We start from the raw sequence: 56187 nt of genomic DNA, 5'->3' as shown, positions 1-56187 counted from the left end.
TCTGCGAGATCCTGCTCGCGGGGTCAGCCGAACTGCCGGTCGACAAGATCGTGCCGGCGGTCTTCGGTCGCGGCGAGGGACTGGCCGCATTCGTCGTGTTCGACACGAGGGTCCCGCGAACCCTGACCGCCATGCTCGCCGGATGCCTGTTCGGCCTTGCGGGGCATCTTTACCAGCGTCTGGTCGGCAACGTGCTGGCTACCCCCGACATTCTCGGCATCTCAGCCGGTGCGTCGGCGGCGGCGACAGCAGTCATCACGCTGGGAGTGGTGGGGGTGGGCGTGCAGATCAGCGCGGTGCTCGGCGCCGTCGGCGTCGCGGTGCTCGTCTTCCTTCTCAGCTGGCACCGCGGGGTCAGTCCCTACCGGCTTGTACTCGTCGGCATCGGGATCGGCGCCTGCGCGAGCGCCGTGACCACCTACCTCGTGACCCGTGCTGAGGAGATGAGCATCGAGCGGGCGCTGCGCTGGATGATCGGCTCGCTCGGTGGCGCGGACTGGCCGGGTGTCGGGGTGCTCGCGATCGCTCTCGTGGTCGGCGGGATGCTGCTCGCCGTCTTCTCGAGGGGATTGCGAACGTTCTCTCTGGGCGACGACCTTGCCGCCGGCCTTGGCACACGGGTGTCTCGAGTGCGGTTCGGAACTCTGCTGCTCGGGGCGGGCATGGCGGCGATCGCGACGAGCATCACGGGGCCAATCGGCTTTGTGGCGCTTGTCTCCGGCCCCCTGGCAGTACGCCTGGTGCGGAGTGCGGACGCTTCGGTCACCGCGGCCCTCGTGGGTGCATCTGTCGTTCTCGCCGCCGATCTAATCGCGCAGACCGCTCCCGTCATATCGCCGGTGCCCACCGGCAGCATCACCGCGGTGATCGGCGCTCCCGCGCTCATCTACCTGCTCGTTCGCACCCGGAGGCGACCATGAACGCTGCAGCATCCTCTTCCGTCGAGGTCGCTCCCGCGAAGATTCTTCTGGCCGAGGCAGCGCGCATCGGCTACGACGGCCAGGTCGTGATCAATGGTATTGATGTTGGTTTCACCGAGGGGTCCATCACCGCTGTCGTCGGGCCGAATGCGAGCGGCAAGTCGACCCTGTTGAAGGGGCTCTCGCGCCTGCTGCCCCTCGATGACGGTCAGGTGCTCCTCGACGGAACCGCCCTGCGCGATCTGCCGAGCCGTGTCATCGCGCAACGGCTCGGCGTGCTGCCGCAGAGCCCGCTGGCGCCCGAAGGGATCACGGTCTCTGACCTGGTCTCCCGAGGGCGTCATCCGCACGGACGACTGCTCCGCCGTTCGGGTGCCGAGGACTTGCGCTATATCGCAGAGGCCCTTGTCGCCACCGGCACCGCTGAGCTCGCGGATCGACCGGTCGACTCGCTGTCGGGAGGGCAGCGGCAGAGAGTCTGGATCGCGATGGCGCTCGCCCAGCAGACCGGACTGCTGCTCTTGGATGAGCCGACCACGTATCTCGACATCGCACACCAGATCGAAGTTCTCGACCTGCTGGTCGACCTGCGCGTCGACGCGGGGAAGACGATCGTCATGGTGCTGCACGACCTCGAGCAGGCCGCCGCCTACGCCGATCGCCTGCTCGTGGTCAGCGAGGGTCGGCTGGTAGCCGAGGGCGCCCCGTCGGACGTGCTCACCGAGCAGCTCGTTCTCGACGTGTTCGGCCTGCGTGCCCGCATCATCTCGGACCCTGACACCGGAACCCCGCTCATCCTTCCCCGAGGGCGACATGTGCCCTCACCGACTACCCAGGAGAAACCATGACTTCACCCTTGCGACCGCTCGCGGCCGTCACCGCCCTGCTGCTGGCGGGCGCTTCGCTCTCGGGCTGCTCAACCACGCCCGGTGGCGACGACACGGCATCCGCATCCGGAGAGTGCGGGACATTCCCGTACACACTCACGCACGCTTTCGGCACGAGCACGCTCGATACGGCGCCGGAACGCGTCGCTGTCGTCACCGACGTGGACCTCGACATCGCCCTTGCGCTCGGCCTCGAACCGGTGATCTACCCCGGATACGACCTGGGAGCGTGGCAAGCCGAGACAATCTCCGAGCGTGGCCTGGAGCTTGAAAGTTACGACCCCGCCGACGGCATCGACTTCGAGGCCATCGCGGCCGCCGCCCCCGACGCGATCCTCGCCACGAGCGGATGGAGCCTCGACGAGGACTACGACAAACTGAGCTCGATCGCCCCAGTCATCGCCTACACGTCGGAAGACGGCCTGGATGCGATGACCTGGATCGATCGCACCGAACTCGCAGGATGCGCGCTAGGCCTGGTCGACGAGGCCACGGCGGCGATCGACGACGTGCAGGACGCATTCGCTCAGGCCGCAGCCGACCACCCCGAGTTCTCCGGAAAGACCATCACCTACGCGGTGATCCACCCGGACCAGATCACATACTCGTCATACGAGGGAAGCGATGTGACCTTCTTCACGGACCTGGGATTCACCCTCCCTGAGACTGCCGCCGAGTTCACGAGCGACACCGCAGGGCTCAGCAAGGAAAACCTCGACAAGCTCGAGGCGGACGTGCTGGTGATCGGCTTCCCCTTCGGTGGCGAGGGGCTCATGAGCCGCGATGAGCTTGAAACCGACCCGCTCTTCCAAAGCCTTGACGTCGTTCAGCGCGGGGCGTACGGCGTCATCGGTGAGGATGTCGCCTCTCCGATCGCTTACCCTTCACCGCTGGGGCTCCCGTGGGCACTCGAAAACGTCCTCCCCGTGCTCGCCGACGCAGCGAACTGAGGAGGACAGTCCCATGGCACGCAGCATCCGACCGTCTCTGATCGAGCCGATCACCCTGCGCGAACTGACGGTGGTCGACACGTTCGACATCTCCGCCAGCATGCGCAGAATCGTCATCGGCGGCCCCCAACTCGACGGGTTTCGCACTGACGACCATGAGCTGCCGCCGCTGGTGACCTCGGGGTTCGACGATGAGATCAAGGTGTTCTTCCCCGATCCGTTGACAGGAGAGCTGCACCTGCCGATCCAACGCGACCGGGTGATCGAGTGGCCGCGGGATCCGCGCCCGGTCGCCCGAACGTATACGGTGCGAGCTTTCGACGCCGACAGGCAGCGTCTTGAGCTCGACTTCGTGCTGCACGGAACTGGTGTCGCATCCACCTGGGCGCGCACGTGCGAAGCAGGAGACCGCATCCACATCGCCGGCCCCAAAATGTCGCTGCTGCACCCCGCAGACACGGATTGGCTGCTGATCGCGGGCGACGACACCGCGATCCCGGCGATCGCGCGGTGGTTGGAGGAGGTGCCAGACGACCTTCCCGCGGAGGTCTTCATCGAGGTCGGCGGAACCGCAGACGAGCAGGCGATCGAGACCGGGGCGCACGTCACGGTGACGTGGGTGCACCGCGGACCTGTGCCAGCCGGCACGACGACGCATCTCGCTGACGCTGTCCAAGCCGTTCGCTGGAGAGACGGGCGTCCATTCGCATGGGTGGCAGGGGAGACCCTTGCGATCAAACCGATCCGACGGTGGCTGCGGGAAGAGAAAGCGCTCGCGCCCGAGCGAGTCGAGGTCACCGGCTATTGGAGACGCACCACCGTCGAGGAGATCGAGGGCACCGGCGGCCTCCCCGACCCGGACAGCGAGGTCGACGACATCGACCGGATGCATGAACTGATCGACCCACTGCCGTCTCGCGCGATCCGGGTCGCAGTGACGCTCGGCATCATCCCGGCGATCCGGCGCGGACACGACACCGCGGCGCAGATCGCCGCCGAGGTGGGAGCAGACGCCACCGGAGTGCACAAACTGCTGCGCTACCTGGCAACGATCGACGTCGTAGAGGCGCTCGACGACGGGCGCTATGCCGTCACCACCTTCGGAGCCGTGCTCGACGACGACGAGGTGACGGAGGAACTCAACCTGCGGCACCCGATCGGCGGTCTCGTCCGCGTGTTCGATGGCCTGCTCGACGCGGTCCAGACGGGATTCCCGGCGGCGCAGCAGACGCTCGGCGGCTCGATCAACGCACTCGCAGATGCCTCCGACGAGGTCGCGGTCGCCGTCGAGGATGCCGCCGCCGCCGAGCTCGAGTGGCTGCGCCCGGCATTTTCGCGGGAATACGTGTTTCGTCCCGGGGAGCGGGTCGTTGCGGGTGGGGCGGGTGCAGCGACGCTGCTGAGCGACGCGTTGGGCGCGGACGCGGCGCCGGCGGTCACTCTCGTTGTGCGTCCCTCGCGCGAGCAGGCTGCGCTGGCAACGCTTTCTGACGCGACCCGAGCGCACGTTTGTGCACACCTCGGCTCCGTGCTCGACCCGTGGCCGCGCGCCGAGACCGTCGTGCTGGGATCGACGCTCGCTGACCTCAACGACAATGACGCTGTGCAGGCACTACGCAACGCCTACGACGCAGTGGAGGACGGCGGACGGATGCTCGTCGTCGAGCACCTGCTCGTCCCCGACGAGATCGACGATCACGACGCGGCCGCAGACCTGCAGTCCTTCTGTCTACACGGGTCCGGGTTCCGCACCGCGGACGAGGTGAGGACGCTCATCACTCGAGCCGGACTCGATATCAGCCGCGAGAACACCATCGGATGGGGCGAGCCGGTGTTCGAGATCGTGCGCTGACCCTCTGCTGACTCAGTTCCGCCGCCACGTTGCAGGCGTGTTCTCGGTCGACGAGCCAGGACGATCCCCGGGCTGATTCACCCCGCAAGGCACGATGGAGTCTTGCTCAGCCATGCGAAAGCCGCTGGACCGTCGCCCCGGTCACCGCCACCGCGAGTGACACGTTCGTTGTCACGAGCGCCTTCTCGGAACGACTGAACCGGAGATTGACGTGTTCGATGGCAGGAGTGTCATGTCTAGTGGCAGCGGGCACCTGCCCGGCGGCGCCGCCGTCGGGGCGGGGGCTAGGTGAGTTGACATAATGTGCATTATCAGCGCGCCCGTACGCAGGCGAGAGAGCCGCAGATCCGCCGGGCGCCGCGGGAGGAAAGGATGACATTGTGCGCGGTACTGCGCCGACAATGCCCCATGATGCGCGATGTGCACGCTAGCCTGAAACCACCTCCTCACAGGAGACTTTCAGAAAGGGCTTGTCATGTCTGAACCCTCCATCGCAAAGGCCGCCCCCAACGGCATCCGCACCGCGCTCGGCGTCGGCGGCGTCCTTTCGGTCATTCTCGGTATCCTCATCCTCGTCTGGCCAGGCAAGACCGCCATGGTGGTCACCGCTCTCATCGCGATCTACGCGATCGCCGCGGGCCTCGTCTACGCGGGTCTCGGGATCTTCACGGCGAACCGCGGCGGCTGGTCGCGGCTCGGCCACATCCTGCTCGGCGTCGTCTTCGTGATCGCGGGCATCGTCGCGTTCGCGAACCTCGGCGCCACCACCGTGTGGCTCGCAGCGTTCGTCGGGATCCTCGTCGGAATCATGTGGATCGTCGAAGGAGTCGTCGCGCTGTCGACGCTCGACCTGGCGCCCTCCCGCGGCTGGACGATCTTCTTCTCGATCATCTCGATCATCGCCGGTGTCACCCTGCTCTTCTCGCCCATCTGGGGCGCGGTGATCCTGTGGTGGCTGCTCGGCATCGGTGCGGTGGTGTTCGGCATCATTAACATCGTCCGCGCGTTCTCGTTCGGCAAGTAACATCCCGCACACGACGATCGCCCCGTGATTCCGGTCACGGGGCGATCGTCGTCTCTGTGGATGCCGAGGCTCACTCGCCGCCGAAGGAGCTGATGTCACCGACGAGGCGCGTGTTGTCGTCGGGGATCGGTTCGACGGCAGCCAGAGCGACCTCGGCCGCGAACTCCGAGACGTTGTAGAGCTTCCCCGCCGACTCGCGCCGACCGGCGATGGCGCCCGGGTTCGCGCGCTCGAGGAGCGTCGCGGTGATCGTGCCCTCGATCATGTCGCCCGAGATCACGACGAAGCCGATGCCGCGCTCGGCGAGAGCGGGGATGCGCTCGCGCAGAGCGTCTTCGCCCGCGCGCTTCGACAGCGCCACAGCCTCGTACTCGGGCATCGTCGGCGTCGTGCGAATGAAGTGGGCCTGGTGGCTCGTGACGAACACGACGCGCGACCCGTCGTGCAGGAGCGGCGTCGCGGCATCCAGCACATTCAGCTGCGCGTCGCGGTTGAGCACGAGCGCGTAGTCCTCGCCCATGCCGCTTTCCATGCCGCCCGAGGCGTTCAAGACGAGCAGGTCGAGGCTGCCGAAGGTCTGCTGCACCTGCGCCATCATGTCGGCGACGGATGCCGGGTCGGTCAGATCCGCCTGCACGACGAGCACTTCGACGCCCAGTTCGCGCAGCTGTGCGGCGAGCTTCTCGGCGCGGGGGGCCTTGTTGCGGAAGTTGATGACGACGTTCGCACCGGCCTGCGCGAGATAGGTGACGGTGTCGGCACCGATCCCCCGCGATGAGCCGGTGACCAGTGCCGTACGGCCGACGAGCGAGCCGGAAGGAATGGGCTGTGACATGAAGACGAGACTACCAACCGGGCCCCCGAGCGACTGGAATGTTAGAGTGCCGACAGGGCGCCGAAGGAGCGAGAGCGATGTTGCCGGATCTGACGCAGTACATCTGGATCGCATGGCTGGTGCTCGCGCTGGTGTTCGTCATCATCGAGCTGCTGACTCTCGAGTTCACTTTCCTCATGCTCGCCGCGGGCTCTCTGATCGGCGGGCTCGGCGTGACTTTGCTCGGCGGGCCCTGGTGGTTGCAGATCGTCGCCGCCGCTGCCGTGTCGGCGCTGCTGCTGTTCACCATCCGGCCGCTGCTGCTGCGCACTCTGCACCGATCGAGCGCCCTGCAACCCACCAACGTCGACGCGATCCGCGGGCTCGGCGGCAGGCTCACCGCCCCGTTCGCCGGCGACATCGCCGAAGCGCGCCTCGACAACGGCGAACTGTGGTCGGTGATCCGCTCCCCCGCGGCCGACACGCTCGCCGTCGGCGACCGCGTGGTCGTCACGGCTGTGCGCGGCGCCCGCGTCGAGATCGCGCCTGAATCATCTTCCGCGGCCGCGCCTGTCGCAGCCGACCCCATCCTCCCCACCGATAGGAGCGCCGACCGATGATCGATGCCGCCGGTTTCGCTGGACAGATCTTCGTGATCGTCCTTCTCGTGGTCATCGCGATTTTCGTGATCGTGGTGGTCTTCCGGTCGATCCGGATCATCCCGCAGGCCTACACCGGCGTCGTCGAGCGCCTCGGCCGCTACCAGCGCACCCTCTCCCCCGGCCTCAACCTGCTGGTGCCCTTCATCGACCGGCTCCGGCCGCTCGTCGACATGCGCGAGCAGGTCGTCTCTTTCCCGCCGCAGCCGGTGATCACCGAAGACAACCTGGTCGTCTCGATCGACACCGTCGTCTACTTCCAGGTCACGGATGCCCGCGCCGCCACCTACGAGATCGCGAACTACCTCGGCGCCGTCGAGCAGCTGACCACGACAACGCTCCGAAACGTCGTCGGCGGGCTGAACCTCGAAGAGGCGCTGACGAGCCGTGACGAGATCAACGGCCAACTGCGGCTCGTGCTCGACGAGGCGACCGGCAAATGGGGCATCCGCGTGTCGCGCGTCGAGCTGAAGGCGATCGACCCGCCGCTGTCGATTCAGGATTCGATGGAGAAGCAGATGCGCGCCGAGCGCGACCGCCGCGCCGTGATCCTGACGGCGGAAGGCTCGAAGCAGTCGCAGATCCTCGAGGCCGAGGGGCGCCGGCAGGCCGACATTCTGCGCGCCGAGGGCGAGAAGCAGGCCGCGATCCTGCGCGCCGAGGGTGAGGCGGCGGCGATCCAGAACGTGTTCAACGCCATCCACGCCGGCCGCCCCGACGACAAGTTGCTCGCCTATCAGTACCTGCAGACGCTGCCGAAGATCAGCGAGGGCGCCTCGAACAAGATGTGGATCATCCCGAGCGAGTTCACCGAGGCGATGAAGGGCATCGGCACAGCCTTCGCGGCGGGTGCCGGCGCCGCCGCGGGCGCGACGGGTGCCGCCGCCGGCGCGGGCACGGATGCCGCGTCGGCGCTCGCACCTGCCGGCGGCGAGACTCCGCCGCAACTGTGACGGCGCCGACTCCCCGCGAGCCGCACCCGTGGTTCCGCGGGGTGCGCAAGCCCCGGGTGCTCGCCCACCGCGGCTTCGTGCCGAGGCGGAAGGCCGACGGCGCCGACGCCGATCACGCCGAGATCGTCGAGAACACCCTCGCCGCCTTTGCTGCCGCGCACGCGGCCGGTGCGCCGTACGTCGAGTCGGACTGCCACCTGACCGCCGACGGCGTCGTGGTGCTGTTCCACGACGACGACCTCACCCGCATCAGCGGAGACCCGCGCAAGGTCGCCGACGTGACGCACGCAGACCTCGCCCGCATCATGGAAGACCGTGGCGGGCTGATGACCGCGGCCGAGGCGCTCGAGGCTTTTCCCGATCTGCGCTTCAATCTTGACGTGAAGGCCGCCGCGGCGGCGCTCCCGCTCGGGCGCATCGTCGCCCCGCACGCCGATCGCGTGCTGCTGACGAGTTTCTCCGACCGTCGCCGCCGTGAGGCGCTGGAGGCCGCTCGTACCGCCGGCGGCTTCCCCGCGACCTCGGCGGGGCAGGCGACGGTGGCTCGCGCGCTCGTCGCTTCGCGGCTGGGCCGTGCGGCGCTGTCGCGAGCAGTGGCGGGCATCGACGCGCTGCAGGTGCCCGAGCGCGTCGGGGTGCTCCGCGTCGTCACGCGCCGGTTCGTGCGCGCCGTGCACGCCGTCGGGGTCGAGGTGCACGTCTGGACGGTGAACGATGCGGGTGCCATGCGGCGGTTGCTCGATCTCGGGGTCGACGGGCTCGTCACCGACCGGGCCGACGTCGCGATCGCGGTCGCCTCCGGCCGCCCGCACTGACCTCTCCCCCGGGCGCGGCTGTACGCCGCACGTCTCGGCGGAGGAATCGGGCACACAGCCCTGAGCATCGGCTGTGAAAGCGCATTCGGAGGCATCCGTTCGGATGATGCGCACAGGTGAGCACGTTATACCTGAGTGGACGAGAGGACCACACAATGGCAGATCGCAGCCTCCGCGGCATCCGACTCGGCGCTTCCAGCCTACAGAGCGAAGAAGGCGTCGTGTTCCATGAACGCGCCAACCACACGTACGTCTGCACGCAGTGCGGACGCGAGACGGTCATGACCTTCGCGGCCGACGCCGAGCTCCCCGAGGCCTGGGAGTGCCGCACGTGCGGCGCCGAGGCCGTGCGCCGGGTCGGCGACACCGTGGTCGAGGTCGACCACTCCGGCGACAAGGTCGCCCGCACGCACTGGGACATGCTCCTCGAGCGTCGCACCGTGCCCGAGCTCGAAGAGCTGCTCGAAGAGCGCCTCGCGCTGCTGCGCGACCGCCGCGGCAACGGTGGAGACGCCGCCCGCCTCACGGCCTAAGTCCGCACACCGCGTCGCCGAGCCCCCGCAGGGCGGCCGCCGGTCGGGGGTGGCCGACGTCTTCGTCGTACCCGGCGTGCGGTGCGCTGCCCGCTCGCCCCGCGACCCGCGCCGAACGAGCAGCCCCACGAGGGCGAGGGCCGCGATGCTCCCCCAGCCGATCAGGCTCTGCACGGCGCCGCCGGCGACCATGGCCGGGGTCATGCCGGTGCGCAGCGGTACGTCGGTGACCATCGCTCCGGGCTCGCCCTCGGGGAGCGCGTCGATCGTGCGGCCGTCGGGGCCGATCACCTGGCTGGTGCCGACGGTCGAGAGGTTGACGACCGACCGCCCCGACTCGATCGCGCGCATGCGGGCGAACGCGAGCTGCTGCAGGTTCTCGTCGGTGCCGCGGAAGTCGGCGTTGTTCGTCTGGAACATGAAGACCTGCGCGCCCGCCTGGGCGCCGTCACGGATGACGTCGTCGTAGATGACGTCGAAGCAGATCGCGAGACCGACCGTGACCCCGCCGATGTCGACCGCCGGTGTCGCGGTGCCCGGAGTGTACTCGCGCTGGATGAGGTCGATGAGGTCGGGGGCGAACTGCCGGTAGAACCACCGGTCGGGCACGTACTCGCCGAACGGTACCGGATGCCGCTTGTCGTAGGTCTGCACGGGGTTGTCGGCGCCGGTCTGCCAGACGAGCGAGGAGTTGAAGTACTCGTCGCCCCGCAGCGTGACGGCACCGATCAGCAGCGGCGCCTGCACCCGCTCCGCGAGAGCGTCGAGCTGACGGGCGACGGGCGCGTTCTGGGTGGGGTCGGCGTCGACGCCGCCCTCGGGCCACAGCAGCACGTCGAGCTTCTCGCCGACGATCGGTTCGGTCGCGGCGAGCTGGGCGCGGAACACGTCGTAGGGCTGACGCGCGTCGAAGTACCCGGCGGGCCCGTTCCCCTGCACGGCTCCGACCCGCATCGACCCGGCATCCGACGTGGGGAACTGCGGTACGAGCAGCAGCGCGGCGACGGTCGCGAGCGCAGGGATCAGGCGGCGCGCGTCGCGCCATGAGCGCCAGCGGCCTCGTCGCACGCACTCCACGGCCGCGGCACACGCGAACACGAGCAGGAACGACAGGCCGCTCATGCCCGTCCACGACGCGACGTCGGCCAGCGGAGAGGATGCCTGGGTGACGCCCAGCCGCGCCCACGGGAACCCGCCGTACGGAAACGTGCCGAGGAGCTCCTCGCGCGAGACCCACAGACCCGCCACGAGTGCAGGGAGCGCCACGAGCCGCCCCCACGGGCCCGGGGCGAGGCGAGGCATCCATCGGTACGCCCACGTGATCGGCACGGCCATGACGGCGGTGAGGGCCGCTTCGAGCGTCGACAGGGCGATCCACGGCACCGGGCCCAGGTAGCGCGCCGTGAACGAGAGGTTCACGAAGAACAGCGCCGCCCCGAAGACGAAGCCCACGAGAACGGCAGCCCACGCGCGGCGGCCGATCAGGGAGACGAGGGCGAGGGGCACCGCGACGAAGACCGCCGGCCACCACGACAGCGCCGGGAACGCGAGGGTGAGCACGAGCCCGGCGGCCGCGGCCGCGAGCACCGCACCCCAGAGGGGCAGCACCGGTCGCGGGATCGCGGGGGCGCCGGCTTCGGGTGAGGCGTCGGCGCTCACAGCGACCCGTACACGACGATGCCGCGGCGCACGGCGTCGAGTGCGGCGCGCGCGGTCGCGGCGACGGGCGGCGCGGCGACCAGCGAGAGCTGATCGAGCAGATCGATCGTCTGTTTCGTCCAGCGCACGAAGTCGCCCGCTGCGAGGTCGGCCTCGTCGAGCACCCGGTCGAGGGTGGCCCCGCGGGCCCACGAGTGCATCGCGGCGGCGAGCCCCGTGGCAACCGGCTCGGTGCCGGGCAGTCGGTGATCCTGCTCGAGATCGTCGAGGCGCGCCCACAGCTCCTGCGTCGCGCTGAGCGCCTGGCGGAACGGTCCGCGCGGCAGGCCGTGCTCGCCCGGACCGGCTTCGTCGCGACGCGGCTCGTACACGAGACAGCATGCGAGCGCGGCGAGCCCCGGGGCATCCAGGTTCGTCCACAGGCCCTGCCGCAGCGCCTCGGCGACGAGCAGGTCCCGCTCGCCGTAGATGCGCTTCATGGTCGCTCCGGCGGCGGTGAGCGTCGCCTCGCCGTCATCGGTGAGGCGCACGTAGTCGACCGCGACGAGGACGTCGACGACGCGGTCGAACACGCGCGCGACGGTGCCCGTGCGCGCATCGATCTGCCGTCGCATCTTCTCGATCCGGCGTTGCAGCTTCGCGTAGCGCTCGCCCCAGCGGGCGTGCGCCTCGCGGTCGGGGCAGGTGTGGCACGGGTGCCGCTGCAACCGGCGGCGCAGGTCCTGGATCTCGTGCTGGCGGCGGTCGCGGATGCGCGCCGGCGCGGTGCGGTCGGCGCGGTTCAGCTTCTCGAGGTCGCTGAGCTCGCGGCGGAGCCCCGCGTACTCGACGAAGTCCCCGCGATCGCACGCCATGGCCTTCGCGTAGCCGGCGAGCGACGCCTCGGCATCCTTCACTTCGCGGGCGAGGCCCACGACCGCCCGGTCGGCCTGGAACTGCGCGAACGACGACTCGAGGATCTCGCGTGCGCGCTGCCGCCCGAACTGGTCGATGAGGTTCACGGCCATGTTGTACGTCGGGCGGAAACTCGAGTTCAGCGGGTAGGTGCGGCGGGATGCCAGAGCCGCGACCGCCTGCGGATCGAGCGACTCGGTCCACTGCACGACGGCGTGGCCTTCGACGTCGATGCCGCGGCGGCCCGCGCGCCCGGTGAGCTGCGTGTACTCCCCCGACGTGATCGCGACGCGCGCCTCGCCGTTGAACTTCTCGAGCTTTTCGAGCACGACCGTGCGCGCCGGCATGTTGATCCCGAGGGCGAGGGTCTCCGTCGCGAACACGACCTTCACGAGCTTGCGGCGGAAGAGCTCTTCGACGACTTCTTTGAAGGTCGGGAGCACCCCCGCGTGGTGCGCAGCGACGCCGCGCTCGAGGTTGTCGCGCCATTCCCAGTAGCCGAGCACCTCGAGGTCGTCTTCGTGCAGGGTGCGGGTGCGCTCTTCGATGACCTGGCGGATCTCGTCGCGCTCTTCGCGGGTGGTCAGGCGCAGGCCCGAACGCCGCACCTGCTGTACGGCGCCGTCGCAGCCCGCGCGGCTGAAGATAAAGAAGATCGCCGGCAGCAGGTTCGCCCGGTCGAGCAACTGCACCACCTGCGGGCGGTCGAGCCGCTCGATGCGCTGCATGTTCGCCGAGCGCACGGGCCGCCGCCCGCCGCGCGGCGGCCGCTTGCGCTGCGCCTCGTACCCGCCCTGCGAGCGGAACTGCTGCGCCTGACGGTTGTTCTCGTACCGAGCGCCGCTCCCCCCGCGGATGCGCATGAGCTCTTGATTCACCTGCGCGGTCGCGATGCCGGCGCGGTCGTCGAACAGGGGCAGCAGGTCGCCGCGCACGAGCACGTGCTGTTCGAGCGGCACGGGGCGGGTCTCCGAGACGATCACCTCGACGGCGGGCTCGCCCGGCGTTCCCCCGCGCACCGTGTCGAGCCAGTCGCCGAACTCCTCCGCGTTCGACACGGTCGCCGACAGGGCGACGAGTCGTACCTCGAGTGGGAGGTGGATGATGACCTCTTCCCAGACCGCGCCGCGGAACCGGTCGGCGAGGTAGTGCACCTCGTCCATCACGACGTAACGCAGGCCCCGCAGCGCCGGCGAGTCGGCGTAGAGCATGTTGCGCAGCACCTCGGTCGTCATGACGACGACACGGGCGTTGCCGTTGATGTTTGTGTCGCCGGTGAGCAGGCCCACCTCGCTCTCGCCGTACACCTCTTGCAGCTCGCGGAACTTCTGGTTCGACAGCGCCTTCATCGGCGTGGTGTAGAACGCCTTCTCCCCCGCCGTGAGCATCGCCAGGTGGATAGCGAACTCGCCGACGATCGTCTTGCCGGCCCCGGTGGGAGCCGCCACCAGGGTGCTGCGGCCCTCTTCGAGGGCGTGGCATCCGGCGATCTGGAAGGGGTCGAGCTCGAACCGCTGCGCGGCGGCGAACGCCGTCGTGAGAGGGTGTGCGCGGGCGCTGGCGGCGCGCGCGTAGCGCGCGGCGGGGTCGCTCACGCGAGCGGCCCGAGTGCGGCCCGCGCGCGCTTGGCGCGCCGCCGGTCGAAGAGCATCGACAGCCCCGCCGCGGCGAAGAAGAGCACGACGAGGATGCCGGCGAGCATGAGCATGCTCACGATGTCGGCGGCGGGGGTCGCGAGGCCCGCGAACGCGACCGCGATCAGCACGGCGACCCGCCACGACTTCAGGATCGCCTTGCCGCTCATGATTCCGGCGAGGTTCAACGCGACGAGGAACACCGGAACGACGAACGAGACACCGACGACGATCACGAGTTTGAACACGAAGTCGTAGTAGTACTTCGCCTCGTAGAGGTTGTCGGCGCCTTCTGCCGAGAACGCGGCCATCAGCTCGACGATGTGCGGCATGACCCACCAGCCGACGAAGCAGCCGGCGAAGAAGAGCGGCACGGCGGCGGAGACGAACCCGATCGTGTACTGGATCTCTTTGCGGGTGAGCCCGGGCATGAGGAAGGCCCACAACTGCCACAGCCACACGGGGGCCGAGAGGATGATGCCGACGACGAACGAGATGCGCAGCCGCAGGTCGAAGGGGCCCGTGATCGTCGAGTACATGAGGCTCACCGCCGCGCTCTCACCGCGCTGCTCGGCGACGACACGGATGGGCTCGGTCATCGCCCAGATGATCCAGTCGGTGAGGAAGTAGGCGACGACCATGCCCACGACGAGCGCGATGAGCGCGATGACGACGCGCTTTCGCAGCTCGACGAGGTGCTGCCCCAGCGACATGCGCTTGTCGCGCCGCGGAGCGTCTTCCGCGTTCAGAGGCGGGTGTTCGGCCGTGGCCACGGAACGATCAGGACTTGGCGTCGGGTGCACCGGGTGCAGGTTCGACGGGGGCCGACGCGGCCGGGGTCTGCTGCGGCGCCGGTGCGACGGCGGTGCTGTCGACCGTGGATGCCTCGGCGGCGCCGGCCGTCTTGTCGTCGTCCTTCATGGCCTTCATCTCGCCCTTGAAGATGCGGGCCGACTGGCCCATGCTCTTGGCGAGCGCGGGCAGCTTGGCGGCACCGAACAGCAGCAGGATCACGATGAGCAGGATCCACAGGTGCGGACCGGCGAACAGGTTGCTGGGCATTGTGTCCCCTTTGTCGGAAGCTTGCCCCCAGTGTACCCGCCGCACCTTCGTGCGCGCCGTGGCGCCGCCGCGCGGTGCGGGATCGGAACGCCGACTCAGCGGTACTGTTCGAGCCCCGCCTGGGCCCACGCCGCGGTGGCGTCGCGCACGTCCTGCGGGCCGAGCACCTCGAGGTCGCCGCCGAAGCGGCCGGCGAGACGCTTGAGGCTGCGCGCGTCGCCGACGCGGATGCCTGCTGTGCGGAGCCCTGCGGAGGGGGCGTCGGATGCCGCGGTGCGAGCCGCGGCATCCGTCCCTTCTTCCTCGCCCACGTCGAGAACGAAGTCGGCGAGCAGCGGGGCGATCGCCGCGCGGTAGCGCACCTGCACCTCGACGTCGGCGTCGGACGGCTCGAACAGGTCGGGGACGGCGTCGGCGCCGTGCGTGATCGGGATGTCGGTGAGGGTGACGTCAGACACCCGGTCGAGGTGGAAGGTGCGCATCGCCTGACGCAGGTGGCACCACCCCTGCAGGTACCACTCGCCGCCCGAGATGTGCACCTTCACCGGGTCGACGGTGCGGGTGGTCACCGGGGCATCCGGCGCCTGGTAGTCGAACGAGAGCGCGACGCCGCGCTGCAGTGCCTCGGCGACGGCGAGCCGCACCTCGTCGACGGCCCGCGTGGCGACCAGCACCTCGGCGGGCGTGCTCGACGCGCCACGGGCGAGCTTGGCGAGCAGTCCCTGCACGACCCCCGAGTCGCCGACCCCGGGCAGCGACGCCGCGAGCTGCAGGCCGGCGAGGAGCGCCGCGGCCTCGCGGGCGCTGAGGCGCGGGGTGCGCTCGAGACCCACCGCATTGGTGATGACGATCAGGTCGCGCTCGTCGAGAAGGTCCCAGTCGATGTCGAACAGATCGTTCGCCATCTGCCAGAAGCCGCTGTCGCCGGGCAGGCCGATGACGGTGAGCTTCTCGACCATGCTGCGCATCTGCGCCGGGGTCACGTCGAACTCGTCGGCCGCCTCTGTGAGCGACACCTCGCCCTTTCCGATGAGGTAGGGCACGAGCTGCAGGATCAGGGCGGCGCGATCGGCGCCGACGAGCGGACGCGCGGCGGTCACGCGGCACCCCCGGTCTCGTGTGTGCCGCCGCCGTGGGCCGCCAGCACCCGGCGGAGCCTCGAGATCACCTGGACACGCAGGTCGGCCGGTTCGACGACGCGCACCTCTGGACCGTACGAGGCGAGTTCGTCGGCGAAGATGTGCACGTCGACGTACGGAACTCGGAACCCCTGCCCGGCGGGGATCGCGCGCCGGCTGAGGCGGAGCGCCGCCTCGGTGCCCGGGGCGATCTCGACGAGGGCCTGCTGGCGGGCGGCGAGCTCGTCGAGTCCCGCGAGGGCCCGCTCCCCCGCGTGCTCGCGGGCCGCCACGTCGAACGAGGTCTTCGTGATCTCGACGTCGGAGGTGATGCGCGAGAGGAGGAACGTGCGGTCGCCCTGCTGGTCGAGGTCGAACCCGTAGACGTGCCAGCGGGCCTCGTACTCGACGAGCGCGAGCGGCTCGATGCGGCGACGGTGGGGGGCGGCGTCGCCCGGCTTGACGTAGTCGAACGCGACGACGCGACCGAGCTCGCTGGCGCGCTGGAGCGGAACGAACGACGGTTCGCGCAGATTGAGGCGAGGCGAGTAGCCGATGATCGGCTCATCGACGTCGATGCCGAGGGCTCGGATCTTGCGCAACCCGCTGCGCGCGTCGGCGGACATCGAGCTCTCGCTCCACACCCCGCCCGCGAGATTCAGCACCGCCAGCTCGGCGGGGGTGAAGTCGATATCGGCGGGCAACTCGTATTCCGCGGTCGGAATGCGATAGCGCGCTTCACGCAGATCGTCGGGGTCGGCGTAGTCGCCGATGGTCTCGACCTGGATCGACAGGCCGCGCAACGTCTGCTTGTCGCGCTCGAACATCTTCTCCAGCGCGTCTTTGGACGCACCCGCGCCGGACTGCTCGCGGTATCCGGCGACCGACGACAGGATCGTCTCCTTCGTCAGCCCCTGCTCGGTGGCCATGAGCGCCACCACGAGGTTGACGAGGCGCTCCTCGGGAGCGGTACGGATCGTGTCGGATGCCACTCGCCCATCCTAGGGCGAGCCTAGGAGGAGGCGGCGCCGGTCAGTTCGTCGCCGCGGGGTCGTCGATGCCGAGCACGTCGACGACGTAGATCGTGGCCGCGTCGCCCGCCGTGGCACTGTCGCCCGCGGGCACGACGACGAGAAGCTGTGAGCCGACCGTCGCGCCGACGAGCTGCGGCGCGAAAGCGAGCTTGCTGCCCGGGGCAACAGCCACCGAGGCGCCGTTCTCCCACGTCGAATCGGTCACCTTGCGGGTGCTCCAGTTCACGCCGGTGTACTGCACGCGAGCGGTGTCGCCCTGGCCGATCGTCTCGCCGTCGCCCTTCTTCAGCACCTCGACGGCCAGTTCGGTCGGTGCGGCCGCGTCGGGCACGATCACACCGGGACGACCGCCCGGGGCGAGCACGACCGAGGGCATGCCGCGACGGTCGTTGTACTGCGGCGTGCCGTCGGCGGCGGCGAGATACACCTTGGTGATGTCGATCGTCACCGCGATCGACTGGTCGTCGGTCACGCCGAGGTCTTGCGCGCCGGCGGCCGAGAGCTCTGAGGCGGGGATCGCGGCGACCACACGGGTGCCTTCGGTCGCGCACATCATGGCCGTCACGAGGCCCTGGTAGCTCGAATTCCAGCTCGACAGGGGCTGCACCGGGGGTGCCGCCTGCACGAGCGACTGGCCGGTCGCGCCGTTCGCGATCGCGATCGAGAAGACGACGTCCTGCGCGTCGCTCGTGATCTGCCGTCCGGTGCTCACCTCGGTGTCGGTGTACGTGGTGGAGTCGACGTAGACCGGAGCCTTCAGCGTGACGGCGGGTTTGCCGAAGTCGCCCGAGGCCTGCGCGAAGTCGAGCACCGAGGCATCCGAGTCGGTGCGTTCGCACGATGTCGAGGCGGCAGACGACGGCGACGACGCGCACGCCGCGAGGGTCAGAGCGGAGAGGCCGAGGACGGCGATGACGGCAGGGATCCGGAGCACCGGATCAGTCTACGTCGCCGTCTCCCCCGGCTTCGTCTGCCGCCGCACCCTGCGCGGCGATGCGCGCGCCGTCGACGGCACGCTGCGCCTCGCGCACCCGCTTGCGCAGGTTCTTGTCGGTGATCTCGCGGTCGCCGACCGCGCCCGGAGTCCACACCTCGACATCGCTGTCGGCGTAGCTGGGCTTCTTGAGCGCGCGCTTTCGCACATCGGGCGGCACGGCGCCCGGGGCGAGACGGCGGGCGGTGATGAGAAAGCCGGTGTGCGCGACCATGCGGTGGTCGGGGCGCACGGCGAGCCCCTCGACGTGCCAGCCGCGCACCATCGTCTCGCTCGATTCGGGCTCGGTGAAAAGCCCCGTGCCGCGCAGGTACTCCGCGACACGGCTCAGCTGGGTCGCGGTGGCGACGTAGCAGATCACCACTCCCCCCGGCGTGAGCGCATCGGCGACGACGTCGAGGCACTCCCACGGCGCGAGCATGTCGAGCACGACTCGGTCGACGGATGCCGGGGCGAGCGCCTCGGGAAGCTCTACGGCCAGGTCGCCGACGCGCACCGACCATGTCTCGGGGTACTCGCCGAAGAACGTCTCGACGTTCGCCTGCGCGACCTCGGCGAACTCCTCGCGCCGTTCGAACGAGACGAGGCGCCCCGCGGGGCCGATCGCGCGCAGCAGCCACAACGACAGCGCGCCCGAGCCGACGCCGGCTTCGACGACCGTCGCCCCGGGGAAGATGTCGGCCTGGGCGAGGATCTGCGCGGCGTCTTTCGGATAGACGATCGCGGCGCCGCGCGGCATCGACATGACGAAGTCGCGCAGTAGCGGGCGGAGCGCGAGGTACTCGTGACCGCCCGAGTTCGTGAGGACCGAGCCATCGGGCTGGCCGACGATGGCCTCGTGCTTGAGCACGCCGTGGTGCGTGTGCAGCTCGCCGTGCTCGCGCAGCGTGACGGTGTGCATGCGGCCCTTGGGTCCGGTCAGTTGCACGCGGTCGCCGAGGCGGAACGGGCCGCTCGGGCGCAGGTCTTCGGCGGGCTGAGCCGCGCCCGGCTGCGAGGATTCGGAGGTCATGCGTGGCCTTTCAGTGCCGCGAGGCGGCGTGCGCCGACCAGAAGGCGGCGATGTCGGAGGGGGTGCGGTCTTCGAGCGTGGGCCAGAGCGCATCGGCGCCCGACCCCTCGAGCGAGACCATGAGCGGAACGCCGACCGTGGGAACGCCCGCGGCGACGGCCGCGCGCACCCCGGTGGGCGAGTCTTCGATCGCGACGGTGCGCGCCGGGTCGACGCCGAGCGCCGCGGATGCCTGCAGGTAGGCGTCGGGGTAGGGCTTGGGCCGGGTGGCGTCGTCGCCCGAGACGATGAGTTCGAACGAGCCGTCCGGCAGTCCCGCGACGACGAGTTCCGCCATGCGGCGCAGCGACATCGTCACGAGCGCGCAGCGCACGCCCGCCGCACGCAGCGCAGCGAGCAGTTCCGCCGCGCCGGGGCGAAGGGGCGGTCCGTACTCTTCGAGCGCCCTCATCACCTCTGCCGTGAGGTGGTCGACGATCTCGTGCGCGGCCATGCGCACGCCGGCGCCCTGCAGGATCGTGGCCGAGGTCTCGAGCCCCTGACCCACGAGGGTGAGCGCCTGCTCATGCGTCCAGGTGCCGCCGAACCGCTCGACGAGGGCGCCTTCGGCGGCCATCCAGTACTGCTCGGTGTCGACGAGTGTGCCGTCCATGTCCCACAGCACGGCGTCCGGAAGGGCAGGGGCGGCGGGGGTGGAACTCACCGCTCCATGTTAGGCGGTCGCACGGTCAGGCCGAGGTGGCGCCGAGGCAGCGCCGCCGGTGACGCCGCCCGCGCGGCACGCCCACGCCGCGTGGGCCGCGCGTATTCTGGAGGGCAATTGTTCGCAGAAGACGAGGAGCGGCGTGGACGAACTGGGTCAGCGGGTTCTCGTGGTCGCGTTCGACGGGTGGAACGACGCCGGCGAAGCCGCCTCGGCCGCCGTCGCCCACGTCCGCGAATCGGGTGCCTACCGCGAGGTGTACGCGGTCGATCCCGAGCTGTACTTCGATTACCAGTACACGCGCCCGCAAGTGAAGATGGATGCCGAGGGCACGCGCTCGCTCGTCTGGCCCGACGCTACGCTGTGGCGCCCGTTGCACCCGGGCGAGGGCGCGCGACTGTGGTTGCTGTCGGGCTTCGAGCCCGCCCGTGCGTGGCAGGCGTTCGTCGCCGAGTTGATCGATGCGGCTCTCCGCGAAGACATCACCGGGATCGTCGCGCTCGGCTCGATGATGTCGGACGTGCCGCACACGCGGCCCATCTCGATCTTCGCCGGCAGCGAGAACGAGGCGCTGCGTGCGGAGTTCGGGCTCGAGAAGCCCACCTACGAAGGCCCCGCGGGCATCCTCACGGTGCTGTCGACCGCCGCCGAAGCGGCCGGCATCCCGTGCGCCGCGCTCTGGGCGAGCGTGCCGCACTACGTCGCCGGCCATACTCCGTCGCCCAAGGCGACGCTCGCTCTGCTCGACCGCCTCACCGAGCTCACCGGTGCGGTCGTGCCCCGCGGTGAGCTGCCCGCCGAGTCGCTCGCGTGGGAGGCATCCATCGACGCCGCCGCATCGGACGACGAAGAGATGACCGAGTACATCCGCCAGCTCGAACAGACCCGCGACACGTGGGACTCGCCCGAGGCATCGGGCGACGCCATCGCGCAGGAGTTCGAACGCTACCTGCGGCGCGGCGGCGACGGCCCCAACTCGGGCCCCGGTCCCAAGGGGCACGGCGGCCCGAACTCGGGACGCTGATCAGGCGGTGATCCGCCCCAGCGCCGCGGCGCCGCGCGATCAGTACGCCTGCAGGACGCCGAGGCTCAGCAGGATGATCAGCACGATGCCGAGCACGACGCGGTAGATCACGAACGGCAAGAAGCTGCCGCGCTTGAGGTACTGCATGAGGAACGCGATCACGGCGAGGCCCACCACGAAGGCGAGACCCGTCGCCACGGCGGTCTCGAAGCCGTTGAACACCGACGAGCCGGGATCTTTGATCGCGTGGAGGAGCTCGTACAGTCCGCTGCCGAAAACGGCGGGCACCGCGAGCAAGAAGGCGACCTCGGCCGCGGCCGGGCGAGTGTAGCCGAGCGCGAGGCCCGCCGTCGTGGTCGCTCCCGAGCGCGACACGCCGGGGATCAGGGCGAGGGACTGCGCGAGACCGAGCAGCAGGCCGTCGCGGTAGGTGAGGTCTTCTTCGTTGCGGGTGCGGCGTCCGAGGGCGTCGGCGGCGCCGAGCAGCAGACCGAACACGATCAGCACGATCGCGACGAGCCAGAGGTTTCGGAAGGTGTCGCGGATGACGTCTTGGAAGAGGAAGCCGAGCACGCCGATCGGGATCGTGCCGATGATGACGATCCAGCCCATCCGGGCGTCGGGGTCGTTGCGCGGCACGGCGCCGGTGAGTGAGCGGAACCACTGCCCGACGATCCGCACGATCCGCTTCCAGAAATAGACCACGACCGCGAGTTCGGTGCCGATCTGCGTGATGGCGGTGAAGGTCGCGCCCGGGTCTACCGCGGAGGGCAGGAACTCGCCGAAGATGCGCAGGTGCGCGCTCGACGAGATCGGGAGAAACTCGGTCAGTCCCTGCACGATGCCGAGGATGATCGCGTCGAAGAGCATGGGGGCCTTTCGGTCGGGCGTGCGGCGAGCCGCGGCTCAGTAGGTGCGGAGCAGGTCGGTCAGCACCTGCTGGCCGAACACGAGCGCATCGATCGGAACGCGCTCGTCCACCCCATGGAACATACCCGTGAAATCGAGGTCGTCCGGAAGGCGCAACGGCGCGAAGCCGTACCCGGCGATGCCGAGTTCGGCGAGGGCCTTGTTGTCGGTTCCCCCGCCCATGAGGTACGGCACCACCGGCACCCCGGGGTCGTGCCGGTCGAGGGCGGCGACCATGGCCTCCACGAGCTCCCCCGAGAAGGGCACCTCGAGGCCGATGTCGCGGTGCGCGATGTCGATCACGACGTCGTCGCCCACGATCCGCTGGATCTCGGCGAGCACCCGGTCTTCCTGGCCCGGCAGGGTGCGCACGTCGATCGCCGCCGACGCGGCATCGGGGATCACGTTGTGCTTGTAGCCCGCCTCGAGGCCCGTGGGGTTGGTCGTCGTGCGGAACGTCGAACGGAGGAACCCGGATGCCGGGCCCGTCTCCGCGGCCACGGCGTCGGGGTCTGTGAGGCTCCCGTCGCCGCAGAGTGCGGCGAGCCCCTCGACGGTCTGACGGGTTGTGGCGGTCAGTTCGATCGGCCACTCGGCGCGGCCGAGGGCGGCGACCGCTTCGGCGAGCCGCGTCACGGCGTTGTCCTGATGGAACCGGCTGCCGTGACCCGCGGTGCCCCGGGCGCGCAGTCGCAGCCAGACGAGGGCCTTCTCCCCGACCTGCAAGAGGTACGCCCGCCGGTCGCCGACCGGGATCGAGTAGCCCCCGACCTCGCTGATGGCCTCGGTCGCGCCCGCGAACCACTCCGGACGGTCGCGGACGACCAACTGCGAGCCCTCCACGCCCCCGTTCTCCTCGTCGGCGAAGAAGACCAGCACGAGGTCGCGCTCGGGGCGCTCTCCGGCGCGCAGCAGCTCGGCGACGGATGCCAGGATCATGGCATCCATGTCTTTCATGTCGACCGCGCCGCGCCCCCAGAGCAGTCCGTCGCGGACGACTCCGGCGAACGGGTCGACACTCCAGTCGCCGGCGACAGCGGGGACGACGTCGAGGTGCCCGTGCAGCACCAGGGCGGGTTTGTCGGGGTTTCGGCCGGCGACGCGGGCCATCAGGTTCGTGCGCCTCGGGATGGGCTCGTAGTACTCGACGTCGAGGCCCAGCTCGGCGAGGAAGGCCCCGACGTACTCGGCGGCCTCGCGCTCGCCCTTGGCGCGACCCTCGCCGTAGTTGGTCGTGTCGAACCGGATGAGGTCGCGCGCGATGCGGGCGACCTCGGGAAGATCGGCGGTGTCGATGGAGGGCATGGCCATCACGCTACTCCGCTGCGCCGTGTGCAACGCAAAGACCCCTGGCCGGGAGTCATAACTCCTGGCCAGGGGCCTTTTCATGCTGTGCGCGAGGGGGGACTTGAACTGACCTCGATCCCCTCGCGCCGTGAATCTCGACCGAGCGTTCTGCCGCATAAAATCAACGATCTACAGCATGTGACCTGTGGATAACTCCACCGTAATACGCCGAGCTACAGGTTGCTTAGCACTTTTGTTAGCACTTTTGTCGGAGGATGCTGGTCGCGACTGATTAGCATTGAACCGAATGCGTCCTGGGTGTGGTGCCCTCTACTCGGAGGTGAGTCGTGTGCGCCAGCGGGTTGCGTTCGCGTATCGGTGGATGACTTGCTCCGGGTGCGCCAGGAGGCTTCGCTGCTCCGGCTTGGCAATGAACCCGTTGAGCAGGATTCCAGCGTTGGTGACCGCCCGTTTCCAGTACCCTCCGACTGCGTGATTGACGGGGAGCTCCAAATGCTTGTCGTCCGCGAGAGACACCGTGATCGAGCTTTCCTCGGAGTGAACGTCCTCGACTTGTCCAGACAAGAGCGTAACGAGTGCGTATCCCGTAGTCGCAAGTGCGCCAGGCCACGGAAACCATGAACTCGGGAGGTTCACTTCGATGCCGATGATGTCGCTCCAGGGGATCGTTTCAGAGATCACCGTCGCGCCTCGGTGATGTGTGACGCCTTCAGGGGTGATGCGTAGATGAAGAGCGTCGTTGGAGGCCACGGCAATGCCGCCAGTGATGGCCGTGAGTGGTCCGTAGTGCACGTTCCTCCTTTGAGTGCGTCCGACGCGCTGCCGCAACTCTAGTTGACAGAATCTCGGTGTGCAACGTAGGTTGACATTATGGAGTCCTCACAGATCGCACAAGTTGCTGCGGACACCACTGACCCGAAGGCAGGGCTCCGCGCGGTCGCGTCCTTGCGGGTGCTTGCCGACACGCTGGAGTTGCGGCAGGTCGAAGCGGCGTTGCGGGCGGGCATGAAGTGGCAAGAGATCGCGGATGCGCTCGGCGTGACCCGTCAGGCCGCGCACAAGAAACACGCCAAGAGAGTCGACCCCACGATCCCGAACCTCAGGAGAAACGCATGAGCAAGTTCACTCGCGCTGCCCAGACCAGCCAATCCCTGTCACTGGCTGCTATGGAGGAAGCGTCCCGGATGGGACGCCGCGAGGCCGACATTGATCACATGTTCCTTGCTCTCGTTATCAGTGACCAGAGTGCGGGGCGGGTGCTGCGTGAAATCGGCATCGACTTGGATGCCGCGCGTCTCGCCGTGGAGGAGCAGCACGAGGCGCAGCTGGCGTCGCTCGGCATCGACGCATCGTTCCCCGCTCCGGGGCGAATCGTGTTCCAGGAGACCGACGGATACCAGTGGAGCAAACGAGCCTCCGACCTCATCGCACGCTCTGGTGGGAAAGAACGCGAAGGTGACGCCGCAGCGGTGCTCCGGGAACTGGTGATCGAACCCAGTGGTCTGATCCTCGACATCCTGCAACGACTCGGCACGACACCCGCAGAAGTGATGGGTCGACTCGACCACGCCGACGCGACTCTGCCCGAAGCGACGCCGCGGAGACCGCAGGAGAAAGGTCGCGTATCGGGCACGACGGAGGCATTCGTTCCCGCATCGGTCGATCAGGTCTGGGAGTTCCTGACCGACCCGTCTCGGGTTCCCGACTGGGAAGTCAGCGTCGGCTCCATCGATGCGACCGATGAGTCAGCACGCCCGGGGATGCTCTGGCAGGGGCGCGCACCACAGGCCCGGCCAGACGGCAAGCCCCTGAAGATCAAACCCCAGTTTCACCGACGCACCATCGAACTCGTGAAGGCAGAACAACCTGCCCATGTTGTGTGGCAGTTCACCTATCCGGATGCAACCCACCGTGGGCCGACACTGACGACGTTCGACCTCGCGAGCACGGCCGGGGGAACCCAGGTGACGATCACGACATCCTGGGCGCGATCGACCGGCTGGAGGCGTATCGTCGGGCTCCCGATGCGCCCGCTGCTGAAGTTCGTGATCTGGATCGGACTGTTCCAGACCGGCAGCGCCATCAGCCGAGCATTCCGATAACCCGATGATGGCTTTTCCGAAAGTACGCACATTCACAATACCGGGCCATCTCGGAGGAAATCCGAACCGTCCGAGACATCATGTCCAGCGCTATCGCCGCGTTTGATGTGCTCCGCTCATGCAGATAGTGGACGGGTAATCTGGCCACGGTATGAGTGATCTGTTTTCAAGTCTTCCCGTGCGTCGTGTTGAAGAGCATCGTCTTGCCCCGATTACACGTGACTCCTGGCCTGCCACTATCCCCGCTGTGGGCCAGATTCTCGATCAGGGGCTTGATTTTTCGCCTCTGACGGTGTTTGTGGGCGAGAACGGTGCTGGCAAATCAACGATCGTCGAAGCGATTGCCGAGGCCTACGGGCTGGGAGTCGAAGGCGGAACCAGAAACTCGCTCCACCGAACCCAGCACACCGAATCAGGACTTGCCGACCACCTGCAACTCGTGCGCGGCGCAGGAAGCACCCGCCAGGGAGTATTCCTGCGAGCAGAGACGATGCACGGCCACTTTTCCTATCTCGATGACGTGGGCATCTCTGGGAGGCACAACTTCCAAAGCCACGGCGAGTCCTTCATCGAGTTTTTCACCACTCGATCCCGGATCGGTGGCCTGTGGGTGTTCGATGAGGCCGAGTCTGCTCTGTCGTTCAACGGATGCCTCGTGTTGCTGGCGCACATTCGTGAACTCCTGGCAAGCGGTGCGCAGGTGATCATGTCCACTCATTCGCCGATCCTCGCCTCCCTTCCCGAAGCGAAGCTCCTTGAAGTAGGCGAATGGGGGCTCCGAGCCAGCGAATACGACGAACTCGACATGGTGCAGAGCTGGCGATCATTTCTTGATGCACCTGGCCGTTATCTGCGCCACCTGACTACTGACAGCAGGCTGGACAACTGACTTGATTTGTCGCTGACGGGGAAAGCACATCTCGTTCGCTTCTGCTCGATCCCTAGTGTGTGAAGGGCCACCTAAAGCGAGTGCGCTCGGCGGCGGCATTCGGGTTGCAGTGAGGAGGTATCGGTAGCCTGAGAGTATGGGTGTTCGTGGATTTGCGCGTCGGTCGAATGATCCGAGCAGTGTCGTGCACGGAGTCGTCTCGACGGGGCTGGTTGCAGCGCTGGCGCTGGTTGAGCCGCGGAAACTCACCACCGGTCGCCGCCTTGGCTACCGGGTCGGGGTTGCCGCGGTGGCGGCGTGGACGATGTGGGTAAGCCTTCGCACCAGCAAGAACACCGGCCCCGATCTGCTCGGTCCTGTCGGACGTGTGGCGGTGACTACGGGAGCGGCGGGTGCGGTCTTTGGGTTTGCCGAAGCTGGTGAAGCCATTGATGCGCGTCTTCACGATGGGCTTGTGCGCGTTGGCGCGAGAAGGCCCAGACTTTGGCTCGCCGCAGGTGAAGCGGCGCTCTCCGCGTTGGCGTGGTGGATGGGTCGTGTGAGCGATCGCGCTGGCGTCGATGATCTGGACGACTTCGAGGAACCGGAGCGCGCACTGATCGATATGCCTGCTGGTCTTCGAGAGATGGCGTCGCATGTGCTGTCTGCGACGGATGGGCACGGTGCACCGGAGTTGCGGGAACAGCTTGCCGGGGCGCGTGTGGTCAGTTTTGGCGACGGGGCGCTCGATATATCGTTTGCGCAGTTCGACACGCCGAAGGGTCTGCCGCGGGCTGTGCCTGGGGATGCGACGTTCCCGGCTATCGGGGGCTTCCGCGCACTCGGAAACCGCACCTTCGATATCCGCATCTTCGTTGAGGACGGCCGGTTGGAGAGCATCCGCATAGACGAGGGCGCGGACTGGTCAGACGAAGCACGAGACAGCTGGAACAACACCGGACGCGATCTGAGCGAGCTTATGGGGTGGCCTGCCCCAGGAGATATCGAGTTGCTCATCGAAACCGCCACAGGCTACAAACCGGTGACGAACCGACGGGATCCTCGATGAACGAAGATAGGACACGCATCATGGAGATGCTTCTGGCCGGTCCTCGTGGGCGACGGTTGCTGCTCGAGTTCGCGCTCGCATCTGAGCGTCAACGCGACCCCGAGTATCGGGAGGAATCACTGACTGCGGGAGTGTTCCTCGCCTCGTACCATCTCGACCCGGGCAAGGGCACCTCGGTGCAACTGTTTGGTGACGTTGGTGCGGAGACTCAGGAAATCAGTCCCGCCGAGATCGCATCCCGTATGGGGGCCGTCCCGCTGGTTGAGGTGACGCCGGAGCTACTGCGCGACTGCGTCGCTGAATCAGTGAGTGGTGCGAGGTACTGGCAAGAACCCGACGGCACAGACATCCTTGCGGGAATGCCCGAACTGGCTGCGTCACTGCGTCGTGTCGCAGCACACCTTGCCGCGTCGCCGCACACCGCTTGGTGGAGTGCTCCGGTGGAGGAACGTTTGCAATGGCAGGTCGAATGGGATGGAGCACCACCCCGCACCGTGCTCGAAGACCCGCTCTCGAGGCTCCGACACGTGCAGGATGAGGTTCTGGCAGAAGAACTCACCGCTCGCCGTGAACGTCCTACCGACCCGGCGGCGAGTTGGAGCGGGAGCTGGTGGTCGAGACCACCGTGGGAACTGCCCTCATCAACCCGCGCACTGCCTGACGGTGCTCCTGCTGGGCTGTGGTTCGTGGAAGATACTCTCGGGTGGGAACACGCGACCACGAGACGGGTCGGGATACCTGCGGGGTTGCGCATCTTCGAGATCGACACCGCAGAAGCCTGGGCATCGTTGTGCCGCCGGTTCCCGATCGAGGTGACCGCACAGAAGCGGCACGACTGGTATCGCACCACCGGCCGAGACGGGAGTTGGGTGATCCCGGACTGGGCGAAAGTCGCAGAGCACTACGACGCCGTGCACCTGTGCACGCTGACGTACCCGTCTGCCGCAAGCACGGCGATCCCGGTCGATAACGAAACGGCGAGTGTGATCGCCGGGTGGGGGCCGGACGAAACCTACTGGTTCACGCCCCGCGTCAGATACGTAGACGAACCCATCAGGTGGGCGCTACACGACGACGGCGAAGACAATACCTGGGTGAGAGAAGAATCATGAAACACAACGCACGGAAACGCATTTTGGTGCCGCTGGCGGCAGGCGTGCTAGCGACGCTGCTGCTTGCCGGATGCACCCAGCCCGCAACGACCACCACGACAGACGCCGATGGAAACACGGTCACGATCGACTGGGTCGACTACCCCGCCAACGCGGGCATCCCCGCAAGCGACGTGCTCGCCTTGCCCATGGCCGAAGAGGTGGAAGCTCGCGCGAACCAACTCATCAGCGAAGTGAAGGATGCCCTCGAAGCCGAATACGGGATCACCGAATGGACCACATCGAACGAAGGCGGATGGTTCCCTGAAGAAGGCAACGGGTACGGTGGCACCTCGCTGCTCACCACCTACAACTCCGCCAGCTACGGAGCAGAAATCCGTATCCCTGTCGAGCAATGGGACGACGTGATCGACACGGTGCGAACAATCACACAAAAGTACGAGATCTCTGAGGAGAGGAACGAAACGTACATCGAGGAGTACCCAGAGTGGATGCGATTCGGAGGCTTCTATCGCGGGACAGAGTCGTTCGACATCATGGTCCAGGACGACACACTCAACCCTGAACACGCAACCAGCGACAGTGACGACGAGCTAGTGACCGGTGTCTCGCTGCTCTATGTCATCACCACCATCAGCAAGGGCGACCGCGACGAGTTCATCCAGCGCGCAGCCCCATATGAAGGACTCAGACTCCCCGAAGCGACAACCTCAGACTGATCCAACGGTCCCGCCACGGTGGCGGCACCGACGGATCAGGGGTTTTGCTATTTCGGAGTGAACCGGCTCATCGCAGATGAGGGCGTAGGTGCTTCCTGAACCCGCCGGTTTCGAGTAGCGATCGGGTGATGTAGTTCGTCGAGTTCCGGAACCCCAAAGCCGAACCGCGGAGGTGCTCGGTACCTCATTTCGTCTCTCAAGACGTAGGTACGTTTACCTCCCCACGGGTCGCCGCGCTCAGGGCTGCACAGTGACGGTCACCTCCCCTGGGTCACCGCACTGCTCGCTACTGCCGACACTCACCCACTCCGCCGTGATCTCCGCCTCGGAAATGCAAGGTGCCGTCGCGGGTGAGCGTACGCACCGTGAAGCGCTCCAGCTGAGAATGTCAATCTGTTCTGAGACCGGTGTGTCACTCTGATTCGGGACCACCCCGTCGGCCAGCAAAGGGGCGTGTGGGCTCATCGGGGTTGCTGATGGGAACGGCGCAGGGTTGCCAGGAGGGCGGTCAGTTGGTGGGTGCCTGTTGCGCCGAGCGCGGCGAAGAAGGATTCGTCGGCATCCTCGACCGAGCGGTTCGCGTTGGTGATGAGGTCTTTGCCTCCTGTGGTGGGTGCGAGGAGGATTGCCCGGCCGTCCTGTGGGTGGGGTTGTCGTTCCAGCAGTCCCTTTTTCTCGAGTGCGCGGACCACTTGTGAGGTCATCATGGGGTCGGTCGAGGCCGACTCCGCGAGCTGGCTTTGCGTCAAAGGCGTTTCATGCGAGGTAAGAGTCGCCAGGAGTACGAACTGCACGTGTGTCAGGTCGTGTGGCGTGAGCGCCGCGCGGACTGTGCGCTGCCAAGCGTGGGTGAGGTGCCAGAGGATGAATCCAGGGCTTTGCTCGGGGCTTGGGAATCGGCTCGCGAGCGGAGTCATGGCATCATCGTCTCTCGCAGGGTTTCCATGTCATCGGCGTCCAGGGGGATGAGGCCGAAGCGCAGTTGGTGGCCCCAGCCGGGGGCGGATGTGAGCGCGAGCCGGCTGCGGAGATCGGTCAGGGGAACGGGCTTGCTTGCGAGGTAGTCGATTCGGCGGCGGAAGGGTCTGAATGATCCCTCGTCGGCTTGCCAGATGTCGTCGTCTGGAAAGGTGCCGATCGCTGTGAAGGATCGATAGTGGTCGGCCACTCCGCGCGTGACGGTCGGCGAGTAGTAGACGAGCGTGTCTCCACTTCTCATCCGCGCCAAAGGGCCACGCTTGCCGTGATTGATCTGAGCGATGCCGAGGCTGACACCCCGCGCAACATGTTCGGCAGACACCACGCCGAGCCAGCCGCGGCTCATGCGGCATCCAAGTAGTCGATCAGCCCGCGAATGTTGCGTTCCGCGGCACCGGCGAAACTCTTCCCCAGGACTCGCCGCCAGAGCCACCTCAGCGGCCCGTCAACGCCGATCGTCACCGTCACTCGTGTGCTGGTGTCAAGAGGTTCTGCCCGGTGCTCGAAGAGCAACCTTGCCCCAGGCATTCGAGACGTCGTCGTCAAGAGCCGATCCGTCTCCAGCGCCACGATCTCAAAGGTCGTCGCGGGGCCCGATGAAGGCCGCATCCACCCAGTCGCTCCGAGGATCGCCTCTCCCGAGAATTGGACCTCGGCGACGTCCGGGTCCCACGACGCCCAGGTCATCGGAGTTGCCCAAAGCCGGTAGAGGTTCTCGGGTGGGTGCGGCGTTTCAGCAACGTGCGTACTAATCTTCTCCATCCATTTAGTATGCACGCATATTATATTGATGGCGAATCCCGTCCGACGTCGCGACAGATGTCAGTTCGCTGATTGTCGAGTGTGGGCGAGGCGGTAGGAGTCGGTGCCGGTCTCGATGATCGTGCCGTGGAAGGTGAGCCGGTCAACGATCGCGGCGCAGAGCCTGGGGTCGGTGAACGTGCGGGTCCATTCGCTGAAGGGCTGGTTCGTGGCGATCGCCACCGACGCTTTCTCTTCGCGTTCGGTGAGGACTTGGAAGAGGAGCTCGGCTCCTCTCTTGTCGAGTTCCATGTAGCCGAGCTCGTCGATGATGAGGAGATCGACTCTTCCGTAGCGGGCGATCGTGCGGGCGAGTTGCATTTCGTCGGCGGCTTCGACGAGTTCGTTCACGAGTCGGGTTGCGAGCGTGTATTTCACGCGGAATCCTTTCTCTGCTGCGGCGGTGCCGAGCCCGATCAGGAGATGGGATTTGCCGGTGCCGGAGTCGCCGATGAGGCAGAGCGGGTCACCGCGGCGGACCCAGTCTCCTTGGGCGAGGGTGTTGATCGTGGCTGCGGTGAGGTGGGGGTTGGCGTCGTAGTCGATGTCGTCGAGGAATTTCGGTCGCGGGAAGCCTGCTGTGGCGACGCGGCGAATGGTGGAGCGGCGGTCCCGGTCGTCGACTTCGGCGAGGAGCAGCTCAGCGAGGAATCCGATGTAGGACAGCTGCTCCTTCTCCGCGGTGGTGACCGCGTCCGCGAGGACCGCACGCATGGTCGGCAGGCGCAGCCGGCGCAGGGCGCTGTCGGTCGCGGCCGCGGCTGCTTCGTCGGTCATCGGTCGTCGCCGGCGCAGCAGCGGGGTCACGGATGTTGCGGTGGTCATGCGGGGTGTGCTCCTTCGTTCGTGTTCCGGGCCGCGTCTTTCGCAGTCCGGCGTTTTAGTAGTTCGTCGTAAGCGGCGACCGACGGGGCGGGACGTCGGTCCGGGGGAAGACCGGCGATCACGGCGAGCGGGTCCATCAGGCGGCGTTGGGTGAGTGAGACCACGTTCGCTGTCACCGCGGCCGAGGAAGCTCCGACCGTCTCGGCTGCCGTGACTGAATCAGTGGCGGCAGCTCGGCGGGCTTCGACGGCGACGACTTCGGCGAGCACGGAACCGACACTCATCGCGGCGCGGATTCCCGCGATCACCGTGCGGGCGGGAAGGTGCCGGTGTAGCAGCAGAACGTCGAGCAGCTCACGGGTGCCGGCTGCATCACCGTTGACGCGGCGGGACGCGTCCCAGAAGGCCTCATGTTCGGCCGTGAACGCCCCGGTGGCCCGGGCATGAGAGAGGACCGTGGAGCCGGAGAGCGCGCCGGGTTTGATTCGGAGGACCTCGAGGTAGTGGTCCAGGAGCACGGCCTGCCCGTTGCGGACAGCGACGCGCTCATGACGGGCGACGAGTCGACGCCCGTCGAAGATCAACACTTCCGATGCGCGCAGCAGCGCCCGAACTCTTCGGCCGATCAACGACGCGGGGACGGAGTACTTCGCCTGCCGGATCGTGACCAGCGCAGAGTGATCGACCATCGGCGTCAACGGTTGTCCCGGTTCGAACCCGTCGACCGGCAACGGGGCGAGCCTGGGCCGTTCTCGTTCCCAGTCTTGTCCGACGGTGGCAAGCCGGCCCGTGATGCGGCGGTCGTCGTCGCGGGCCTCGCAGCGTTCGATGTAGTCGTTGAGCTCCGCGAGCGTCTTGACTTTCGGGACCGGGGTGAGCCAGGTGCGGCGGAACCGGCCGACCTCGCCCTCGACGCCGCCCTTCTCATGTGCGCCCCGCTCGCCCGGTTCGCAGTAGAACGCGTCGAACCCGTAATGGGAGCGGAACAACGCCCACCGATCGTTCTCCTCCCGCCTCCGGCCGACGCTGAGGACCTTCTTCACTGCCTGGCCGAGGTTGTCGTACTTGATCTGCATCGTCGGGATCCCGCCCAGCTCTTCGAACGCGGTGACATGCCCCTCGAGGAACGCTTCTTGCGACAACGTCGGATAGACCCGGTGGATCGCTTTCCCCGAGTGCGACATCCGGTAGACGAAGATGAATACCTTCGTTCGCGTCCCCTCGAGGTCGATCCAGAATTCCCCGAAATCGACCTCTGCTTCCGCGCCCGGCGCGTGCTCCTGCGGCACGATCGCGACCGAGGAGAGTGCGTCGACTTCCGCGGCGATCTGCGAGCGACGAGCGCGCACGTAATCCCGCACGGACGGATACCCGACGTCGGCGGCATGCTCATCGACGAGCCTGTTCCAGATCCGTGTCGCGGTGTGGCGCTGCTTCCGTGGTGCGGTCAGATGTTCCCGCAACATCGCATCGATCGCGTCCTTGAATGGGCCAAGCTTCGGCGCAACCCGATCCGGAACCTTCCGCGCCGGCGGCTCTGCGGATTGCAACGCGCGACGCACCGTGTTCCGTCCCACGCCATACCGGTCAGCGAGCTTGCGCGTGCCTAACCCCTCGATCCGCGCGTCGCGCCTGATCCTCGCGAACAGATCCATCCGACTCTCCACCCACCACCTCGATCCCGCGCCCCCGATGGGCACGGAACTAGCGATACAGGTGGTCCCGAATCAGACCGACACGACCCACCGAAAACACCGAGGGTGGTCTCCGTTCAGAGTGACAAACCGGTCTCAGATCAAACTGACATAGTCACCAGCCGCGTCATGCCGACCGAGAACGTCCACGAGTCCCCGTCCTGACCTTCGACCGAGGCGAACCCGAGCGGCCCCGCCATGTCCACGTCCTCAGTCGGGGCGCAGCCCTCGTCGGTGCAGATCTGCACCTGATCGACGGCCGAGGTGTCACCGTCGAGCTGGATGACGATGGTGTTCGCGCGGCCCGCTCACCGGGCACGCGAACGGGACACAGCCCGTCAGATCCATCGCGGTCACCGGCCCGGCCACGGCCGCGATCCCCGCCCGCCGTCTCCTCGTCATCCTCACCAAGCCCGCACCATCCGATCCTGCTTCCATCTCGACGCTACGGACCGATCCTCCGATCGTCCCGCTCTCTGGACCTCACAGAGCTCTCACGCTCTCTTCCGAATGGACGTATGCTACCGTGGTAGATACATCAGTTTCTATACAAGAAACATCAGGCGGTGATTCATATGCGCGGCGGTGTGATCCTGTTCCGGGGAACCGGGGCCGATGCGCGCCGCTATGTCGAGGCCGACCGTTCCCGCGCCGATGACTACTACCTCGGCGCAGAGACTTCCGTGGCGGAGTTCACCGCGCTCGACGGTGCCGGGAACGTGACCGCCACACTCGGACTGGAACCAGAGGTGTACGCGGGCTGGGTGGACTGGACGAACCCGGTCACGGGTGAGTCGATGGGCAAGCCACGATTGCCGGGGGAAGGGCGGCAGGGCTCGCCCAGGTTTGCGGAGATGGTGGTGAACGCCCCGAAGTCGCTCTCGATCGCCGCCGCGCTCCACCCCGAAGTCTCTGATGCTTTCGAACTGGCGCAGCAGGACGCCGTGGGCGAGATTCAACGGTGGCTCGCACAGCACTCTGTGACCCGTGTCGGGCCGCGCGGCAAGCAGGAGGTTGTGCCCGTCGAGCAGTTGCAGACGGTAGCGGTGTCGCACCGCAGCAGTCGGGCGGGTGATCCGCACCGGCATATCCACTTCCAGATCGGCACACGAGTATGGGCGGCAGGGAAGTGGCGGGCGCTGGACACGGCGGCGCTGTTCAAGCAGCAAGGCGCGATCCGCGCCCTCGGCACCGCCGTCATCGCCGCGCACCCGGAGCTTGCGGAGGTGCTGGATCGGCACGGCCTCACCCTCGATCCGGTATCGGGCGAGGTGGTCGAGATCGAGCGGTTCAACGGTGTGATGAGCAAGCGGGGCGAGCAAGTACGCAAGCATCTCGAACGGCTCGAAGCGGAGTGGGAGGCGGCGCATCCGGGCGAGGCGATGGGGCCGGTCGTCCCCGCCCGGCTCGCGGCGAAAGCGTGGGCGTATGAGCGGCCAGCGAAGAAGCCCACCACCCTCCGCGAAGAACACGCCTGGGTGACCGAGCTACGCGACGCCGGCTACGACCCCGAGACCTTGCGCCGGCCTGTGCGTCGTGTGCCGGCGTCGCTGGATGACCTCTCCGTGCAGACCGTCGCAAGCAGGGCGCTGGATCGCTGCGCGGCAGGGGGTTCGGCGTGGACGCGGCACACGGTGCAGGAGCACGCGACCCGGATCATGACCGAGTACGGCGTGCAAGCAGCACCCGAAGAGATACGCGAGTTCCTGCGCATCGCAACCGCCCTGGCGATGGAGGATTGCCTCTCGATCCTCCCGCACGGCGCACCGACGCCGGAGCATGTGGCGCACCTCACGTCGCTCAGGGTGGTGCAGGCCGAGACGGAACTGCGCGACATCCTGACCGCACGAGTGCCGAAGCGGGAGCCGAGGCACCCGGACGTGCGCGACGCGGCAAGGGCGCGGGGTCTCGATGCGGGGCAGGAGCGCGCCGCCGCAGCGGTCGCATCGAGTGATCCGCTCGTGATCGTGGAGGGCGCAGCCGGGGCGGGCAAGACCACCATGCTCGGCGTCGCAATCGAGGTCGCGGCGCAGCATGGGCGGGCGTCGCGGGTGGTTGCGCCGACGTTGCGCGCCGCTCAGGTCGCGCACGATGAACTCGGGGTGCCCGCGACCAGTGTTGCGGCGCTCGTGCATGCCCACGGGTGGCGGTGGAACAGCGACGGCGTATGGACGCGCCTCGTACCGGGCGACACCGACTCGGAGACGGGGCGCACCTATCGCGGCCCGTCCAAGGACGCACGGCTCGCGCGGGGTGAGCGGGTGATCGTGGACGAGGCCGGGATGCTCGACCAAGACACCGCAATCGCCCTCCTGACCGTCACCGCCGAGGCGGGCGCGACGGTCGCACTGGTCGGGGATCGCGCGCAGCTCGCCGCAGTTGGTCGTGGCGGGGTGCTCGATATGGCCGCGCACATTCGGGGGCGCACGTTCGATATGGCCGAGGTGCACCGCTTCACCGACCCCGCCTACGCCGAGGTCACGCTACGGATGCGCGACGGACGCGACCCCGGCGAGGTGTTCGACCAGCTCGCCAGCCTCGGGCTGATCCGTCTGCACGAGAGCGGCGACGAGGCGCGCGAGCATATCGCCCAGGAGCGGCAGGATGGCGAGGCCGTCACCGTCAGCACGAACGATGAGGCCCGTACTATCAACGCCCGCATCCGCGAGGAGCGAGTCTCGCAAGGTGTCGTCGACGACACGACGACCGTGTACGGGAACGACGGCCTGCCTATCGGGGCCGGGGATGTGATTCAGACGCGGAAGAACAACGCCGATGTGGGGGTGGCGAATCGGCAGCAATGGGTCGTGCAGCGCGTCGAGGACGACGGCGCGGTCTCCGTGCGCGAGGCCGGGAGCGGGCGGAAGCGGCAGCGCACCGTCAGGCTCCCCGCTGAGTATGTGGCCGAGCACGCGCACCTGTCGTATGCGGTGACCGCCTACGGGGTGCAGGGCGCAACCGTCGCGGGGTCGCACACGATCCTCACCGATGCCACCAGTGCCGCAGGTGTGTACGTCGGCATGACCCGCGGGCGAGAGTCGAACGTGCTGCATGTCGTCGCCGGGAACCTGACCGACGCCAGGGCGCAGTTCATCGAGGCGATGGAGCGCGACCGCGCCGACCGCGGACTTGCCGACGCTACCCGCCGAGCCGTCGAGGAAGTGGCCGGGTTGGTCGAGAACGGCCCCGTGCGGTTCGTGAGCGACGAGATAGCGGCGCTCGACAAGCGTGCGGCAACGGCTGAGGCGCAGGCGGCACGCTGGCAACAGGTCAGCGCCGCCCTTGCCGACCTCAGCGACCGCGAGACGGCACTACGCGAGAACGCACGCGCCACCGAGCAGACCGCGCGGCAGCGTTCCGAGCAGGTGCGCGCCGAGGTGACCGCGCCCCTCGTCTCCGCGGCGAGAGCGGCACTCACCGAGTGGGAGCAGGCCGACGCCGCCGAGCAGGCGGCAGGCGAGCAGGTGCGGGCGGTGTCATGGTTCGGGAAGCGCCGCGCCCGCGACGAGCACGAGAACGCCCAGGCCCGAACCCGCGAAGCGCGCCAGCAGTTGACGAACGAGTGGGGTGAGCCGCCGAAGTGGAACGAACGTGCCGACGCCTGGGTGGAGCGAGTCACCCGGCCCCGGATCGAGAACGACCCGCGTGTGATCGACGCCGAGCAGGAGCACCGGGCGGCACGCGACGCGATGCTGAGCAGACCAGAGCGAGCGCAGACCGCACGACTCGCGGCGTTCGCGCGGGTGTTCGGTGCGGAGACGGTGAGCCGCAATCGGCAGGCGTACCTCGGTACGAACTCTGCACGACAGGCCGCAAGCGCGGCGCAGACGGCGAGGCGAGCGCGCAAGGAAGCCGAGCTGCTGCGCTCCCTCACGCCTGCCGAGGCAGTCGGGAGGATCGAGCAGACCCGCGCAGCACAGGCCGCACGCGAGGCCCAGCGGGTGGAGCGGGAACGCGCCAGGCTGCATGACTTCGACCAGCAGCATCGCAGTGCACCTCGACAAGACGGCCCGGCGCGCGGCTTGTAAGCCAGCACGGTCGGGCTGCCGCGGGCTTGTCGCGCCCTTGCCCTCGGCTACCGTCCGAGGCTCGGGCCGCTACGCCCGCTGCCAGGCGAGTCGTCGTGTCCGAACGCATCTGGCGGAGGCAGGGTGCGGCGGTGTTCGCGGGCGGCGTCCAGCTCGTGGTCGAGCAGGGCAGGGTCGCGGGTGCTCTGACGTGTCGTGAAACCCTGGGCGTGCTCGTCCAGCAGCCCCATCAGCCGGTCGTGCTGTTCGGCGTCCTGGACGGTGACGAGGTTTGGGCGGAGCAGCGCGTCCAGGCCTGAGTGGTCTTGAACGATGGCGAGGGTGCGGGCGTGGGCGAACACGTCGCCGGGAATCTGCGACCAGTCGATCACCCATCCGGCATTGCGGGCGAGTTGGTTGAAGAAGACGTGCTGGCTTCTTGTGTTCACGTCGCGGGTCGCGTGGATCGAGAACCGAGAACTTTTCGATCTGATGCAACATGCGGTGGTTCCGCGGGTTTCCGGGCCTCCGGGTCGCCATGATCGCGTCCGCTTGCCAGCGTATCCGTGGAGTGGGGTGCACAAGTGCCCGCGAGTAGCGCTCGGCCGTACGATTCCGGGCGACTCCCCGAGGGTTTGGTTCGTGTCGTGACCCATGTCATCCATCATAGCGTTGCGTTAGATGCAATAATGATGGGGTGAGTGAGGATGCGGAGGTGTTGCTGCTTCGGCAGCCGGGCGTCGTGCCGTTGCACGAGGACGCTGCGGTATTCAGTGGCATGCTCGATGGGTTCTCCCGCCAGCAGACGAGTCGCGGTCTGGCCACGCAGACGATCCAGATGCGGCGCTGGCAGGTGGAGCGGTTTCAACGGTTCGCGGACTCGTACCCGTGGGAATGGCTGCCCGGTGACGTCGAGGACTTCACCACGAGCCTGTTCAGCGGGCCACGCCCGTTGTCGCGCTCGACGGTGCGGATCTATCACCTGACGTTGCGCGCGTTCTGCGACTTCATCACCGACCAGCGCTACGGCTGGGTCGCAGAGTGCCGGTCTCGGTTCGGGTCGGTGCCGACGCAGGTGTGCTTCGAGTGGAACACGGTCGCGCACACCGTCGACTTCGAGGGCACGCCGGGTCGGCGGCCGCTGGACTACGACGAGCTGGACGCGCTGTTTGCTGTCGCGGACGCTCGCGTGGAGACGCTGCGGCGGCAGGGCCGCAAGGGCGCGCTGGCCGCGCTGCGAGATGCCCAGCTGCTGAAGACGACCTATGCGTGGGGGCTGCGCCGCCGCGAGGTGCTGGGCTTGGATGTGGTCGATCTGCGGACGAACGCGAAGACACCGCAGTGGGGTCGGTTCGGGTTGCTGCACGTGCGGCACGGGAAGTCCTCAAAGGGGTCGATCCCCAAGCGCCGGTCGGTGCTGTCCCTCCCGGAGTTCGACTGGGCAATCAACGGACTGCGCGTCTACGTCGAGCAGGTTCGGGAGAGGTTCAATCCCGGCAATCACCCGGGGCTCTGGCCGACCGAGCGCGGCACCCGTGTCGGTGACCGCTACCTCGACCGCCGGTTCGCGCAGCTCCGCGACGAGGCCGAGCTGCCGGCCGAGCTGACCCTGCACAGCCTGCGGCACTCCTACGTGACGCACCTCATTGAGCTGGGCTACGCGGAGCAGTTCGTGCAAACCCAGGTCGGGCACGCCTACGCGTCGACGACAGCGATCTACACCTCGGTGACCGACGACTACCGCAACCGCGTCCTGGCGGCGGCGATAGACAAGTTCTACTTCCCGGAAGGAAGCACCTGATGACGACGAAGACGATCACCTGGCGGCTGCGCACGCTGATGGCCGAGCGGGGCATGTTCAAGACCACCGACCTCCTCGAACCGCTGAAAGCCGAGGGCGTCGCGCTCTCCCGCGAGCAGGTGTTCCGGCTGGTCACGCAGACCCCGCAACGGCTCAACGTCGAGGTCCTCGCCGCGCTCTGCACGATCCTGGACTGCACCCCCAGCGACCTGCTCGTCCTCGAACAGGTCGCCGCGCGGCCTGCTGAAGCGACGGGCACGGGCGGGCGGATCGAAGACATCGGTGATCTGCGTCCCGTCCCCGCGCGAATCACACGTCCGAAACCGTGACGATCCCGCGCGGCACCCCACAGCCGGATGGAGTGTTCGGGCTTCGCGTCGCGGCCGCACTGGCCGTCAAGGGCGTGATCGCGCCCGAACAGGTCGTCATCGACGCAGCGGAGAAAATCGTGCGAGCAGGCGCGCGGAACGGGGCGCTGCGGCTGCTGACCAGCGAGCAGTTCGATCCCCATGAACTGCACGCTGAAACGTTGAGGGAGGTGCAGATGCTGCTGGCGAGCCTCGCCCGCGACGGCGCGACGGGCATCGGCCTGCCGCTCTGCCCCTCCTGCCGCACGAGGAAGGTCGTCAAGGCCCGCAACGAGCACGGTGAGCGTGAGTGTTTCCGATGCACTCAGCGCCGCTCCTATGGTGAATGTGCCCAGTGCTTGCGAATGAAGAAGCTCACCGCGATCAACGCCGACGGGCAGCGCGTCTGCCAGCGCTGCGGCCCAGAGGGCATCCCGACGTTCGCCTGCGAGAGCTGCGGGAAGACCGTCACCACCGTTGGGCGCGTCGACGGGCGACGGGTCTGCCTGAACTGCCTGCCGCCACGCCTGCGTCGCTGCGTCTCCTGCGGGCAGCAGAAGAAGATCGCCGCGACGATCCTGCACGGCCCGCACTGCTTCGCCTGCCACAACCGCATCCTCCGCAACGCCGCACCCTGCCCCGGATGCGGCCAGAAGCGCATCCTCGCGTTCCTCAGCGAGGACGACCACCCCTGTTGCGCGGCCTGCGCCGGGCAGCCTCCTCGATACGCCTGCCGCCGCTGCGGCAGCGAAGAACACAACTACGGTCGCCTCTGCGGGAAGTGCGCGCTCAGCGACCGCTGCGACGACATCCTCACCGGACCCGACGGTGAGTTCCTTCCTCCGATGCAGGCACTGCGCGACTACCTGCTCGCCCAGCCCCGTCCGGCTCAGGTCATCAAGTGGCTGCGCATGGGGCCAAGCACGGACCTGCTGCGCGACATCGCCTCCGGGCGAGCGTCAATCGACGCGGTGCTCGACACGCCGCGGCCGAGTAAGCCGTTGATCTACCTGCGGACGCTGCTCCTCGACGCCGGTGCCCTTCCCCGCGACACGGCCGCCACGAGGCAGCTGATGGCCTGGGCGGCGCAGACCATCAGCGAGGCACCGGCCGAGCATCACCAGATGCTGCGCACCTACACCCGATGGGTACTTCTCCGCCGCGCCAGCCGAAACGACTCCGGCGACATCCCCATCGGAGCCGCCCGGCACGTCAAAGCATCCCTGCGTGGCCTGGTCGCCTTCCTCACGTGGATCGAAGAACAGCAGACGCCCCTGGCCTCCCTCACCCAGGCGCAGATCGAAGAGTTCATCACCCTTCGCACCGCCCGCCGTTGGCTCCCGCAGTTCCTCGCCTGGGCCGCCGAACGAGACATCACACCAGACCTCGGCATCGCGACGCTCCCACGTCGAGAACCGACGATCAGCACCTCCGAAGAACAGCTCGAACACGTCATCCGCATCCTCGCGACGGATCGCACCATCGCGCTCGATGCCCGCCTCGCATCGCTGCTGATCGCCGTCTACGGGCTCCCGGCCAGCAAGGTTCTCCTCCTGCGCCGCAACCAGCTCCGGGATCGAGACGCTTCCCTCGACCTCCTCATCGGAGACCGCCCACTCGCGCTCTCCGATCCGATCGCCATCCTCGCCAGGGAACAACTCGATCTCCTCGCGGAGCCAACGCCCGATGGCTGGCTCTTCCCCGGCCTACGGCCCGGCCAGCCGCGTGACCCGCAGTATCTCAATCGCCGACTCCGCCCGTTCGGCGTCTCCATCTCCGAGTTGCAGAACATCGCCCGATTCCGCCTCGCAGGAGCGGTCCCAGCGAAAGTCCTCGCAGACATGCTCGACTTCAGCGTCGCCACCTTCGAGAACTATGCCCGCCTCTCCGGCAGCACCCGTGGCGACTACCCCGCCCTGCGCGGCACGGCACCAGCCGCGTTGAGAAAAGGCCCGAAAATCCAGTAGACAGGAACCCATGACCGACTACCCCACGAACCATGACCTCGGCCGGATCGACGTCATCGAGCTTGACGATACCCCTGCCCTGAGTCGTGACGTCGCCCTCGATATCGCGGCGATCCAAGCCTCCTGGCCCGACTTCGAGGGCTCCTTCGACTCGCTACAGGGCCGCAGAATGATGGGACTGTTCTACGGCCAAGACGATGTCTATCGGCTGTCCTCCGCGCGTCTCGATCGAGACCACGACAATCCACTCGGTCTCGACGAGACCGTGATCCCAGGCGGCAGCTATCTGCGCCTGCGCCTGCGCGGCAGCGCACCGTCCATCTACGAGGACATCGCCCCAGCATTCGACGCGCTCTTCAAACACGCAAACCACGACCCTGAACGGCCACACATCGAGTACTACCGCCGCGAGGGCGAGGTTGACTGCCTCGTCCCGATCAACTCATCGAGCTGACCTCAGACAAGGCGGATAGTTCTCACTCGGATAATGCACTTCCACCGGTAGTCGTCTCGCCCCACACCCAGGCGAGCCCGTCGGAGAACGCATCGGCGTCGAGGCCGCGCAGGTGGTCGCGGGCGGCGAGCTGTCCGAAGACGCGCTCGGCCTCGCCGACGATGAACTGCGGGCGGCAGTGGATGATGCCGGTGCCGCCGGGGTGGGTGTCGGTATCTCTGATCTCGCCCGCCCAGTCGTACAGGTCGCGGGTCAGGTGCCGATGGATCGCGAGCAGATGAGGGAGGTCGTAGCTGCCGGGGATCGGGTGTTCGCGGAGTTCACCCATGCGCTGGCCGATGACCTCGGTTTCCACGAACTTCCAGTGCTCATAGTCCGTGATGCCGAGCTTGTTGACCAGAACATCAGAGCCCGGATAGGTGTAGTGATCCGGCATGAGCGCGAGCTACCGCGCAGGAGCGAAACGAGCCTCGGCCCGTGCGATCACCTCGGCCACAGCCTCGTCAGCGGTGACCTCGCCCCGCACCTGCCGCGCCAGCAGTTCCAGGCCCTCGGGCGACATTGCCTCTCCAGCGGTCTGCTGCCCGGCCTGCACTTCCGCGAGGACGCGCTGAACGTGCGCCTCGGATACGCGAGTCTTCGTAGCCATGCGGGTGCCTCCTTGTGGTCGGCGTTCTTGGGCTAGTTTACGGCGCTTGGCCGACATTCACATGGAAGCAGGGCACGGGGGTGCCGATTCGGCACAACGGGCGATGGAGCATCAGGACTCGCTGCTCTCGCTCGGGGCGCTGGTGAAGAGTGCGAGGAACTTCTCTCGCGGGATCACGATGCGCCGCCCGAGCTTGACGTGCGGGATGGTGCCCTCGTTGATGCTCGTGGTGATCGTGCGGGGATCGACGCCGAGGGCTTCGGCGGCTTCCTTGCGGGTGATGACGAGGCTGCGCCGCTTGCGGAGGTCGTCCATGTCGAGGGTGCTCTGCCGCATCATCACACCGTCCGTTCGTGTCAGCGCCGAGAAATGTGGTTCTTTACACCGTAGAGAATCACACTTGCGTTGTCAAGTATCGCACTGTAGATTTCTACTATGGAAAGAGAAAGAGTGCGGGGCAACCCCGCAGGGACCACGAACGCGCACGTCGCGCAGAACATCCGCGCGGCTCGCCAAGCGATCGGCATGGACTTGCGCACCATGTCCGAGGGCCTGAAAGCGGCCGGGCGCAAGCTCTCCACCTCGGGCATCAGCAAGTTGGAGGCCGGGGATCGCCGCGTGGACGTGGACGACCTGACCGTGATCGCCCATCTGCTGCGCACCACCCCGGCCGCGCTCTTGACGCCCCCGGACGAGCAGACAACGCTCACGGGCGTACCGGAGGGGTACGAGCCGGAAGAGATCGACAGGTGGATGCGCGGGGAACTCGTGCTCACCGATGAGGGGCTGTTCAACTACTGGCAGCAGGAATGGGTGATCTGCACCGACCGCATCCACTACCTCGAAACCACGCTCGCGGGCATGACCGCTCCCGACCCGGACGACCCCGAGAAGCCGCGAGCGAACCCCAAGACCATCGCCGCCTACACCGAGCGGCTACAGACCGCCAGGGCGCGCGAGCAGGTGATCCGCGAGCGGGGCGTGCAGATCGACCCGACCGGGCGCGTGTTCAACGCCAAGGACTACACCGAGAACTACGCCGACACCCACCAGCCCGGACAGACCACCGCAAGGAGCACCCTGTCATGACCACGAAGCAGCCCGAGCACAGCGGCGGGGGTGAGAAGCAGCAGCGGCGTTCGCGCTCCCGGCAGCCCGGCTCGATCCAGGCCTACGACACCGACAAGGGCAGACGGTGGCGGTTCCAGATCTACGTCCTGAAAGACCCCGAGTACCCCGAGATGGGATCGCGCAGGCTCACCCGCTCCGGGTTCACCAGCACCGACGAAGCGAACGACGCCTTGCAGGAGGCGTTGAAGCAGCGCAAGCAGAACGAGAAGTTCGGCAACAAGGTACCCACACTCGGCGTCTACGCCGACGAGTGGGCGGCAGGGTTGAAGCTCGCGGCCTCCACGATCAAGGGGTACAAGAAGATCATCCGCAACCACATCCGCCCGCAGCTCGGCACGATCCGGCTCGACAAGCTCACCGCCACCAGGATCGCCCGCCACTATCGCGACTTGGAGAAGTCGGGCCGCAAGGACACCTACGGCAAGGGCAAACCGCTCTCTGCGAACTCGGTTCACAAGGTGCATGTCGTGTTGGGTGCGATCCTCGATGCGGCGATGGACGAGGGGCACTTGACGGTGAACCCGTCGAAGAAGAAGCGCACCGTCAAGCCTCCGACCACGAGCGAGGTGCGGGCGCAGAAACCTGAAATCGTCACTTGGACAGCCGAGCAGTTGCAGACGTTCCTCACCTGGAACCGCGACGAGTTGGAAGACGAGCTGTTTCCGCTGTGGCGGCTCATCGCCTACACCGGCATGCGCAGAAGCGAAGCCCTCGCCTTGAAGTGGAGCGACCTCAACACCAAGGCGATGCGCGTCAGCATCCGCCGCGCGGTCGATACCGACGACTGGACGAAGACCAAGCCCCCGAAGACCGGCAACGCGCGCGTGATCGACGTAGACGAGGACACCCTGAAAGTGCTCGCCTCCTACAAGGTCGCCCGCGCGGAACTGGCATTCGAGCTTGCCAAGGCCGACGCCTACATCTTCGGCGACGACGACGGGAAGCTGCGCTCACCCGACGCGATGACGAGCCGCTGGGATCGCCGCATGAACTGGCTCACCACGAAGAACGACACCATGCACCGGGTCACGATCAAGGGGCTGCGTCACACCCACGCGACCCTGCTGCTCGAACTCGGCGAGCATCCCAAGGTCGTCCAAGAGCGCCTTGGGCACTCAACGATCACGACGACGATGAACATCTACTCCCACGTCACCCCGACCATGCAGCGGTCGGCCGTGACCCGCTTCGCTGCCCATCTCGGCCACGCTTAGCACTTTTTCTAGCACTTCCGACGAAGACGACCCCCAACCTGGAGAACTAAATCCCAGGTCAGGGGCCATTTCATTCGCGTGCGCGAGGGGGGACTTGAACCCCCACGCCCTATACGGGCACTAGCACCTCAAGCTAGCGCGTCTACCTATTCCGCCACCCGCGCAGAGTGGTTTCGGTGCTTTCGCAACCGAGGATCGACATTACCACGTCTGCGAGGCAACCTCGAACCGAGGGCGGAGTTCGTCAGCCTGCAGACACCCCGAAGAGCAATCCGAGACCGTACGTGACGGCGGCCGCGCCGTAACCGATCGCGAGCTGACGCAGGCCGCGCTTGAGGGGCGGCGCGCCCGAGAGCAGCCCGACCATGGCGCCCGTGGCGAGCAGAGCGATGCCGACCAGGACGAGGGCGACCACGACCGCCGCCGTGCCGCTGAGGCCGAAGATCCAAGGCAGCACGGGGATGATGGCGCCCGAGGCGAAGAACAGAAAGCTCGACACGGCCGCGCCGAGGGCGCTGCCGACGACGTCGTGATCGCCGCTGACCGCCACCGGACCGGTGATCGGGTGCGCGTCTTCGACCGCGTGGGCGGCCTGGATGACCCGCCGCGCGCGGGCCTCGGCCTCGTCTTCGGGCATGCCGCGGGTGCGATAGACGAGGGCCAGCTCGTTGGCGTCGAGATCGAGATCGGGGAACGCGGCGTCGGCGTAGTCGCTCGGTTCGGTGGCATCGAGCATCTCGCGCTGCGACCGCACCGAGACGTACTCACCCGCTCCCATCGACAGGGCGCCCGCGAGCAGGCCCGCGATGCCGCTGAACAGCACGAACTGCGCGGAGACCCCCGTCGCGCCGATGCCCATCACGAGGGCGAGGTTCGAGACGAGTCCGTCGTTGGCGCCGAACACGGCAGCGCGGAACGTGCCCGACAGGCGCCGCCGCCCACGCGCAGCGAGGCCGCGCACCACTTCGCGGTGCACCTTCTCGTCGGCGGCCATCTGCGCGGTCGCGTAGGGCTCGCTGTCGTAGGGCGAACGCTGCTCGGCGTTCTGCGCGAGCGCGAGCACGAAGATCGACCCGAACCGCCGCGCCATCCACCCGAGGGTGCGCGCGTTGAGGCTCGGAGCGGGCAGGCGCTGCGGCTCGGAACCGAGCAGATCGAGCCAGTGCTGCTCGTGGCGGCCCTCGGCGTCGGCGAGGGCGAGCAGGATGTCGCGCTCCTCACCGTCGCGGCGGCGGGCGAGGTCACGGTAGACCTGTGCCTCGGCACGTTCCTCGGCCAGATAGCGCGCCCAGCGCCGCCGATCGGCGGGTGTGGGCTCGGGGCGGGTGGTGGTCACGGACTCTCCTCGCTGTCTCCCCCACGCTACCCAGGCGCGCGACGCGCACCCGCCCAGAAGCCCGGATTGCCAGCATTTCGGGCCTCCGAAGCGCCCCGGGCGCGCGCACCCTGTGCGACCGACCGCGGCCGCCAGTCAGGAGTGGACGCGGCGGCGCAGCACCTCGATACGCGCCTGCAGTTGAGCGACCGTCGCGCGCGCCACTTCCGGTCCCCCGCACACCCGGCGGAGCTCTGCGTGCACCGACCCGTGCGGCTCGCCGCTCTGACGCGCGTACAGGCCGACGAGACTGTTCAGCAGTTGCCGCTGCTCCTTCAGGGTGCGGTGCAGGGCCGGGGGCAGGCTCGCATCGAGTCCGCCCGCGGCAGAGGCATCCGTGCCGACCTCGCCGGCCGCCTCACCGACACTCGCGGCGCCCTCGCGGGCTTCGCGCACGCGCCGGTGGCGCCCCTGACGCGCCTGGCGCTGCATGAGCAGCTCGTGCACGTGCTCGGGTTCGAGCAGGCCCGGCAGGCCCAGGAACTCCTCCTCTTCGGGCGTGCCCGGCACGGCGAGCTGCCCGAACTCCTTGCCGTCGAAGAGCACCCGGTCGAAGTGGGCGACCGATCCGAGCGCCTGATACGAGAACTCCTGCTCGAGGTCGTCGGATGCCTTGTCTTCGCGCTCGGCCTCGGCCAGGAGCGTGTCCTCGAGCCCGTCGTCGTCGCCCGCCTCACGGTCGAGGGCGTGGTCGCGCTCGCGCTCCATCTCGCCGGCGAGGCCCAGCAACACCGGCACGTTCGGCAGGAACACCGACGCCGCCTCGCCGCGGCGCCGCGCCCGCACGAAGCGGCCGATGGCCTGCGCGAAGAACAGCGGCGTCGACGCGCTCGTGGCATAGACGCCCACCGCGAGACGCGGCACGTCGACGCCCTCCGAGACCATGCGCACCGCCACCATCCACCGGGTCGTGGCGTTCGCGAACGTCTCGATGCGACCCGAGGCGGCCTTGTCGTCGGAGAGCACGACCGTCGGCGCTTCGCCCGTGATCCCGTGCAGGATCGCGGCATACGCCCGCGCGGCGGTCTGATCGGTCGCGATGACGAGTCCGCCGGCGTCGGGCACGTCTTGCCGCACCTCGCTGAGCCGGCGGTCGGCGCTGCGCAGCACCGCGGGAATCCAGTCGCCCTCGGGGTCGAGGGCCGTGCGCCACGCCTGCGCGGTGACGTCTTTCGTGTTGTCCTGCCCGAGGTGGGCCTCGAGCTCGTCACCGGCTTTGGTGCGCCAGCGCATCTTGCCCGAGTAGACGAGGAACAGCACGGGCCGCACGACGCCGTCGGCGAGGGCGCGGCCGTACCCGTAGTTGTAGTCGGTGCGCGACAGCCGGATGCCCTTCTCGTTCGGGTGGTACTCCACGAACGGGATCGGGGCCGTGTCGCTGCGGAACGGTGTGCCGCTCAGCAGCAGGCGCCGAGTCGCGCGCCCGTACGCCTCGCGCAGCGCATCGCCCCAGCTGAGCGCGTCGCCGCCGTGGTGCACCTCGTCGAGGATCACGAGCGTCGGTTTCTCGTCGACGAGCCGGCGGTGCACGGATGCCTTGACCGCGACCTGTGCGTAGGTGACCGCAACCCCGTGGAAGTGCCGGGCGTGGGTGTGCTGCCGGTTGCTGAAGCGCGGATCGAGTCGGATGCCCACACGGGCCGCGGCGTCGGCCCACTGGGTCTTCAGGTGCTCGGTGGGAGCGACCACGACGATGCGCTCGACCACGCCGCGGCGTAGGAGCTCGGAGGCCAGACGCAGCGCGAAGGTCGTCTTGCCGGCGCCGGGGGTCGCCGCGGCGAGGAAGTCGCGGGGGCCCTTTCCCGGGCCGTGCGGTCCGTCGAGGGTGAAGTACTCCTCGAGCGCTTCGGCCTGCCACGCGCGCAGGTTCTGCGCCGTTCCCCACGGCGCGCGCTGCGGGAACGCGGGAGACAGGTGCTCGGCGGCGAAGCTGCCGAACTGGGTCGGGTGAGCGCCCTCCTCCTGCCCCTGCTCGTCCGCCGTCACGAGTGACCACCCTAAACGAGGTCGCCGACACCCGGGTCTGAACCGCGGCCGCGAACGGACGCCGCGACCCGGGTAGCCTCGAAGGACCCGAGTCAGGAGAACCATGAGCCGGAACGAACCCACCCCCGACGAACATCGCTCGCCGTACGTACCGAACGAGAGCGCCCACCCGTGGCGTCGCATGGTAGCGATCGGAGATTCGTTCACCGAGGGCATCGGCGATCCGATCGAGCGCACGACCGATGACCACCGCGGCTGGGCCGACCGCGTCGCCGAGGTGCTCGGCGCGCAAGTCGACGACTTCGCCTACGCCAACCTCGCCGTGCGCGGCAAGCTGATCGGGCAGATCGTGGCCGACCAGATCGAACCCGCTCTCGCGCTGAACCCCGACCTCATCACGTTCTCCGCCGGCGGCAACGACGTGATCCGCCCCGGCGGCGACCCCGACGCCGTCGCGCTGCAATTCGAAGACGCCGTCGCGCGGCTGTCATCGCAGGGCGCCACGGTCGTCGTGTTCACGGGCGTCGACACCGAGTTCACGCCCGTCTTCCGAGGCATCCGCGGGCGTGTCGCGATCTACAACGAGAACATCCGCGCCATCGCGGACCGCTACGACGCGATCGTCGCCGACCAGTGGGCGCTCAAAGAGGTGCAGGACATGCGTTTCTTCGACGACGACCGCCTGCACTACAACGCGCTCGGCCACCACGAGATCGCCCGCATGGTGCTGCGCGCCCTGAACGTGCCGAACGAGCTGCAGCCCATGCAGCCCGACCCGCTGCCCACCCTCACGTGGCGCGAGGCCCGCACGAACGACTTCGTCTGGGCACGTGCGCACCTGGTGCCGTGGGTGCTGCGGCGCCTGCGCCACCAGAGCTCGGGCGACAACATTTCGGCCAAGCGCCCCGACGCCCTGCCGGTGTCGACCGAAGCGCCCGCGCGCGACCGCACGGCCGGGCCCGGGCAGCAGGTCTGACCGCGGACCAAGGTGCTGGCTTCGCGTGGGCTCCGCCCCGCGCGGGTCTCAGGGGCGGAGCGCCCAGAGCGCGACGGAGGCCGCCGCAGCGACGTTGAGCGAGTCCACTCCCCCGGCCATCGGGATCGTGACGATCGTGTCGGCCGAGGCCAGCGCGTTCCGCGACAGGCCGTCGCCCTCGGCACCCAGCACGAGGGCGACCTGTTCTGGACGGGCCGCGGCGAAGACATCCAGCGCCACGGCGTCGTCCGCGAGGGCGAGCGCCGCGACGTGCAGCCCCGCCTCGCGGAGCGTGTCGCGGGCCGCCTTCCAGCCGCCCTCGATGCCCTCCGGAATGCGCGTCCACGGCACCTGGAAAACCGTGCCCATGCTGACCCTGACGCTCCGCCGGTACAGCGGGTCGGCGCACCGCGGCGTCACGAGCACCGCGTCGGCGCCGAGGCCCGCCGCCGCGCGGAAGGCCGCCCCGACGTTGGTGTGGTCGACGATGTCTTCGAGCACGAGCACCAGACGCGCGCCGGCGACGACGTCGGCGACCGCGGGCAGCGCGGGGCGCTCCATGGATGCCAGTGCACCGCGGTGCACGGCGTAGCCGGTGAGCTTCTCGGCGACATCGTCATCGACGAGGTAGATCGGCGCCTCCGGGGCGAGCGCCTCGGCATCCGACAGCCATTTCTCCTGCACGAGCACCGAGCGGGGGCGGTGCCCCGCGGCGATCGCGCGACCGATCACTTTCGCCGACTCCGCGATGTAGAGCCCCTCGGCGGGTTCGGTGCGCCGGCGGAGGGCCACGTCGGTCAGATCGCGGTAATCGACCAGGCGCGGATCGGACGGGTCTTCGATCCTCACGACGGGCATACCGCCATGTTGTCACGGCCCGCGCAACATCCTCGAAACGCCGGGGGCGTACGCTCGATGACGAGGGGGTGCCATGACCACGGTGCTGGAGTTCGACGCGCAGACCGCCGCCTCGCTCGAACGCGCGATCACCGCCCTGTCCGGACGCCGCATCGCCGTGCTCACCGGGGCGGGCGTGTCGACCGACTCGGGCATCCCCGACTACCGCGGTAAAGGCGCGCCGACCCGCACACCCATGACGGTGCAGCAGTTCCTCGCCGACGAGTCGTCGCGGCGGCGCTATTGGGTGGGCAGTCACCTCGGCTGGCGCACGTTCGCCGCCGCGCGGCCGAACGCCGGGCACGAAGCGCTCGCCGCCCTCGAGACCGCCGGCGTCGTGACCGGAGTGATCACGCAGAACGTCGATGGGCTGCACCTGCGCGCCGGGTCGCGACGCGTGGTCGAGCTGCACGGCACCATGCGCCGCGTGCTCTGCCTGCACTGCGGGCAGGTGTTCGACCGCCGCGACCTCGCGACCCGCGTCGAGCACGATAACCCCTGGATCGCGGTGCCCGACGCCGTCGAACTCGGACCCGACGGCGACGTGCTCCCCGCCTCGACCGACGGGTTCGTGGTGCCGACCTGCAGCGTGTGCGAGGGCATGCTCAAGCCCGAGGTCGTCTTCTTCGGCGAGTACATCCCGCCCACCCGCTTCGAAGACGCCGAGCACCTGCTCGCGGCGAGCGATGCGCTGCTTGTGGCCGGGTCGTCGCTCATGGTGAACTCGGGCATCCGACTGCTCGAGCGCGCGCGGCGCCGCAAGCTGCCGGTGGTCATCGTCAACCGGGGAGAGACCCGCGGCGACGCGCGCGCGACGGTCAAGATCGACGCCGGCACCACCGAGGTGCTGCAGGCGCTCGCCGAAGCACTGCCCGGCGTTAGCTGAACGCGGGGTCGGTTGCGCACGCGCGAATCGTCGGCCGTCACGGCCGCGTAGGCTCGTACGGTGACGACTCTGCTTCTCGTGCGCCACGGCGAGACCGACTGGAACGCCGCGCGGCGCATCCAGGGATCGACCGACATCCCGCTCAACGACACCGGCCGCGAGCAGGCGCGCGAGACCGCCGCCGCCCTCGCCGCGCGCTTCGCCGGGCAGGCGCCCGTCGTGGCATCCAGTGACCTCAGTCGGGCGCGCGAAACCGCCGAGATCATCGCCGAGGCGCTGGGCGTCGCCGGCCCGCGCATCTATCCCCAGCTGCGCGAGCGCTCATATGGCGTCGCCGAGGGCATGACGATCGAGGAGTACCTCGAGCGGTTCGGTGCGTTCGACCGCGAGAACGTGCCCGAGGCCGAGTCGACGCCGCACCTGCGGGCGCGGGCGGTGTCTGCGGCTCGCCGGGTCGTGCGCGATGCGCGTCGCAGCCACGCGCCGCAGGATGTTCCCGTCATCGCCGTGGCGCACGGCGCGCTGATCGGACAGCTCATCCGGCACGCGAGCGGCGACACGCTGCCCCTCGCCGGAGAGCGTCTCGCGAACGCCTCGACCCACACCTTCCTCGTCGAGCGCGACCGGCTCGGCGTGCTGTCGTACGCCGCCGTCCCGGTCGACTGACCGCGGCCGGGTCCTGGTTTTCTGGTTTCGGCTGCTGCGCTTCTGCGGATTTCTGCAGTAGTGCGGACTCCTCGCGCCGAGGCATCCGCGGTTGTGCAGATCTCCGCGGTTATGCGCGGCGAGGACGGCGCACCCCGCGCTTCGCGCAATTGCGGAGATACGCGTACCTGCGGATGTCTCACGCCCAGGCGTCCGCAGTTGTGCAGATCTCCGCGGTTGCGACTTGGGCGGGAGTGGGTTCGACCAGGTCGCGTGCGCATAACCGCGGAGATCCCCGTATCTGCGGATGCCTCACGCCCATGCATCCGCGGTTGTGCAGATCTCCGCGGTTGCGACTTGGGCGGAAGAGGGTTCGACCAGGTCGCGTGCGCATAACCGCGGAGATGCGCGTAATTGCGGATGCCTCGCGCCGAGGCATCCGCGGTTGTGCAGATCTCCGCGGTTGCGGCGTCCGCAGGCCGGGCGCGGGGGTCAGGCCCGGGCGAGCACCGAACGGGCGTGGCGCAGCACGGGCTCGTCGACCATGCGGCCCTCGAATCGGAACACGCCCCGCTCCCCCTCGGCGGCGGCGAGTACGCCGCGCGCCCAGGTGACGGCCTGCGCGTCGGGGCGGTAGGCGGCGCGGATCGTCTCGACCTGCGCGGGGTGGATGCACGCGGATGCCTGAAAGCCGCTGGCGGCGGCGTCGGCGGCCTCGCGGCGCAGGCCGCGTTCGTCGGCGATGTCGAGGTGCACCGCGTCGATCGCCGCGATCCCCTCGGCGCCGGCGGCCATCAGCACGCGCGCACGGGCGTAGCGGGCGACATCGCGATAGCCGCCGCCTTTCTTGCGGCTGCCGGTGCCGCCGAGCGAGGCGACGAGATCGTCGGCACCCCACATGAGCCCGACGACGTTCGGTGCGGCGGCCAGCTTGTCGGCCGCGACGACGCCGCGCGCCGTCTCGCACAGCGCGATCACCTCGAAGCGGGTGTCGATACGGACGATCTTCTTGGCCGACTCGGCCTTGGGCACCATGATGCGGCGGAAGTCGGTCTGCGACAGCGTCGCCATGTCGACGTCGAAGTCGGTCGTGCCGAGGGCGTTCACCCGCACGATGACGCGCGCGGGATCGAGGTGCGCATCGATCAGTGCGCCGCGCGCCGCGGCCTTCGCGCCCGGCGACACGGCGTCTTCGAGGTCGAGGATTACCGCGTCGGCACGCGCCGCCGCCGTCGCGAAGCGCTCGGGGCGATCGGCCGGGCAGAACAGCAGGGCCGGTCCCAGGGTGAAACTCATGCGTCCTCCATCGGTGACTGGGGTGCGTGCGGTGCGCGCGGCGCGTGCGAGGCAGATGCCGCGGGCGACACGGATGCCTCGGGCGAACCCGCCTCGGAGGCATCCGGCCGGCACCACATCAACGCCGTACGGGTCGCCTGCGCGACGATCTCGCCGTTCTGGTTGCGCCCCGTGTGCGCCATCGTGACGATGCCCTGGCCGGGCCGCGACCGCGAGAGCCGCACCTCGGTGATCTCGGTCTCGGTGTAGAGGGTGTCGCCCGCGAACAGCGGATGCGGAAAGCGCACGTCGCCGAGACCGAGCTGCGCGACGAGCGTGCCCTGCGTGAGCTGCGCGACCGATGAGCCGACCATCGTGGCGAGGGTCCACATCGAGTTCATCAGCCGCTGCCCGAACGGTTGCGTGGCGGCGAATGCGGCGTCGAGGTGCAGCGCCTGCGTGTTCATCGTGAGCGTCGAGAAGAGCACGTTGTCGGCCTCTGTCGCGGTGCGGCCGGGCCGGTGCAGGTACACGGCGCCCACCTCGAACTCCTCGACGTAGAGCCCGCGCTGCACGATCTGCGTCACGGTCGGGGCCACGGGCTCGCTCACAGGGCCACGCTACCGCCGGTCACCGGCCGAGGCCCAGCGAACGGGCGATGACGAGCAGCTGCACCTCGGTGGTGCCCTCGCCGATCTCGAGGATCTTCGCATCGCGGTAGTGGCGCCCGACGGGGTATTCGTTCATGAAGCCGTTGCCCCCGAAGATCTGGGTGGCGTCGCGGGCGTTGTCCATCGCGGCGTCCGAGGCGGTGAGCTTCGCGATCGCCGCCTCGGCCCCGAACGGGCGCCCCGCGTCGCGCAGCCGCGCGGCGTGCAGCCACGCCAGGCGCGCGTTGTGCACCCGCAGCTGCATGCGCGCGAGCATGAACTGGATCGCCTGGCGCGACCCGAGCGCGTGCCCGAAGACCTGCCGGGTGTTCGCGTAGTCGAGGGCCGCCTCGAGGCATCCTTCGGCCGCACCGGTCGAGAGGGCCGCGATCGCGACGCGCCCCTCGTCGAGGATGGAGAGGAAGTTCGCGAACCCCCGCCCCCGCTCGCCGAGCAGGTTCGCCGCAGGCACGCGCGCGCCGTCGAAGGTGAGCGGGTGGGTGTCGGAGGCGTGCCAGCCGACCTTGTCGTAGGCGGGGCCCACGGTGAAGCCCGGGGTGCCGTTCGGCACGATGATCGTCGAGATCTCGCCGCGCCCGCCCTCGGTGCGCGGCCCGGTCACGGCGGTCACCGTCACGAAGCGAGTGATCGGGGTGCCGCTGTTCGTGATGAACTGCTTCGACCCGTCGATCACCCACTCGTCGCCCTCGAGCCGCGCGGTCGTGCGGGTGCCACCGGCATCCGACCCCGCCTCGGGCTCGGTGAGGCCGAAGCCGGCGAGGGCGCGCCCGGAGAGAAGGTCGGGCAGCAGCTCCTCGCGCTGCGCGTCGGTGCCGAAGCGGAACACGGGCATGGCGCCGAGGCACACGCCCGCCTCGAGCGTGATCGCGACCGACTGGTCGACGCGGCCGAGGCCCTCGATCGCGAGCCCGAGCGCGACGCTGTCGCCGCCCTGGCCGCCGACCTCTTCGGGGAACGGCAGCCCGAACAGGCCGAGCTCGCCCATGCCGCGGACGACCTCCATCGACAGCGTCTTCGTGCGATCGGCCTCGTACGCTTGCGGCGCGACCTCTTCGTCGGCGAAGGCGCGCACCATCCCGGCCAGTTCGCGCTGTTCGTCGGTGAGTCCGTACGCGGACAGGTCGAGCACAGCCATGTCATCTCCTTCGATGCGGGCGATCACGATCCGGTCACGGGCCGTCGGCGCCGCTTCTCCGGGTGTCGCGAGTCGGGTTAGTGTGCACTAACCGAGTAACGCCAGGTTAGCGAGGATTAACTGATATGGCAATGCGCTCCACCGAGACCGACACCGATCCGTCGCCCCTCAGCGGCCGCGGCCGCGCCAAGGCCCGGCGCCAGGACGATCTGCTGCGCGAGGCCGCGCGGCTGTTCGCCGCGGAAGGCTTCGACGGGGTGAGCCTCGAAGACCTCGGCGCCTCGGTGGGGATCAGCGGCCCCGCCGTCTATCGACACTTCGCCAGCAAGCGCGCGCTGCTCGGCGCGATCCTCGTGCGCACGAGCGAAGAGCTGCTGTCCGGCGGCCGTCGCGTGGTCGAAGCCGCGACGGATGCCACGGACCGCTTACGCGATCTCATCGATTTCCACGTCGATTTCGCCCTGGCGGGCGCCGACGTCATCCGCGTGCACGATCGCGACCTCGCGCGGCTCGACGACGACGACCGGCATCGCGTGCGGCGGCTGCAACGCGAGTACGTCGACGTCTGGACCGACGTCCTCGCGCGCCTGCACCCCACGCGCAGCCTCGACGACCTGCGCGTGCGGGCGCACGCCGGGTTCGGACTCATCAACTCGACGCCGCACTCCGTGCGGGCTCTCCGCGACGCGCCGCCCGACGACACCGTGCACGACATCCTCGCCGACATGGCCTTCGCCGCGCTCAGCGCCGACTGAGCGCGGCGCCGGGCCGGGTTCGCGGGGCCCCGTTCGCGTCCGACCCGGGCAGACGCCCGCTCCCCCGGCATCCGTCAGGCGAGCAGCATCGCCCGCCCCGGCTCGCGCAGCACGTCGCCGACCGCGGCGAGAAAACGCGCGCCCTGCTCGCCGTCGACCAGCCGATGGTCGAACGACAGGCTGAGGGTCACGATGTCGCGGAGCGCGATCTCGCCCTCGAACTCCCAGGGTCGCCGGCGCACGGTGCCGAGGCCCAGGATGCCCGCCTCGGGCGGGTTCAGGATCGGCGTTCCGGCGTCGACGCCGAACACGCCGAAGTTCGTGATCGAGAACGTGCCGCCGGTGAGCGAGGCGGGTGTCGCCCGTCCCGCGCGGGCCATCGCGGCGAGGTCGCGGATCGCGTCGGCGAGCTGAGGCAGGGTGAGCTGTTCGGCATCCGGGATGTTCGGCACGATCAGGCCGCGCTCGGTCGCCGCCGCGATGCCGAGGTTGACGTAGTGGTGCGTGACGATCTCGCCCGCCTCGTCGTCCCAGCTCGACCCGAGGGAGGGCTCGGCCCGAAGAGCGAGGCACACTGCTTTCGCCGCCACGGCGAGCAGGCCGATGCGGTGCTCGGCGAGACGCGGATCGGCGCGCAACCCCGCGATCAGCCGCGTCGTCTCGGTGACGTCGACTTCGAGAAAGCACGTCACGTGCGGCGCCGTGAAGGCGCTGCGCACCATCGCGGCGGCCGTCGCCTTGCGCACTCCGCGAATCGGCGTGCGGGTCTCGCGCTCGGGCGTGCGCGCGTGGCGCCCGTCCGCCACCGGCGCGCCGCTCTGCGGCACCGGCGCACCCGTCGCGGGGGCCATACGTGCGGCGAAGCGTTCGACGTCGTTGCGGCGGATCACGCCGGTGACCCCGGATGCCTCGACGAGTGCCAGATCGACCCCGAGCTGCTTCGCGAGCTGCCGCACGGGAGGCGTCGACCGCGGTCGCTCGTGACGCACGTCGAGCGGCGGAGCGCTGTCGACGACGTCGTGCGGAGCGGCGTCGAGCACGGCGGTGTCGGATGCCGCCGGCGCGGATCGCCCGCCTGCGCCGGCCGCCG

55 protein-coding genes, 1 tRNA gene and 1 pseudogene (1 of these 57 only partly in view) are annotated in these 56187 nt (G+C 68.5%); 27 read left to right on the top strand and 30 right to left on the bottom strand.

Annotated elements, in window-relative coordinates; translation table 11 throughout:
- The 5 genes from G3N18_RS03890 to G3N18_RS03870 all read left to right on the top strand — a co-directional run.
- On the top strand, positions 1 to 920 hold the 3' portion of the coding sequence (locus tag G3N18_RS03890; protein ID WP_196382988.1) for a FecCD family ABC transporter permease. Its footprint begins 106 nt before the window's first position; 920 of the gene's 1026 nt are visible here — the last part of the coding sequence; its start codon lies off the left edge, out of view; its stop codon occupies positions 918 to 920.
- Positions 917 to 1768 (top strand): ABC transporter ATP-binding protein, encoded by an 852-nt coding sequence (locus G3N18_RS03885; protein WP_196382987.1) that lies wholly within the window; start codon positions 917 to 919, stop codon positions 1766 to 1768. Before G3N18_RS03890 ends, G3N18_RS03885 begins: the two co-directional genes overlap by 4 nt.
- Complete coding sequence (locus G3N18_RS03880) at positions 1765 to 2757, top strand: ABC transporter substrate-binding protein (protein WP_196382986.1); 993 nt, start codon at positions 1765 to 1767, stop codon at positions 2755 to 2757. Before G3N18_RS03885 ends, G3N18_RS03880 begins: the two co-directional genes overlap by 4 nt.
- A 13-nt stretch (positions 2758 to 2770) precedes the next feature.
- On the top strand, positions 2771 to 4609 hold the full coding sequence (locus G3N18_RS03875; protein WP_196382985.1) for a siderophore-interacting protein: 1839 nt from the start codon (positions 2771 to 2773) through the stop codon (positions 4607 to 4609).
- A gap of 475 nt (positions 4610 to 5084) precedes the next feature.
- Positions 5085 to 5633, top strand: coding sequence for an HdeD family acid-resistance protein (locus G3N18_RS03870; RefSeq protein ID WP_196382984.1), 549 nt, complete (start codon positions 5085 to 5087; stop codon positions 5631 to 5633).
- Between the two features lie 70 nt (positions 5634 to 5703).
- On the opposite strand, the gene G3N18_RS03865 is transcribed toward G3N18_RS03870, so the two are convergent.
- Positions 5704 to 6468, bottom strand: a complete 765-nt coding sequence (locus G3N18_RS03865; protein WP_196382983.1) for an SDR family oxidoreductase — start codon at positions 6466 to 6468, stop codon at positions 5704 to 5706.
- 77 nt (positions 6469 to 6545) lie between these two features.
- On the opposite strand from G3N18_RS03865, the gene G3N18_RS03860 reads away from it, so the two are divergent.
- The 4 genes from G3N18_RS03860 (at position 6546) to G3N18_RS03845 (ending at position 9407) form a co-directional block, all read left to right on the top strand.
- Positions 6546 to 7067, top strand: coding sequence for an NfeD family protein (locus G3N18_RS03860; protein WP_196382982.1), 522 nt, complete (start codon positions 6546 to 6548; stop codon positions 7065 to 7067).
- Positions 7064 to 8059: an SPFH domain-containing protein gene (locus G3N18_RS03855; protein ID WP_196382981.1), complete on the top strand. Its 996-nt coding sequence runs from the start codon at positions 7064 to 7066 to the stop codon at positions 8057 to 8059. The genes G3N18_RS03860 and G3N18_RS03855 overlap by 4 nt, the downstream gene beginning before the upstream one ends.
- Positions 8056 to 8874 (top strand): glycerophosphodiester phosphodiesterase family protein, encoded by an 819-nt coding sequence (locus G3N18_RS03850; protein WP_196382980.1) that lies wholly within the window; start codon positions 8056 to 8058, stop codon positions 8872 to 8874. The genes G3N18_RS03855 and G3N18_RS03850 overlap by 4 nt, the downstream gene beginning before the upstream one ends.
- Before the next feature lie 155 nt (positions 8875 to 9029).
- On the top strand, positions 9030 to 9407 hold the full coding sequence (locus G3N18_RS03845) for an RNA polymerase-binding protein RbpA (RefSeq protein ID WP_196383000.1): 378 nt from the start codon (positions 9030 to 9032) through the stop codon (positions 9405 to 9407).
- A gap of 99 nt (positions 9408 to 9506) precedes the next feature.
- Here G3N18_RS03845 and lnt read toward each other — a convergent pair.
- The 9 genes and pseudogenes from lnt to G3N18_RS03800 all read right to left on the bottom strand — a co-directional run.
- Positions 9507 to 11066 (bottom strand): annotated as a pseudogene (gene lnt / locus G3N18_RS03840) (apolipoprotein N-acyltransferase); the annotation flags it as partial.
- Positions 11063 to 13555 carry a DEAD/DEAH box helicase gene (locus tag G3N18_RS03835; RefSeq protein WP_196382979.1) on the bottom strand — a complete coding sequence of 831 codons (2493 nt, stop codon included), beginning with the start codon at positions 13553 to 13555 and terminating at the stop codon, positions 11063 to 11065. The pseudogene lnt and the gene G3N18_RS03835, both read right to left, overlap by 4 nt.
- Positions 13552 to 14307, bottom strand: a complete 756-nt coding sequence (gene tatC, locus G3N18_RS03830) for a twin-arginine translocase subunit TatC (protein WP_196382999.1) — start codon at positions 14305 to 14307, stop codon at positions 13552 to 13554. Before tatC ends, G3N18_RS03835 begins: the two co-directional genes overlap by 4 nt.
- A gap of 67 nt (positions 14308 to 14374) precedes the next feature.
- Positions 14375 to 14656: a Sec-independent protein translocase subunit TatA gene (gene tatA / locus G3N18_RS03825; RefSeq protein WP_196382978.1), complete on the bottom strand. Its 282-nt coding sequence runs from the start codon at positions 14654 to 14656 to the stop codon at positions 14375 to 14377.
- 95 nt (positions 14657 to 14751) lie between these two features.
- The gene (locus G3N18_RS03820; RefSeq protein WP_196382977.1) at positions 14752 to 15756 is read right to left on the bottom strand and encodes a WYL domain-containing protein; all 1005 of its coding nucleotides are present in this window, start codon (positions 15754 to 15756) and stop codon (positions 14752 to 14754) included.
- Entirely contained in the window at positions 15753 to 16703 is a 951-nt protein-coding gene (locus tag G3N18_RS03815; RefSeq protein ID WP_206692942.1) for a helix-turn-helix transcriptional regulator, read from the bottom strand. Before G3N18_RS03815 ends, G3N18_RS03820 begins: the two co-directional genes overlap by 4 nt.
- A gap of 103 nt (positions 16704 to 16806) precedes the next feature.
- A complete protein-coding gene (locus tag G3N18_RS03810; protein ID WP_196382975.1) occupies positions 16807 to 17742 on the bottom strand; it encodes an FKBP-type peptidyl-prolyl cis-trans isomerase in 936 nt (311 codons plus the stop codon).
- A 4-nt stretch (positions 17743 to 17746) separates the two neighbouring features.
- Entirely contained in the window at positions 17747 to 18814 is a 1068-nt protein-coding gene (locus G3N18_RS03805) for a tRNA (adenine-N1)-methyltransferase (protein WP_196382974.1), read from the bottom strand.
- Between the two features lie 10 nt (positions 18815 to 18824).
- Positions 18825 to 19517 (bottom strand): HAD-IA family hydrolase, encoded by a 693-nt coding sequence (locus tag G3N18_RS03800; protein ID WP_196382973.1) that lies wholly within the window; start codon positions 19515 to 19517, stop codon positions 18825 to 18827.
- 142 nt (positions 19518 to 19659) lie between these two features.
- Between G3N18_RS03800 and G3N18_RS03795 the strand changes: the two genes are divergently transcribed.
- A complete protein-coding gene (locus tag G3N18_RS03795) occupies positions 19660 to 20541 on the top strand; it encodes a PAC2 family protein (RefSeq protein ID WP_196382972.1) in 882 nt (293 codons plus the stop codon).
- A 39-nt stretch (positions 20542 to 20580) separates the two neighbouring features.
- On the opposite strand, the gene G3N18_RS03790 is transcribed toward G3N18_RS03795, so the two are convergent.
- The 3 genes from G3N18_RS03790 to G3N18_RS03780 all read right to left on the bottom strand — a co-directional run bounded on the left by G3N18_RS03790 (position 20581) and on the right by G3N18_RS03780 (position 23550).
- Complete coding sequence (locus G3N18_RS03790; protein ID WP_196382971.1) at positions 20581 to 21411, bottom strand: undecaprenyl-diphosphate phosphatase; 831 nt, start codon at positions 21409 to 21411, stop codon at positions 20581 to 20583.
- A 36-nt stretch (positions 21412 to 21447) separates the two neighbouring features.
- The gene (locus tag G3N18_RS03785; RefSeq protein WP_420827078.1) at positions 21448 to 22755 is read right to left on the bottom strand and encodes a M20/M25/M40 family metallo-hydrolase; all 1308 of its coding nucleotides are present in this window, start codon (positions 22753 to 22755) and stop codon (positions 21448 to 21450) included.
- Between the two features lie 312 nt (positions 22756 to 23067).
- On the bottom strand, positions 23068 to 23550 hold the full coding sequence (locus G3N18_RS03780) for a hypothetical protein (protein WP_087015134.1): 483 nt from the start codon (positions 23548 to 23550) through the stop codon (positions 23068 to 23070).
- 78 nt (positions 23551 to 23628) lie between these two features.
- On the opposite strand from G3N18_RS03780, the gene G3N18_RS03775 reads away from it, so the two are divergent.
- The 6 genes from G3N18_RS03775 to G3N18_RS03750 all read left to right on the top strand — a co-directional run bounded on the left by G3N18_RS03775 (position 23629) and on the right by G3N18_RS03750 (position 28628).
- On the top strand, positions 23629 to 23874 hold the full coding sequence (locus G3N18_RS03775; RefSeq protein WP_087015135.1) for a hypothetical protein: 246 nt from the start codon (positions 23629 to 23631) through the stop codon (positions 23872 to 23874).
- Positions 23871 to 24860: an SRPBCC family protein gene (locus tag G3N18_RS03770; RefSeq protein ID WP_087015136.1), complete on the top strand. Its 990-nt coding sequence runs from the start codon at positions 23871 to 23873 to the stop codon at positions 24858 to 24860. The genes G3N18_RS03775 and G3N18_RS03770 overlap by 4 nt, the downstream gene beginning before the upstream one ends.
- Positions 24861 to 25011: 151 nt before the next feature.
- Positions 25012 to 25749 carry an AAA family ATPase gene (locus G3N18_RS03765; protein ID WP_087015137.1) on the top strand — a complete coding sequence of 246 codons (738 nt, stop codon included), beginning with the start codon at positions 25012 to 25014 and terminating at the stop codon, positions 25747 to 25749.
- A gap of 184 nt (positions 25750 to 25933) precedes the next feature.
- Positions 25934 to 26797, top strand: a complete 864-nt coding sequence (locus G3N18_RS03760) for a hypothetical protein (protein WP_206692933.1) — start codon at positions 25934 to 25936, stop codon at positions 26795 to 26797.
- 20 nt (positions 26798 to 26817) lie between these two features.
- On the top strand, positions 26818 to 27909 hold the full coding sequence (locus tag G3N18_RS03755) for a hypothetical protein (protein WP_206692932.1): 1092 nt from the start codon (positions 26818 to 26820) through the stop codon (positions 27907 to 27909).
- Positions 27906 to 28628: an LppA family lipoprotein gene (locus G3N18_RS03750; RefSeq protein WP_087015139.1), complete on the top strand. Its 723-nt coding sequence runs from the start codon at positions 27906 to 27908 to the stop codon at positions 28626 to 28628. Before G3N18_RS03755 ends, G3N18_RS03750 begins: the two co-directional genes overlap by 4 nt.
- A gap of 461 nt (positions 28629 to 29089) precedes the next feature.
- On the opposite strand, the gene G3N18_RS03745 is transcribed toward G3N18_RS03750, so the two are convergent.
- The 5 genes from G3N18_RS03745 to istA are packed head-to-tail and all read right to left on the bottom strand — an operon-like array spanning position 29090 to position 32887.
- On the bottom strand, positions 29090 to 29545 hold the full coding sequence (locus G3N18_RS03745; protein ID WP_196382968.1) for a MarR family winged helix-turn-helix transcriptional regulator: 456 nt from the start codon (positions 29543 to 29545) through the stop codon (positions 29090 to 29092).
- The gene (locus G3N18_RS03740) at positions 29542 to 29952 is read right to left on the bottom strand and encodes an EVE domain-containing protein (protein WP_196382967.1); all 411 of its coding nucleotides are present in this window, start codon (positions 29950 to 29952) and stop codon (positions 29542 to 29544) included. Before G3N18_RS03740 ends, G3N18_RS03745 begins: the two co-directional genes overlap by 4 nt.
- Positions 29949 to 30368, bottom strand: coding sequence for an SRPBCC family protein (locus G3N18_RS03735; protein ID WP_196382966.1), 420 nt, complete (start codon positions 30366 to 30368; stop codon positions 29949 to 29951). Before G3N18_RS03735 ends, G3N18_RS03740 begins: the two co-directional genes overlap by 4 nt.
- A 60-nt stretch (positions 30369 to 30428) precedes the next feature.
- Positions 30429 to 31232, bottom strand: coding sequence for an IS21-like element helper ATPase IstB (gene istB / locus G3N18_RS03730; protein WP_196382965.1), 804 nt, complete (start codon positions 31230 to 31232; stop codon positions 30429 to 30431).
- Complete coding sequence (istA, locus tag G3N18_RS03725; protein ID WP_206692931.1) at positions 31229 to 32887, bottom strand: IS21 family transposase; 1659 nt, start codon at positions 32885 to 32887, stop codon at positions 31229 to 31231. The genes istB and istA overlap by 4 nt, the downstream gene beginning before the upstream one ends.
- A gap of 614 nt (positions 32888 to 33501) precedes the next feature.
- Here istA and mobF point away from each other — a divergent pair.
- Entirely contained in the window at positions 33502 to 36954 is a 3453-nt protein-coding gene (mobF, locus tag G3N18_RS03720) for a MobF family relaxase (RefSeq protein WP_196382998.1), read from the top strand.
- Positions 36955 to 37001: 47 nt separating this feature from the next.
- Here mobF and G3N18_RS03715 read toward each other — a convergent pair whose 3' ends face one another.
- The gene (locus G3N18_RS03715; RefSeq protein ID WP_196382963.1) at positions 37002 to 37382 is read right to left on the bottom strand and encodes a hypothetical protein; all 381 of its coding nucleotides are present in this window, start codon (positions 37380 to 37382) and stop codon (positions 37002 to 37004) included.
- A 248-nt stretch (positions 37383 to 37630) separates the two neighbouring features.
- Between G3N18_RS03715 and G3N18_RS03710 the strand changes: the two genes are divergently transcribed.
- Genes G3N18_RS03710 through G3N18_RS03695 form a run of 4 tightly spaced genes read left to right on the top strand, consistent with a single transcriptional unit; the run spans position 37631 to position 41502 of the window.
- Positions 37631 to 38734 carry a tyrosine-type recombinase/integrase gene (locus tag G3N18_RS03710; protein WP_338038229.1) on the top strand — a complete coding sequence of 368 codons (1104 nt, stop codon included), beginning with the start codon at positions 37631 to 37633 and terminating at the stop codon, positions 38732 to 38734.
- Positions 38734 to 39063, top strand: a complete 330-nt coding sequence (locus G3N18_RS03705; protein WP_196382962.1) for a helix-turn-helix domain-containing protein — start codon at positions 38734 to 38736, stop codon at positions 39061 to 39063. Before G3N18_RS03710 ends, G3N18_RS03705 begins: the two co-directional genes overlap by 1 nt.
- A complete protein-coding gene (locus G3N18_RS03700; protein WP_196382961.1) occupies positions 39060 to 41048 on the top strand; it encodes a hypothetical protein in 1989 nt (662 codons plus the stop codon). Before G3N18_RS03705 ends, G3N18_RS03700 begins: the two co-directional genes overlap by 4 nt.
- Positions 41049 to 41058: 10 nt before the next feature.
- Positions 41059 to 41502 carry a GyrI-like domain-containing protein gene (locus G3N18_RS03695; protein WP_196382960.1) on the top strand — a complete coding sequence of 148 codons (444 nt, stop codon included), beginning with the start codon at positions 41059 to 41061 and terminating at the stop codon, positions 41500 to 41502.
- Positions 41503 to 41524: 22 nt separating this feature from the next.
- Here the strand turns inward: G3N18_RS03695 and G3N18_RS03690 are convergent, their stop codons facing one another.
- The 3 genes from G3N18_RS03690 to G3N18_RS03680 all read right to left on the bottom strand — a co-directional run bounded on the left by G3N18_RS03690 (position 41525) and on the right by G3N18_RS03680 (position 42487).
- Positions 41525 to 41938, bottom strand: coding sequence for a Fic/DOC family protein (locus G3N18_RS03690; protein ID WP_196382959.1), 414 nt, complete (start codon positions 41936 to 41938; stop codon positions 41525 to 41527).
- A 9-nt stretch (positions 41939 to 41947) separates the two neighbouring features.
- On the bottom strand, positions 41948 to 42151 hold the full coding sequence (locus G3N18_RS03685; protein ID WP_087015143.1) for a hypothetical protein: 204 nt from the start codon (positions 42149 to 42151) through the stop codon (positions 41948 to 41950).
- 111 nt (positions 42152 to 42262) lie between these two features.
- On the bottom strand, positions 42263 to 42487 hold the full coding sequence (locus G3N18_RS03680) for a helix-turn-helix domain-containing protein (RefSeq protein WP_087015201.1): 225 nt from the start codon (positions 42485 to 42487) through the stop codon (positions 42263 to 42265).
- A 114-nt stretch (positions 42488 to 42601) separates the two neighbouring features.
- Between G3N18_RS03680 and G3N18_RS03675 the strand changes: the two genes are divergently transcribed.
- Together G3N18_RS03675 and G3N18_RS03670 are read left to right on the top strand one after the other, a co-directional pair.
- On the top strand, positions 42602 to 43240 hold the full coding sequence (locus G3N18_RS03675; RefSeq protein ID WP_196382958.1) for a helix-turn-helix domain-containing protein: 639 nt from the start codon (positions 42602 to 42604) through the stop codon (positions 43238 to 43240).
- Positions 43237 to 44496, top strand: a complete 1260-nt coding sequence (locus G3N18_RS03670; protein ID WP_176387213.1) for a tyrosine-type recombinase/integrase — start codon at positions 43237 to 43239, stop codon at positions 44494 to 44496. The genes G3N18_RS03675 and G3N18_RS03670 overlap by 4 nt, the downstream gene beginning before the upstream one ends.
- A 79-nt stretch (positions 44497 to 44575) precedes the next feature.
- Here G3N18_RS03670 and G3N18_RS03665 read toward each other — a convergent pair.
- From G3N18_RS03665 to G3N18_RS03655, 3 genes are all read right to left on the bottom strand, one after another.
- Positions 44576 to 44660 (bottom strand) — tRNA-Leu (locus G3N18_RS03665).
- Between the two features lie 80 nt (positions 44661 to 44740).
- Positions 44741 to 45832, bottom strand: coding sequence for a VIT1/CCC1 transporter family protein (locus tag G3N18_RS03660; protein ID WP_196382957.1), 1092 nt, complete (start codon positions 45830 to 45832; stop codon positions 44741 to 44743).
- A gap of 135 nt (positions 45833 to 45967) precedes the next feature.
- Entirely contained in the window at positions 45968 to 47857 is a 1890-nt protein-coding gene (locus tag G3N18_RS03655; RefSeq protein ID WP_196382956.1) for a DEAD/DEAH box helicase family protein, read from the bottom strand.
- 103 nt (positions 47858 to 47960) lie between these two features.
- Here G3N18_RS03655 and G3N18_RS03650 point away from each other — a divergent pair, with 103 nt between their 5' ends.
- Positions 47961 to 48833, top strand: a complete 873-nt coding sequence (locus G3N18_RS03650) for an SGNH/GDSL hydrolase family protein (protein WP_196382955.1) — start codon at positions 47961 to 47963, stop codon at positions 48831 to 48833.
- A 48-nt stretch (positions 48834 to 48881) separates the two neighbouring features.
- Here G3N18_RS03650 and G3N18_RS03645 read toward each other — a convergent pair whose 3' ends face one another.
- Positions 48882 to 49691 (bottom strand): TrmH family RNA methyltransferase, encoded by an 810-nt coding sequence (locus tag G3N18_RS03645; protein ID WP_196382954.1) that lies wholly within the window; start codon positions 49689 to 49691, stop codon positions 48882 to 48884.
- Positions 49692 to 49764: 73 nt separating this feature from the next.
- Here G3N18_RS03645 and G3N18_RS03640 point away from each other — a divergent pair, with 73 nt between their 5' ends.
- Both G3N18_RS03640 and G3N18_RS03635 read left to right on the top strand, forming a co-directional pair.
- Complete coding sequence (locus G3N18_RS03640) at positions 49765 to 50616, top strand: Sir2 family NAD-dependent protein deacetylase (protein WP_196382953.1); 852 nt, start codon at positions 49765 to 49767, stop codon at positions 50614 to 50616.
- Positions 50617 to 50676: 60 nt separating this feature from the next.
- Positions 50677 to 51282, top strand: a complete 606-nt coding sequence (locus G3N18_RS03635) for a histidine phosphatase family protein (RefSeq protein ID WP_196382952.1) — start codon at positions 50677 to 50679, stop codon at positions 51280 to 51282.
- Between the two features lie 471 nt (positions 51283 to 51753).
- Here G3N18_RS03635 and G3N18_RS03630 read toward each other — a convergent pair whose 3' ends face one another.
- The 3 genes from G3N18_RS03630 to G3N18_RS03620 are packed head-to-tail and all read right to left on the bottom strand — an operon-like array spanning position 51754 to position 54342.
- Positions 51754 to 52557 (bottom strand): HpcH/HpaI aldolase/citrate lyase family protein, encoded by an 804-nt coding sequence (locus G3N18_RS03630; RefSeq protein WP_196382951.1) that lies wholly within the window; start codon positions 52555 to 52557, stop codon positions 51754 to 51756.
- On the bottom strand, positions 52554 to 53147 hold the full coding sequence (locus tag G3N18_RS03625; RefSeq protein ID WP_196382950.1) for a MaoC family dehydratase: 594 nt from the start codon (positions 53145 to 53147) through the stop codon (positions 52554 to 52556). The genes G3N18_RS03630 and G3N18_RS03625 overlap by 4 nt, the downstream gene beginning before the upstream one ends.
- Positions 53148 to 53166: 19 nt before the next feature.
- Positions 53167 to 54342 (bottom strand): acyl-CoA dehydrogenase family protein, encoded by a 1176-nt coding sequence (locus tag G3N18_RS03620; RefSeq protein ID WP_196382949.1) that lies wholly within the window; start codon positions 54340 to 54342, stop codon positions 53167 to 53169.
- Between the two features lie 125 nt (positions 54343 to 54467).
- Here G3N18_RS03620 and G3N18_RS03615 point away from each other — a divergent pair, with 125 nt between their 5' ends.
- Positions 54468 to 55097: a TetR/AcrR family transcriptional regulator gene (locus G3N18_RS03615; RefSeq protein WP_230403834.1), complete on the top strand. Its 630-nt coding sequence runs from the start codon at positions 54468 to 54470 to the stop codon at positions 55095 to 55097.
- A 74-nt stretch (positions 55098 to 55171) separates the two neighbouring features.
- On the opposite strand, the gene G3N18_RS03610 is transcribed toward G3N18_RS03615, so the two are convergent.
- Positions 55172 to 56187: dihydrolipoamide acetyltransferase family protein (locus G3N18_RS03610; protein WP_196382948.1), on the bottom strand; the 1016-nt coding region annotated here is incomplete at its 5' end.

Origin of the sequence: Microbacterium paulum, from assembly GCF_015707995.1 — a bacterium.
GTDB classification, from domain to species: Bacteria; Actinomycetota; Actinomycetes; order Actinomycetales; family Microbacteriaceae; genus Microbacterium; species Microbacterium paulum.
Note: the sequence above shows the minus strand (reverse complement) of the source record. Positions and strands in the feature narration are given on the sequence as shown.

Coding starts and splice junctions, on each gene's coding strand:
- G3N18_RS03885 (WP_196382987.1), top strand. CDS start 917: ATGAACGCTGCAGCATCCTCTTCCGTCGAGGTCGCTCCCGCGAAGATT.
- G3N18_RS03880 (WP_196382986.1), top strand. CDS start 1,765: ATGACTTCACCCTTGCGACCGCTCGCGGCCGTCACCGCCCTGCTGCTG.
- G3N18_RS03875 (WP_196382985.1), top strand. CDS start 2,771: ATGGCACGCAGCATCCGACCGTCTCTGATCGAGCCGATCACCCTGCGC.
- G3N18_RS03870 (WP_196382984.1), top strand. CDS start 5,085: ATGTCTGAACCCTCCATCGCAAAGGCCGCCCCCAACGGCATCCGCACC.
- G3N18_RS03865 (WP_196382983.1), bottom strand. CDS start 6,468: ATGTCACAGCCCATTCCTTCCGGCTCGCTCGTCGGCCGTACGGCACTG.
- G3N18_RS03860 (WP_196382982.1), top strand. CDS start 6,546: ATGTTGCCGGATCTGACGCAGTACATCTGGATCGCATGGCTGGTGCTC.
- G3N18_RS03855 (WP_196382981.1), top strand. CDS start 7,064: ATGATCGATGCCGCCGGTTTCGCTGGACAGATCTTCGTGATCGTCCTT.
- G3N18_RS03845 (WP_196383000.1), top strand. CDS start 9,030: ATGGCAGATCGCAGCCTCCGCGGCATCCGACTCGGCGCTTCCAGCCTA.
- tatC (WP_196382999.1), bottom strand. CDS start 14,307: ATGTCGCTGGGGCAGCACCTCGTCGAGCTGCGAAAGCGCGTCGTCATC.
- tatA (WP_196382978.1), bottom strand. CDS start 14,656: ATGCCCAGCAACCTGTTCGCCGGTCCGCACCTGTGGATCCTGCTCATC.
- G3N18_RS03815 (WP_206692942.1), bottom strand. CDS start 16,703: ATGGCCACCGAGCAGGGGCTGACGAAGGAGACGATCCTGTCGTCGGTC.
- G3N18_RS03805 (WP_196382974.1), bottom strand. CDS start 18,814: ATGACCTCCGAATCCTCGCAGCCGGGCGCGGCTCAGCCCGCCGAAGAC.
- G3N18_RS03790 (WP_196382971.1), bottom strand. CDS start 21,411: ATGCTCTTCGACGCGATCATCCTCGGCATCGTGCAGGGACTGACCGAG.
- G3N18_RS03785 (WP_420827078.1), bottom strand. CDS start 22,755: ATGCCCTCCATCGACACCGCCGATCTTCCCGAGGTCGCCCGCATCGCG.
- G3N18_RS03775 (WP_087015135.1), top strand. CDS start 23,629: ATGGAGTCCTCACAGATCGCACAAGTTGCTGCGGACACCACTGACCCG.
- G3N18_RS03770 (WP_087015136.1), top strand. CDS start 23,871: ATGAGCAAGTTCACTCGCGCTGCCCAGACCAGCCAATCCCTGTCACTG.
- G3N18_RS03765 (WP_087015137.1), top strand. CDS start 25,012: ATGAGTGATCTGTTTTCAAGTCTTCCCGTGCGTCGTGTTGAAGAGCAT.
- G3N18_RS03755 (WP_206692932.1), top strand. CDS start 26,818: ATGGAGATGCTTCTGGCCGGTCCTCGTGGGCGACGGTTGCTGCTCGAG.
- G3N18_RS03750 (WP_087015139.1), top strand. CDS start 27,906: ATGAAACACAACGCACGGAAACGCATTTTGGTGCCGCTGGCGGCAGGC.
- G3N18_RS03745 (WP_196382968.1), bottom strand. CDS start 29,545: ATGACTCCGCTCGCGAGCCGATTCCCAAGCCCCGAGCAAAGCCCTGGA.
- G3N18_RS03740 (WP_196382967.1), bottom strand. CDS start 29,952: ATGAGCCGCGGCTGGCTCGGCGTGGTGTCTGCCGAACATGTTGCGCGG.
- G3N18_RS03735 (WP_196382966.1), bottom strand. CDS start 30,368: ATGGAGAAGATTAGTACGCACGTTGCTGAAACGCCGCACCCACCCGAG.
- istB (WP_196382965.1), bottom strand. CDS start 31,232: ATGACCACCGCAACATCCGTGACCCCGCTGCTGCGCCGGCGACGACCG.
- istA (WP_206692931.1), bottom strand. CDS start 32,887: ATGGATCTGTTCGCGAGGATCAGGCGCGACGCGCGGATCGAGGGGTTA.
- mobF (WP_196382998.1), top strand. CDS start 33,502: ATGCGCGGCGGTGTGATCCTGTTCCGGGGAACCGGGGCCGATGCGCGC.
- G3N18_RS03705 (WP_196382962.1), top strand. CDS start 38,734: ATGACGACGAAGACGATCACCTGGCGGCTGCGCACGCTGATGGCCGAG.
- G3N18_RS03695 (WP_196382960.1), top strand. CDS start 41,059: ATGACCGACTACCCCACGAACCATGACCTCGGCCGGATCGACGTCATC.
- G3N18_RS03690 (WP_196382959.1), bottom strand. CDS start 41,938: ATGCCGGATCACTACACCTATCCGGGCTCTGATGTTCTGGTCAACAAG.
- G3N18_RS03685 (WP_087015143.1), bottom strand. CDS start 42,151: ATGGCTACGAAGACTCGCGTATCCGAGGCGCACGTTCAGCGCGTCCTC.
- G3N18_RS03680 (WP_087015201.1), bottom strand. CDS start 42,487: ATGCGGCAGAGCACCCTCGACATGGACGACCTCCGCAAGCGGCGCAGC.
- G3N18_RS03670 (WP_176387213.1), top strand. CDS start 43,237: ATGACCACGAAGCAGCCCGAGCACAGCGGCGGGGGTGAGAAGCAGCAG.
- G3N18_RS03650 (WP_196382955.1), top strand. CDS start 47,961: ATGAGCCGGAACGAACCCACCCCCGACGAACATCGCTCGCCGTACGTA.
- G3N18_RS03645 (WP_196382954.1), bottom strand. CDS start 49,691: ATGCCCGTCGTGAGGATCGAAGACCCGTCCGATCCGCGCCTGGTCGAT.
- G3N18_RS03640 (WP_196382953.1), top strand. CDS start 49,765: ATGACCACGGTGCTGGAGTTCGACGCGCAGACCGCCGCCTCGCTCGAA.
- G3N18_RS03630 (WP_196382951.1), bottom strand. CDS start 52,557: ATGAGTTTCACCCTGGGACCGGCCCTGCTGTTCTGCCCGGCCGATCGC.
- G3N18_RS03620 (WP_196382949.1), bottom strand. CDS start 54,342: ATGGCTGTGCTCGACCTGTCCGCGTACGGACTCACCGACGAACAGCGC.
- G3N18_RS03615 (WP_230403834.1), top strand. CDS start 54,468: ATGGCAATGCGCTCCACCGAGACCGACACCGATCCGTCGCCCCTCAGC.